Source organism: Montanilutibacter psychrotolerans, assembly GCF_003719825.1.
In the GTDB taxonomy this organism is placed as follows: domain Bacteria; phylum Pseudomonadota; class Gammaproteobacteria; order Xanthomonadales; family Xanthomonadaceae; genus Montanilutibacter; species Montanilutibacter psychrotolerans.
The window spans coordinates 1-56,948 of the sequence record NZ_RIBS01000005.1 but is presented as its reverse complement, the minus strand read 5'-3'; the positions used below and the strand labels follow the sequence as shown (position 1 = coordinate 56,948).

At 66.7% G+C, this 56,948-nt stretch carries 53 protein-coding genes; 21 read left to right on the top strand and 32 right to left on the bottom strand.

The features are described from left to right. Positions 1-281: 281 nt before the first annotated feature. A complete protein-coding gene (locus EER27_RS11380) occupies positions 282-2,450 on the top strand; it encodes a proprotein convertase P-domain-containing protein (protein ID WP_190285759.1) in 2,169 nt (722 codons plus the stop codon). A 205-nt stretch (positions 2,451-2,655) separates the two neighbouring features. On the opposite strand, the gene EER27_RS11375 is transcribed toward EER27_RS11380, so the two are convergent. Continuing rightward, on the bottom strand, positions 2,656-3,057 hold the full coding sequence (locus tag EER27_RS11375; RefSeq protein ID WP_123088245.1) for a hypothetical protein: 402 nt from the start codon (positions 3,055-3,057) through the stop codon (positions 2,656-2,658). Between the two features lie 258 nt (positions 3,058-3,315). Between EER27_RS11375 and EER27_RS11370 the strand changes: the two genes are divergently transcribed. The 3 genes from EER27_RS11370 to EER27_RS11360 all read left to right on the top strand — a co-directional run bounded on the left by EER27_RS11370 (position 3,316) and on the right by EER27_RS11360 (position 5,403). After that, entirely contained in the window at positions 3,316-3,504 is a 189-nt protein-coding gene (locus tag EER27_RS11370) for a hypothetical protein (RefSeq protein ID WP_123088244.1), read from the top strand. Beyond that, the gene (locus EER27_RS11365; RefSeq protein ID WP_425480841.1) at positions 3,429-4,541 is read left to right on the top strand and encodes an SDR family oxidoreductase; all 1,113 of its coding nucleotides are present in this window, start codon (positions 3,429-3,431) and stop codon (positions 4,539-4,541) included. Before EER27_RS11370 ends, EER27_RS11365 begins: the two co-directional genes overlap by 76 nt. 169 nt (positions 4,542-4,710) lie before the next feature. Next, positions 4,711-5,403: a hypothetical protein gene (locus tag EER27_RS11360; protein WP_148041009.1), complete on the top strand. Its 693-nt coding sequence runs from the start codon at positions 4,711-4,713 to the stop codon at positions 5,401-5,403. A 21-nt stretch (positions 5,404-5,424) separates the two neighbouring features. On the opposite strand, the gene EER27_RS11355 is transcribed toward EER27_RS11360, so the two are convergent. From EER27_RS11355 to EER27_RS11330, 6 genes are all read right to left on the bottom strand, one after another. Next, the gene (locus EER27_RS11355; protein ID WP_123088241.1) at positions 5,425-6,993 is read right to left on the bottom strand and encodes a tetratricopeptide repeat protein; all 1,569 of its coding nucleotides are present in this window, start codon (positions 6,991-6,993) and stop codon (positions 5,425-5,427) included. Between the two features lie 26 nt (positions 6,994-7,019). Further along, a complete protein-coding gene (locus EER27_RS11350) occupies positions 7,020-7,334 on the bottom strand; it encodes a hypothetical protein (RefSeq protein WP_123088240.1) in 315 nt (104 codons plus the stop codon). Positions 7,335-7,574: 240 nt separating this feature from the next. Then, positions 7,575-8,432 (bottom strand): PA4780 family RIO1-like protein kinase, encoded by an 858-nt coding sequence (locus tag EER27_RS11345; RefSeq protein WP_123088239.1) that lies wholly within the window; start codon positions 8,430-8,432, stop codon positions 7,575-7,577. 159 nt (positions 8,433-8,591) lie between these two features. Continuing rightward, entirely contained in the window at positions 8,592-8,945 is a 354-nt protein-coding gene (locus tag EER27_RS11340) for a YkgJ family cysteine cluster protein (protein WP_123088238.1), read from the bottom strand. Positions 8,946-9,083: 138 nt separating this feature from the next. Further along, the gene (locus EER27_RS11335; RefSeq protein ID WP_223807298.1) at positions 9,084-9,509 is read right to left on the bottom strand and encodes a DUF1801 domain-containing protein; all 426 of its coding nucleotides are present in this window, start codon (positions 9,507-9,509) and stop codon (positions 9,084-9,086) included. A gap of 186 nt (positions 9,510-9,695) precedes the next feature. Then, positions 9,696-10,637: a LysR family transcriptional regulator gene (locus tag EER27_RS11330; protein ID WP_223807297.1), complete on the bottom strand. Its 942-nt coding sequence runs from the start codon at positions 10,635-10,637 to the stop codon at positions 9,696-9,698. 75 nt (positions 10,638-10,712) lie between these two features. Between EER27_RS11330 and EER27_RS11325 the strand changes: the two genes are divergently transcribed. Then, complete coding sequence (locus tag EER27_RS11325; protein ID WP_123088235.1) at positions 10,713-11,351, top strand: NAD(P)-dependent oxidoreductase; 639 nt, start codon at positions 10,713-10,715, stop codon at positions 11,349-11,351. Between the two features lie 269 nt (positions 11,352-11,620). Here EER27_RS11325 and EER27_RS11320 read toward each other — a convergent pair whose 3' ends face one another. The 4 genes from EER27_RS11320 to EER27_RS11305 all read right to left on the bottom strand — a co-directional run bounded on the left by EER27_RS11320 (position 11,621) and on the right by EER27_RS11305 (position 14,229). Next, entirely contained in the window at positions 11,621-12,229 is a 609-nt protein-coding gene (locus EER27_RS11320; RefSeq protein WP_123088234.1) for a glutathione S-transferase family protein, read from the bottom strand. Positions 12,230-12,368: 139 nt separating this feature from the next. Then, positions 12,369-12,971, bottom strand: a complete 603-nt coding sequence (locus tag EER27_RS11315; protein ID WP_148041008.1) for a hypothetical protein — start codon at positions 12,969-12,971, stop codon at positions 12,369-12,371. 79 nt (positions 12,972-13,050) lie between these two features. Further along, a complete protein-coding gene (locus EER27_RS11310) occupies positions 13,051-13,548 on the bottom strand; it encodes a DUF4124 domain-containing protein (protein WP_190285758.1) in 498 nt (165 codons plus the stop codon). A 72-nt stretch (positions 13,549-13,620) separates the two neighbouring features. Continuing rightward, a complete protein-coding gene (locus EER27_RS11305) occupies positions 13,621-14,229 on the bottom strand; it encodes a GIY-YIG nuclease family protein (protein ID WP_123088231.1) in 609 nt (202 codons plus the stop codon). A gap of 206 nt (positions 14,230-14,435) precedes the next feature. Between EER27_RS11305 and EER27_RS11300 the strand changes: the two genes are divergently transcribed. Continuing rightward, positions 14,436-15,032, top strand: a complete 597-nt coding sequence (locus tag EER27_RS11300; RefSeq protein WP_123088230.1) for an HAD-IB family hydrolase — start codon at positions 14,436-14,438, stop codon at positions 15,030-15,032. Between the two features lie 60 nt (positions 15,033-15,092). Here EER27_RS11300 and EER27_RS11295 read toward each other — a convergent pair whose 3' ends face one another. The 5 genes from EER27_RS11295 to EER27_RS11275 form a co-directional block, all read right to left on the bottom strand. After that, the gene (locus tag EER27_RS11295) at positions 15,093-15,689 is read right to left on the bottom strand and encodes a hypothetical protein (protein ID WP_148041007.1); all 597 of its coding nucleotides are present in this window, start codon (positions 15,687-15,689) and stop codon (positions 15,093-15,095) included. Between the two features lie 78 nt (positions 15,690-15,767). After that, a complete protein-coding gene (locus EER27_RS11290) occupies positions 15,768-16,577 on the bottom strand; it encodes a hypothetical protein (protein WP_123088228.1) in 810 nt (269 codons plus the stop codon). A 129-nt stretch (positions 16,578-16,706) separates the two neighbouring features. After that, positions 16,707-18,260 (bottom strand): ABC-2 transporter permease, encoded by a 1,554-nt coding sequence (locus tag EER27_RS11285; RefSeq protein WP_190285757.1) that lies wholly within the window; start codon positions 18,258-18,260, stop codon positions 16,707-16,709. Position 18,261: 1 nt separating this feature from the next. After that, complete coding sequence (locus tag EER27_RS11280; RefSeq protein WP_123088226.1) at positions 18,262-19,143, bottom strand: ABC transporter ATP-binding protein; 882 nt, start codon at positions 19,141-19,143, stop codon at positions 18,262-18,264. 333 nt (positions 19,144-19,476) lie between these two features. Then, a complete protein-coding gene (locus EER27_RS11275; RefSeq protein ID WP_123088225.1) occupies positions 19,477-20,076 on the bottom strand; it encodes a short chain dehydrogenase in 600 nt (199 codons plus the stop codon). Positions 20,077-20,355: 279 nt separating this feature from the next. Between EER27_RS11275 and EER27_RS11270 the strand changes: the two genes are divergently transcribed. Then, entirely contained in the window at positions 20,356-20,724 is a 369-nt protein-coding gene (locus EER27_RS11270) for a DUF1428 domain-containing protein (protein WP_123088224.1), read from the top strand. A 251-nt stretch (positions 20,725-20,975) separates the two neighbouring features. On the opposite strand, the gene EER27_RS11265 is transcribed toward EER27_RS11270, so the two are convergent. Then, on the bottom strand, positions 20,976-22,205 hold the full coding sequence (locus EER27_RS11265) for a M23 family metallopeptidase (RefSeq protein WP_148041006.1): 1,230 nt from the start codon (positions 22,203-22,205) through the stop codon (positions 20,976-20,978). 247 nt (positions 22,206-22,452) lie between these two features. On the opposite strand from EER27_RS11265, the gene EER27_RS11260 reads away from it, so the two are divergent. The 3 genes from EER27_RS11260 (at position 22,453) to EER27_RS11250 (ending at position 24,776) form a co-directional block, all read left to right on the top strand. Further along, on the top strand, positions 22,453-23,109 hold the full coding sequence (locus EER27_RS11260) for a glutathione S-transferase family protein (RefSeq protein WP_123088222.1): 657 nt from the start codon (positions 22,453-22,455) through the stop codon (positions 23,107-23,109). A 169-nt stretch (positions 23,110-23,278) separates the two neighbouring features. Next, on the top strand, positions 23,279-23,695 hold the full coding sequence (locus EER27_RS11255) for a hypothetical protein (protein WP_123088221.1): 417 nt from the start codon (positions 23,279-23,281) through the stop codon (positions 23,693-23,695). Between the two features lie 70 nt (positions 23,696-23,765). Next, entirely contained in the window at positions 23,766-24,776 is a 1,011-nt protein-coding gene (locus EER27_RS11250) for a methyltransferase (RefSeq protein ID WP_123088220.1), read from the top strand. A gap of 42 nt (positions 24,777-24,818) precedes the next feature. On the opposite strand, the gene EER27_RS11245 is transcribed toward EER27_RS11250, so the two are convergent. Together EER27_RS11245 and EER27_RS11240 are read right to left on the bottom strand one after the other, a co-directional pair. Next, the gene (locus tag EER27_RS11245; RefSeq protein ID WP_123088219.1) at positions 24,819-25,271 is read right to left on the bottom strand and encodes a thioesterase family protein; all 453 of its coding nucleotides are present in this window, start codon (positions 25,269-25,271) and stop codon (positions 24,819-24,821) included. Between the two features lie 128 nt (positions 25,272-25,399). Continuing rightward, on the bottom strand, positions 25,400-26,344 hold the full coding sequence (locus EER27_RS11240) for a CPBP family intramembrane glutamic endopeptidase (RefSeq protein WP_123088218.1): 945 nt from the start codon (positions 26,342-26,344) through the stop codon (positions 25,400-25,402). Positions 26,345-26,718: 374 nt separating this feature from the next. On the opposite strand from EER27_RS11240, the gene EER27_RS11235 reads away from it, so the two are divergent. Further along, positions 26,719-26,949, top strand: a complete 231-nt coding sequence (locus EER27_RS11235) for a DUF4287 domain-containing protein (RefSeq protein WP_123088217.1) — start codon at positions 26,719-26,721, stop codon at positions 26,947-26,949. Positions 26,950-27,204: 255 nt separating this feature from the next. On the opposite strand, the gene EER27_RS17115 is transcribed toward EER27_RS11235, so the two are convergent. Next, positions 27,205-28,578, bottom strand: a complete 1,374-nt coding sequence (locus EER27_RS17115; protein WP_223807296.1) for a cyclase family protein — start codon at positions 28,576-28,578, stop codon at positions 27,205-27,207. 183 nt (positions 28,579-28,761) lie between these two features. On the opposite strand from EER27_RS17115, the gene EER27_RS11225 reads away from it, so the two are divergent. Continuing rightward, on the top strand, positions 28,762-29,130 hold the full coding sequence (locus EER27_RS11225; RefSeq protein WP_123088216.1) for a winged helix-turn-helix transcriptional regulator: 369 nt from the start codon (positions 28,762-28,764) through the stop codon (positions 29,128-29,130). 1,185 nt (positions 29,131-30,315) lie between these two features. On the opposite strand, the gene EER27_RS11220 is transcribed toward EER27_RS11225, so the two are convergent. Next, entirely contained in the window at positions 30,316-30,990 is a 675-nt protein-coding gene (locus EER27_RS11220) for a glycoside hydrolase family 25 protein (RefSeq protein WP_123088215.1), read from the bottom strand. A gap of 288 nt (positions 30,991-31,278) precedes the next feature. Between EER27_RS11220 and EER27_RS11215 the strand changes: the two genes are divergently transcribed. After that, positions 31,279-31,794 (top strand): SRPBCC family protein, encoded by a 516-nt coding sequence (locus tag EER27_RS11215; protein ID WP_123088214.1) that lies wholly within the window; start codon positions 31,279-31,281, stop codon positions 31,792-31,794. A gap of 81 nt (positions 31,795-31,875) precedes the next feature. Here EER27_RS11215 and EER27_RS11210 read toward each other — a convergent pair whose 3' ends face one another. Beyond that, positions 31,876-32,799 (bottom strand): M14 family metallopeptidase, encoded by a 924-nt coding sequence (locus tag EER27_RS11210; protein WP_223807295.1) that lies wholly within the window; start codon positions 32,797-32,799, stop codon positions 31,876-31,878. Between the two features lie 215 nt (positions 32,800-33,014). Here EER27_RS11210 and EER27_RS11205 point away from each other — a divergent pair, with 215 nt between their 5' ends. Continuing rightward, on the top strand, positions 33,015-33,857 hold the full coding sequence (locus EER27_RS11205) for a class I SAM-dependent methyltransferase (protein ID WP_123088212.1): 843 nt from the start codon (positions 33,015-33,017) through the stop codon (positions 33,855-33,857). A 77-nt stretch (positions 33,858-33,934) separates the two neighbouring features. Then, the gene (locus EER27_RS11200; protein WP_123088211.1) at positions 33,935-34,882 is read left to right on the top strand and encodes a hypothetical protein; all 948 of its coding nucleotides are present in this window, start codon (positions 33,935-33,937) and stop codon (positions 34,880-34,882) included. Here EER27_RS11200 and EER27_RS17610 read toward each other — a convergent pair. Both EER27_RS17610 and EER27_RS11190 read right to left on the bottom strand, forming a co-directional pair. Continuing rightward, positions 34,837-35,112, bottom strand: a complete 276-nt coding sequence (locus EER27_RS17610; protein WP_223807318.1) for a S41 family peptidase — start codon at positions 35,110-35,112, stop codon at positions 34,837-34,839. The two genes, EER27_RS11200 and EER27_RS17610, sit on opposite strands and share 46 nt — an antisense overlap. A gap of 107 nt (positions 35,113-35,219) precedes the next feature. Then, positions 35,220-35,456, bottom strand: a complete 237-nt coding sequence (locus tag EER27_RS11190; RefSeq protein ID WP_123088209.1) for a hypothetical protein — start codon at positions 35,454-35,456, stop codon at positions 35,220-35,222. Between the two features lie 698 nt (positions 35,457-36,154). Here EER27_RS11190 and EER27_RS11185 point away from each other — a divergent pair. From EER27_RS11185 to EER27_RS11175, 3 genes are all read left to right on the top strand, one after another. After that, a complete protein-coding gene (locus EER27_RS11185) occupies positions 36,155-37,918 on the top strand; it encodes an alpha-keto acid decarboxylase family protein (protein WP_123088208.1) in 1,764 nt (587 codons plus the stop codon). 37 nt (positions 37,919-37,955) lie between these two features. Continuing rightward, complete coding sequence (locus EER27_RS11180; protein WP_223807294.1) at positions 37,956-40,064, top strand: FAD-dependent oxidoreductase; 2,109 nt, start codon at positions 37,956-37,958, stop codon at positions 40,062-40,064. A gap of 452 nt (positions 40,065-40,516) precedes the next feature. Beyond that, a complete protein-coding gene (locus tag EER27_RS11175) occupies positions 40,517-42,706 on the top strand; it encodes a hypothetical protein (RefSeq protein ID WP_123088207.1) in 2,190 nt (729 codons plus the stop codon). A gap of 171 nt (positions 42,707-42,877) precedes the next feature. Here the strand turns inward: EER27_RS11175 and EER27_RS11170 are convergent, their stop codons facing one another. The 3 genes from EER27_RS11170 to EER27_RS11160 form a co-directional block, all read right to left on the bottom strand. Beyond that, positions 42,878-44,953, bottom strand: a complete 2,076-nt coding sequence (locus EER27_RS11170; RefSeq protein ID WP_123088206.1) for a serine hydrolase domain-containing protein — start codon at positions 44,951-44,953, stop codon at positions 42,878-42,880. A gap of 91 nt (positions 44,954-45,044) precedes the next feature. After that, positions 45,045-46,382 (bottom strand): M56 family metallopeptidase, encoded by a 1,338-nt coding sequence (locus EER27_RS11165; RefSeq protein ID WP_123088205.1) that lies wholly within the window; start codon positions 46,380-46,382, stop codon positions 45,045-45,047. After that, a complete protein-coding gene (locus EER27_RS11160) occupies positions 46,379-46,747 on the bottom strand; it encodes a BlaI/MecI/CopY family transcriptional regulator (protein WP_223807293.1) in 369 nt (122 codons plus the stop codon). Before EER27_RS11160 ends, EER27_RS11165 begins: the two co-directional genes overlap by 4 nt. A gap of 369 nt (positions 46,748-47,116) precedes the next feature. On the opposite strand from EER27_RS11160, the gene EER27_RS11155 reads away from it, so the two are divergent. Both EER27_RS11155 and EER27_RS11150 read left to right on the top strand, forming a co-directional pair. After that, positions 47,117-48,310: a DUF418 domain-containing protein gene (locus tag EER27_RS11155; RefSeq protein ID WP_123088203.1), complete on the top strand. Its 1,194-nt coding sequence runs from the start codon at positions 47,117-47,119 to the stop codon at positions 48,308-48,310. 167 nt (positions 48,311-48,477) lie between these two features. Then, positions 48,478-49,161, top strand: a complete 684-nt coding sequence (locus tag EER27_RS11150; protein ID WP_123088202.1) for a helix-turn-helix transcriptional regulator — start codon at positions 48,478-48,480, stop codon at positions 49,159-49,161. On the opposite strand, the gene EER27_RS11145 is transcribed toward EER27_RS11150, so the two are convergent. Continuing rightward, the gene (locus tag EER27_RS11145) at positions 49,158-50,054 is read right to left on the bottom strand and encodes a sterol desaturase family protein (RefSeq protein ID WP_123088201.1); all 897 of its coding nucleotides are present in this window, start codon (positions 50,052-50,054) and stop codon (positions 49,158-49,160) included. The genes EER27_RS11150 and EER27_RS11145 overlap by 4 nt on opposite strands. A gap of 191 nt (positions 50,055-50,245) precedes the next feature. After that, positions 50,246-50,770 (bottom strand): TetR/AcrR family transcriptional regulator, encoded by a 525-nt coding sequence (locus EER27_RS11140; protein WP_263316932.1) that lies wholly within the window; start codon positions 50,768-50,770, stop codon positions 50,246-50,248. 4 nt (positions 50,771-50,774) lie between these two features. On the opposite strand from EER27_RS11140, the gene EER27_RS11135 reads away from it, so the two are divergent. Next, a complete protein-coding gene (locus tag EER27_RS11135) occupies positions 50,775-51,986 on the top strand; it encodes an alpha/beta hydrolase (protein WP_223807292.1) in 1,212 nt (403 codons plus the stop codon). Positions 51,987-52,037: 51 nt separating this feature from the next. On the opposite strand, the gene lnt is transcribed toward EER27_RS11135, so the two are convergent. The 3 genes from lnt to EER27_RS11120 form a co-directional block, all read right to left on the bottom strand. Next, on the bottom strand, positions 52,038-54,533 hold the full coding sequence (gene lnt / locus EER27_RS11130; protein WP_223807291.1) for an apolipoprotein N-acyltransferase: 2,496 nt from the start codon (positions 54,531-54,533) through the stop codon (positions 52,038-52,040). Between the two features lie 30 nt (positions 54,534-54,563). Continuing rightward, a complete protein-coding gene (locus EER27_RS11125; protein ID WP_148041005.1) occupies positions 54,564-55,157 on the bottom strand; it encodes a hypothetical protein in 594 nt (197 codons plus the stop codon). Positions 55,158-55,231: 74 nt separating this feature from the next. Further along, positions 55,232-56,320, bottom strand: a complete 1,089-nt coding sequence (locus EER27_RS11120; RefSeq protein ID WP_123088197.1) for an SGNH/GDSL hydrolase family protein — start codon at positions 56,318-56,320, stop codon at positions 55,232-55,234. Positions 56,321-56,948: the final 628 nt, after the last annotated feature.

The following is a 56,948-nucleotide window of genomic DNA, read 5'->3' as shown; positions in this document are numbered from 1 at the left end:
TCTAGCATCGGATTGCAACAATCCGGCGACACCATAGCGGCCCATGGCGGCCGGAACCGTGGCCGCCAGCGCGGGCGCGAACCAACGCGGCTATGCTCGGCCCGTCCCATACCCCGACATGTTCCGACGCCCAGTACGTGACGATCGCCACGATTCGCCGGCGTCGGCACGACGATGATTGGCGGCGCCGGGACGGAAGCCGGGGCGGGCTTGCAGCAGCCGCCGCGCGACAGACCGTCGCGATCCACCACCCACTTCATTCGCACTCAAGGAAGGCCGCAGTGAACGACGCACCCAAGGGAAGGACCGTCAACGGCTCGGTGCTGTTGGCAGCAACGATCGCGACACTGCTCGCCGCGCCGTTCGCGCAGGCCGCGCAACGCACGCTGCAGCTGGCCGAAGACGGCGCGGGCAGCCGCAGTCTGCGCACATCGCGCAGCACGTCGCTCCTGGTCGCACCGCCAACGCGCGTCTGCGAGCCGGGGGCGAAGTGGGTGCGCCTGGGCTTCGATTCGCTGGTGCTCAAGAACTACGACAGCCTGACCCTGGTCAGCTCCGGTGGCGATCGTCTGCGCTTCGAGGGCGGACAGTGGAACAACCGTGCCTTCCATGCGCGTGCATTGCGCGGCGAGTGCGTCGACATCCAGGCCAGCTTCGGCGATCCCGACAGCCGCTACGCGCTGTCGGGCTACGACTTCGGCAGGCGCGCGCTGGTCGACACACCGGTGGTGGTCGCTGGTGCCGGCGACATCTGCGACAGCGGGCTGGCATGTTCCGGCACGTCGGACCTGATCGTCTCGATCAATCCGACTGCCGTGTTCACCGCCGGCGACAATGCGTACGGCAGCGGCACGCTGGCCCAGTACAACAGCTATTACGAACCGTACTGGGGCCGCTTCAAGGCGCTGACCAGCCCGACGCCCGGCAACCACGAGTACCTCACCACCAATGCCAAGGGCTACTTCGACTACTACAACGGCGTCGACGTGCAGGACGGCCCGGCCGGCAATCGCAGCAAGGGCTATTACAGCTGGGACGTGGGCGAATGGCACTTCATCGCGCTCAACACCACCTCCAGCGGCAACCCGGACACCACGCAGATCAACTGGCTGAAGGCCGACCTGGCGGCCAACACCAAGCCCTGCACCGCGGCCTACTTCCATCACCCGCTGGTCAGCCGAGGCAACTACACCGGCTACAGCGGCGTGAAGCCGTTCTGGGATGCGCTGTATGCCGCGAAGGCCGACCTGGTGCTCAACGGCCACGATCACAACTACCAGCGCTACGCCAAGATGAATCCGAGCCAGCAGTCCGCTGCCGACGGCATCGTCGAAGTGCTGGTGGGCACCGGCGGGCGGAGCTTCTACGGACTCAGCGGCAGCCACCCGCTGCTGGCGGCCAGCAATGCCAACACGCATGGCGTGCTCAAGCTCAGCCTCACCGCCACCGGCTACACCGGCGAGTTCGTGCCCAAGTCCGGTGGTGGCGGCTTCACCGACTCCTTCAGCGGCACGTGCAACAAGGCCAGTGGCGGCAATGCCGCGCCGGTCGCGAATTTCAGCAGCGCGATCAGCGGCCTCGTTGTCGCCTTCACCGACAGCTCGACCGACAGCGACGGCACGATCGCCTCGCGCAGCTGGAGCTTCGGTGACGGCACCACCTCCACCGCCACCAACCCCAGCAAGACCTACACCGCCGCCGGCAGCTACACCGTCACCTTGACGGTCACCGACGACGACGGCGCGACCAATGCCAAGAGTGCCACCGTCACCGTCGGCAGCAGTGGCAACGTGCTGAGCAACGGCGTCCCCGTGACCGGCATCAACGGCACCAAGGACGTGCCGCTGCGCTGGACGATGGTTGTACCGGCGGGTGCTACCGGGCTGTCGTTCGTGACCGCCGGCAGCAACGGCGACGCCGACCTGTACGTGAAGTTCGGCAGCCAGCCGACCACCTCCTCGTACGACTGCAAGTCCGACGGGAGCAGCAGCAACGAGACGTGCAACATCGCCACGGCCCAAGCAGGCACGTACCACGTGCTGGTTCAGCCGTATGCCTCGTTCACCAACCTCACGCTGACCGGCAGCCACGGGACCGGTGGCGGTGACACGCAGACCTACAGCAACACCGCCGACTACACGATCAACGACAACGCCACGGTCGACAGCCCCATTGCGGTGTCGGGCCGCACCGGCAACGCACCGGCCAACGCATCCATCACGCTCAGCATCGTCCACACGTACCGGGGCGACCTCAAGGTGGACCTGGTTGCGCCGGATGGCACGCTCTACAACCTCCACAACCGCAGCGGCGGCAGCGCCGACAACCTGTCGGGCACCTTCTCCCGCAACCTGTCGAGTGAGGCACTGAACGGCACCTGGAAGCTGCGCGTCAACGACAACGCATCCGGCGACACCGGCAAGATCGACAGCTGGAGCATCACGTTCTGACGATCGGGTTTCTGTCCCGGACGCGCACGACCGTACACGCAACCCGGAATGCACGAAGCCCGCCACCATGCGGGCTTCGTGCTGTGGGGTGGTCGAAGGGCAAAGTCATCGCCCTCGAACCGATTACAACCAGTCGCGATGGTGGCCCGTGGCACGGCGTTACGCCGTCGATCAGCGGCCACGCTCCTTCACGGTCGCGCCGTGATCAGTGCCGATCGTTGTCGGCGTCACCGGGCATGGCATCTTCGATGCGATGCCACGCCGCCATCGCAGCGTCGCGCGCCTTGTCCCAACCCATGCGCATGTCGGCCTTCAGGCTCTCGTAATCGGCCTTCATCCTGGGTTCGGCGTCCTCGAAGCGATGGCCGCCATAACGCGTGTGTCCGTCGTAGCCGGCGCGATAGCCGGGCTCGTAATCGGAGAACGGACGGCCGGCCTCGTAGTACGGCTCCTTGTTGTAACGCTCCAGCCAATAGGTGCGATCGGTGTCGAATGCCAGTTCGTTGGACTGGGCGCGCTGCTTGGCGTCGGCGTCGCGCTGCTGGTTCATCGGGCTGTTCTTCTGGTTCGGGTTGTTCTTCTGGTTCTGGTGCTCCTGGCGGGTCATGGGAGTACTCCGGTTGGGTCGTTGTGCCTTGCGGCGCGACGACGTTACCCCGCTGCCTGTCAGGGCAACGTCGCGATGGCGTTGGCATCGCGTGAGCCGCGCGCATTCATCGTGTTCGGATTCATCGCGCTGAACAGCCACGGCTGAATCGCTATCCAGTTGTGCACGGACGTTGCGCGAGCAGACGCGACATTCGCGATGCGTCGACGTGTCGTCCGCTAGCGTCGTGCTGTGACATCGATTTGTGAGGTGAACGCCATGACGCGTGGAGACAAATCCGCCTACACCGACAAGCAAAAGCGCCAGGCCCGACACATCGAAGAAGGCTACGAGGCGCAGGGCCTGTCGAAGAAGGCCGCGCAGAAGCGCGCCTGGGCCACCGTCAACAAACGCGACGGCGGCGGAAAGCAGTCCGGCTCCGGCCGCGCCAACCACCCGGCAAGGTGACAACCGACATGGCCGCCCATCGAAAGCCCGCAACGACACCGAAGCAGCCCACGACGTCGCCCGCCCCGACGATTGCCCGCACCGTCGCGCGACAACGCGCCATCCAGCGGGCCGTCGATGCCGCAGACGCGGCCAGCTCCAACAAGAAGCCCGGCGCCGGCAAGCCGGTACAGGCCGGCCCACGTGTCCAACCGCGCAATCCGATGCCGGCGCAACACCTCGTCAAACCCGGCAACGAGCACGAACTCGAACTGCAGCCGCGGTTCCTCGCTCCGGACTACCGAGGAAGCGGCAAACTTGACGGCATGTGCGCGATCGTCACGGGCGGCGACTCGGGAATCGGCCGAGCCGTCGCGGTGCTGTTCGCCCGCGAAGGCGCCGACGTTGCCGTGCTCTACCTGAGCGAGCACGCGGATGCGAAGGCCACCGCTTCGCTGGTCGAGCTGGAGGGCCGTCAATGCATGACGATCGCCGGCGACGTCAAGGACCCGGCGTTCTGCGAGCGCGCCGTCGGCGAGGTGGTGCATCGGTTCGGACGGCTCGACATCCTGGTCAACAACGCGGCGTTCCAGCAGCACTGTGCGTCGCTGACCGACCTCAGCGACGCGCACCTGCAGGAAACGTTGCAGACCAACATCGCCGGCTACTTCCACATGGCGCGCGCGGCGCTACCGCACCTGCCCAAGGGCGGCTCGATCATCAACTCCGGCTCCGAGACCGGTCTGTTCGGCAGCGAGGGCCTGCTCGACTATGCCGCCACCAAGGGCGCCATCCATGCATTCACCAAATCGCTGGCCAGCCAGCTGCTGACGCGCGGCATCCGAGTGAACGCCGTCGCTCCCGGACCGGTATGGACACCGTTGAATCCGGCCGACCGGCCAGCCAGCGACGTCGCCAAGTTCGGCCAGGACAGCGACATGGGCCGGCCCGCACAACCCGAGGAGATATCGCCGGCCTATGTGTTCCTGGCGTCCCCGGTGTGCGCATCGTATGTCAACGGCGTGATCCTGCCGGTCATGGGCGGCCCCCGCGGCTGAGGCACACGGCGCGTCGAAGGCGGGCGCGGTCATCGCGCACACGGCGTCCGTTCCGTCATCGCAGCCCACACGCCTCGAAGCGTGCCCCTTGGCGCGCCGCGGGTGCGCGGCCAGCATCGTGAGGCGGGCCATGACGTAGGATCGACTGGCGCACGTCACGGAAGACGCCATGTCCCGCGAGCCTTCATTGTTCATCGTTGCCCTCCCCCGCTCGCTCTCCAGCGTGGTTTTCGAGCAATGCCGCATCGCGATGAAGTTGTGTGCGCCGCAATGGACGAGCGCCGGCGAACTGCTCAACGCCGATCGCCACCTGTTCGCACGCGGCCTGGGCCAGGCGCACAAGTTCAATCCACCCGAGGACGCCGCGATGCATGAGTACCTGCATGCGTTCCTCGACGATGCCGTGCAACCGACTGGCTGCATCTACAAGGACGTGGTGCATCCGTTCGCCGCCAGCGCCTGGCTGCGAGGCCGGCGGCTTCCGTTGCTGCGGATCCACCGTCCGCTCGCCGACGTGGTCTGGTCGATGACGCGCGCCGGATGGGACTACCCCCGACACGCCGCGCCCGCAGAGCTGGCGCCGGCCGACCGGCCCATCTACGGCCTGATGCGCGCTTGGCGCGCGCTGCAATCGCTGGACGCTGTGGAGATCGCATTCGACGACCTGCTGGACGACGACTCCGTCCTGCAGCGCGCGTTACAAAGGCTTTACCTGCGATGCGACATCACCGTGCCCGATTACCGCGACAGCGCGTTCCGTGCGTACATGGAGGAAGTGCGATTGCGGCGGGACAGCGATCAGTGGCGGGCGATCGACGCGCGCATCGCCGCGTTGGAGCAGGAGCATTTCGCATCGCCCTGACGAAGCCGCGGCGGCCGCCGCTCAGGCCCGGTCGCCCTGGTCGAAGACGAACCTGCTGCGAACGCGCTGGTCGAGGACGCGCTGGCGCAAGGCCTCGATGACGCGCTCCATCACCGGCTCCCAGTCGCCGGCATCGGATTGACGGAACAGGCGCATGCCCGGGTACCACGGCGTGTCGTCGCGTCCGACTTGCCACCGCCAATCGGCCGGTTCGGACAGCAGCACCCAGGTGGGCGCGCCCAACCCGCCGGCCAGGTGCGCCATGGCCGTGTCGACAGTGACCACCAGGTCCATGTCGATGACCAGGGCGGCCGTATCGGCGAAATCGCCGAGCGTGGCGGCATGTGCGCGGACGCGCGGCTCGCCCGCGCACACGTGAGCACCACCAAACTGGAGCGAGTGCAGTACGACGCCGTCGACGTCGCCCAGGCGCGCAAGCACCTGCAACGGGATATCGCGACGCGACGCCGCCGGATGGCTCGCGCGGCTCGCCCACACGATGCCGACGTGCACGCTCGAACGGTCGCCCGTATCGCCTCGCAGGTCCCGGCTAGCGATGCCGGGGGGCACGTGCAGGTACGGGAGGTTGGCGGGTATGCCCATGCGCGGATGGAAGATGCGCGCCAGGCTCATCAACGGGATCTGCAGGTCGTAGCCGATCGGCACATCGACGCCGCCGATCACGCGCTCGACGCCGCTCAGATTGCCGAACAACGCCAGCAGCGGCGGTGGCACCTGCAGCCAGACGCGTCCGCCCAGCGCGGCGATGCAGTCCAGGTAGCGCGCGAACTGAAGTTGGTCGCCCAGCCCCTGCTCCATCCACACCATCACGATTGCGCCATGCAACGGCGACCCGTCCCAAACAGGTGCCGTGGTCGCGGGAAACGGCGGCGGCCGGCCACCCGCGCCGAAGCGCCATTCGTAGTGCTGCCAGCCCTCGGCGTAATTCCCTTCGATCAGCAGCAACTCGGCCAGGTCCTGATGGCTGGCGACATCGTCCGGCGCACGCGCCACGGCTTCGTGCAACGCAGCGATCGCCTCGGTTGATCGTCCCGCAGCGCGATGCAGCGTGGCCAGGTTGCGCCACGGCACGTGCCACTGCGGCGCGAGTCCGGTTGCCCGCGCGTACGCCGCCAGCGCCGCCTGCACCGCGCCCAGGTGCTCAAGCACGATGCCACGCCGGTTGTGTGCTTCGGCGGCATCCGGGGCCAGCGCGATCGCGTTGTCGCAGCCGATCAGGGCCTGGTCGTACTCGCCCAGCTCGCGAAGTACCGCCGAACGCGCAAGGTGCAGCTCGACCGCGCCCGGAAAGCACCGGATGCCCTCATCAAGCGCAGCCAGCGCCGCGTCGTGCTGGCGCAGGGATTGAAGGAGCGCGGCGAGGTGGCGATGCGAATCGAGCTGGCCCGGATGGCTGTCGCGCAAGCGTCTGAGGCAGGTCGTTGCCGCGTCCATGTCCCCGACGCGCGCGAACCCTGCCGCGGCCTCCAGCGCGGCGTGCAGCGGCGCTGGAGGCTGCGTTGGCGACACGGGCTCGCCATCGGCCTGACCCGGCCGATCAGCCGCTTCGATGGGCGGCTCGATGGTCATGGCAGGTCGCCCGCAGCGCCCGGTGTTTACTTCTGCTTCGTGTAGACGAAAGACGTCGGCCGGTTGGGACCGGCCGGAAACGCCATCCAGAACGTCACCAGCGAATCGTTGCTGTCGACCGCCACCGGCTTGGCCTCGTAGGAGTGATTCACATAGCCCACGGTCACCTGGTAAGGGCCGCTTCCGGTCGATCGGGCATCCACGTCCACGTAGGCATTGGCGGCCACCTCGCCGGTCAGCACCCCCGTCGAGCCCTTGATGTTGTAGCTGATCGGTCGTGGCTTGAACTCCACCAGGCGATCGGTGGTGACGTTACCGTCTGCGATTGAATTGATGATCATCGTTGTCGTCCCTGAGTCGAAGGTTGGCGTCCAGCCTTACCCCTGCGCGATGCAGGCATCGCGCGTCCGGCGTGCGACTTATCCATTGCTGTCGACTTCCGACAGGCGCAGCTGACGCCGTGCGTTGCCGCCGCATGGCAGCCGGGCGAGTTAAGCACCCGCCCGTCGGAGCGTCAAACTGTTGCATCCCGCGCGCCGGGCGGCTTGCCGAGGGCAACAGATCGACGTGCCCATGTGCCGTCAGTCTTCCGCTTCCGCCGCTTCGCGACCCTGCTGGCGGATCAGTGCTTCCTCGCGCGCGTCGTTGATTGCGTGGCGCACGCTGTCGATATCGGGCTGCGACTCATCCTGCACGAACACACCGGTGAGCTCGGTGTCCGGACGCAGATCACCTGCCTCGAACAGCGCCCACATCTCTTCGGCGTACCAGGTCTCGAGCAGTTCCGGCGCCCATCGGCCAAGACTGGCGGTGATGTTGTTGACGTCGCGCAGCAGCATCGTGCGGCCCGCGTTGTTGCCGGCCGCACTGACCACCTGCGGAAAGTCGATCACCACCGGGCCGTCGGGCGCGACCAGCACGTTGTATTCCGACAGGTCACCGTGGATCAGGCCGACGCACAGCATCTTGACGATCTGCCGCACCAGGAATCGATGGAAGCCGCGTGCCTGGTCGGGCTCCAGTTCCACCTCGCCCAGGCGGGGCGCGGAGTGGCCATCGGCATCGACCACCAGCTCCATCACCAGCACGCCGTGGTAGTAGCCGTAGGGCTCCGGCACGCGCACGCCGGCGTCGCGCAGCTGGTACAGCGCATCCACCTCGGTGTTCTTCCAGGCCACTTCCTGCTGCTTGCGGCCGTACTTGCTGGCCTTGCCGATGGCACGTGCCTCGCGGCTGCCGCGCACCTTGCGGCCTTCCTGGTACTGCACGCGCTGCTTGAAGCTGCGCTGTGCCATGTCCTTGTAGACCTTTGCACAGCGCACGTCGTTGCCTGAGCGCACCACGTACACCGCCGCTTCCTTGCCGCTCTTGAGTGGGCGCATCACCTCGTCGATCACGCCGTCGTCGATCAGCGCCTGCAGGCCTTGGGGAGTCTTCATGGAATCCTGTGTCGGAGGGTCGCGGCGATGAAGCCGGCGCGCCCGGGGGGCGTATCTTCGCATTCCCGGCGACGGTGAAGATGAGCGGACGTCGCATCGCGCGCCTGCGGTGGGGAGCCCCGTGCCGAAAAACCCGCGTGAAAGGTGAACGGCGACGCGTCAGACCAGCACTTGCCGGGTCTGCACCAGGAAGATGTGGATCTCGCGCTCGGTCCGGGCGTCGATCATCCGATCCGGCGCCATGCCGCGCGGACAGGCCAACCGCGGCGTGGTGCCGAACAACCGGCAGATCAGCGGCCGCTCGCCGTAGACCGTGCAGCCGTGCTCGCCCAGATGGGGGCAGGCCAGCTCGGCCAACGCGGCGTCGCGCACGGCATCGTCCAGCCGGGGCAACCGGCTCATCTCTTCCGTCGATGCGGTGACCGGGCCGCAGCAGTCGTGGCAACCCGGCACGCAGGCGAATGACGGGATGCGTTCGCGCAACTGCTGGAGCTTGCGAAAGTTTGGTGTCATGCGGGAGGACTCGACCGGATCGGAGTGCCGCAGTCCATTGCGAGGCAGGCGCAGTCTAGCGGTTCAGCGCCCCAGCCGATGGCGCAGGGCAGGTCCAGCGCGCCCCGGCACGCGATCGACGTCGGTAACAAGCGCGACTCAGGGTCGTATGCGCTTTGCGTCCATGGCCGAGACCGATTCACGGACCAGCGATTCGAGCACCGCAAGGTCCACGTCGGCGAGCTTCTTCAGGTACAGGCATGACTTGCCGGTGCGGTGCTTGCCCAGCTTGGCGAGCAGCGCCTCGCGCCCCTCGAAGCCCGGCATCAGGTACAGCGTGAGGTCGTTCTTGCGCGGCGAGAACCCCACGATCGGCCAGTCGCCGGAACGGCCGCTGGCGGACAGGTAGCGATAGCACCCAAAGCCGACGATGCTGTCGCCCCACATGCGCGGCGCCTCGCCGGTGACCCGCTGCATGATGTCGGCGACCGCAAGACAATCGTTGCGACGACCTTCCTGGACAACCTGCGCCAGGAAGTCGGTGACGGGAACCGTCGTAGGCTGGGTTTTGGGTTCGGACTTCACGCGCGTCTCCTGATCGACGAACCGGCGACGACGGCCCCCGAATCGAGTGGCATCCATCACCGGCCCACGGCGGCCCGATCGCATCATGGACCTTTCCGGCGGACCGGCCGATGCCGACGCCCGTCGCGCACCGTGCTGCGCCGCTTGCCGACCATGGCCGAAAAGGCTCGCGGGAAACCCGCGCGGTCAGTCGTCGCGGTGGGCCGCGTGCGCGGCGGAGCCGCCTGCCAGCAGGTAATCGCGCAGGGCTTCGATTGCCATGCGCACTTTCGGCGGTTGCGAGTCGCGGCGCATCGTCACCGCGTACACGCCGATCGGCGACATCTGCCATTCCGGCAGCACCTGCACCACGCGGCCCTCGGCCAGTTCCGATGCGATGTCCACCTCGGGCAGGCGGGCGATGCCCAGGTGCTGCAGCATGAGCTGCTTGAGCGCCTCGGCGTTGTTGCCTGCGATGCGACCGTCGACGCGGACGCGACGCGTCTGCGCGCCGACGCGATGCAGCTCGACGAATTGGGGCTGGTTGAGCACGCTCAGGATCAGCATCGGATGCGTGCCCAGCTCCTCGGGCGATTGCGGCAGGCCGTGCTCTGCGGCGTATGCACGCGTGGCGACCAGCAGATGGCGCCACTCGGTCAACCGGCGGGCGATGAAGGAAGAGTCAGCCAGCGATCCGACGCGGATCGCCAGGTCGATGCGTTCGCCGAGCAGATCGATCTGACGGTCTTCGGCGAACAACCGCAACGACAGCTCGGGATACTCACGCAGCAACGGCGCCAGCGCCGGCGCGAGGTGGCGCGTAGCAAACGTGACCGGTGCGGCCACCCGGAGTTCGCCGCGCGGCGCGTCGCGCAGGTCACCCAGTCGGCGTTCGGCCGACTGCGCCGCGTGCAGCATCGCCGCACACCCTTCGTAGTACGCCTGTCCCGCCTCGGTGGTGGCCAACCGCCGGGTGGAACGGTGCAACAACGCGACACCGGTTTCGGCCTCGAGCTGGCGCAGCTGCTGGCTGACCGCCGACGGGGTCATGCCGAGCTCGCGCGCTGCCGCACTCATCGCTCCCAACTCGACCACGCGGGCAAACAGCGCCATGCGCTTGAGGCGATCCATTGTGAAGTCAGGCTTCATTGTGATGGCGATCTTTGGCGTCTATTCGCCGCCTTTTGTAGCACGGATACTGAAATCCCTTCAGGAGACACACCCATGAACCTTGCACTCATCGGCGCCAGCGGCTTTATCGGTTCCAGCCTGCTCAGCGAAGCCCTGTCGCGCGGTCACCGCGTCACCGCCCTGGTGTCCCAGCCCGAAAAGCTTCCCCAGCACGCCAACCTGACCGCCGTTGCCACCGACGTCCAGGACACCGCCCGACTGGCGACGCAGCTGGCCGGCCACGACGCCGTGCTGAGCGCGTTCAGTGGACACGCTCAGGAGGATGTGCGGGGCTACTACGTGCGCGGCATCGAATCGATCATCACGGCAACCCGCACGGCCCGGGTGCCGCGTCTGCTGGTGGTCGGCGGCGCCGGCAGCCTCGAGATCGCGCCGGGACAGCAAGTGGTCGACACGCCCACGTTTCCGGCGCAATGGAAGGCGACCGCGCTGGGCGCGCGCGATGCGCTGGAGCGGCTGGTCCAGGAAACCGAACTGGACTGGACCATGCTGAGCCCGGCCGCGAAGCTTGAGCCGGGCGAACGCAGCGGTCAGTTCCGCATCGGCGGCGACCAGTTGCTGGTCGACGAGCAAGGCCACAGCCGGATCACGGTCGGCGACTACGCGGTGGCGATGATCGACGAACTCGAACATCCGGCCCACTCGCGTCGCCGCTTCAGCGTCGCGTACTGATCCGCTACCGGCGCGTCAGGTGCCGGGCGGCGCGGACCGGATACGACGCGCCGCACGACACAGGCAGGCCCGGACGCCAATGCGGCGCACGGGCCTGACCTGCATCCGTAGGGTGGGCCCAGGCCCACCACTGCAAATGCCGCATCGCTGGTGGAACGCGCACGATCAGGCCGGGAACGGCTCCCGCCACGCCAGCAGTTGCATGAGTACGCGCAGGGTGGGCCCAGGCCCACCACTGCGAATGCCGAATCGCTGGCAGACGCGCGCGATCAGGCCGGGAACGGCTCCCGCCACGCCGGCAGTTGCATGAGTTGCTCGTGCCAGCGCGTGATCTGCGGATAGTCGGCAAGCGGCAACTGCGCCTGCTCGGCGTAGGGCAGCATCCGCGCGACGAAGAAGTCGGCCAGGCTCAGCGTTTCCCCGATCAACCACTGGCGGCCTTCCAGGTGCGCTTCGAGCACGCGCGCAAACTGATGGAAGTACGTCGTTGCCTGTTCCACTGCGGCCGCATCGGTGTTCTGCCCGATCCACGGCTTGATCACGCGTTCGAAGTACAGCGTGCCGGCATGGCGCGAGAAGTGCGCGGTCTCCCACGCCATCCAGCGGATCAGTTCGACCTGCCCGGCGGCCTCGCTTGGCCAGAGTGCGCTGCCGGCCTTGCGTGCGAGATGGGAGCCGATGGCGGCCGATTCCCACAGCCTCGCCTCGCCGTCCACCAGCGCGGGCACCTTGCCGTTGGGATTGATCGCGAGGAACTCCGGGGTCTGCTGTTCGCCCTGCCGGAGGTCGACGTGCACGTACTCGACGGGCAGCTCGAGGTGCCGCGCGACCGCGCAGGCCACGCGCGGATTCGGGGTACCGAAGTAGTAAAGCTTCATGGGTTGCTCACTCCATTGAGGGACGTTGGGATGACGCGCGCTTCCGGGCGCCGCGAAACCTGTGCTCGCGCCGGATACACCTATCTGCAGTCGATTGGTCCAGGTTCAAGTGCGCCCGGCGCGCGGTGGTTGGTCGCGGCTAGTCGTTGGGCGGCGTGAACGAGTACTGGCCCGACACCGGCACATAGACCGCGCCACCGTACGAGGTGTCGCCCGGCGACTCCACCGCGCCGGCATGCCGCATCGCTGCGCCGGCGTCGCCATCGGCCGGCGCAAGGTTGGCCCAGAAGGCGCCTTCGGCATCGAGCGTGGGTGGGTCGGGTTCGTGCATGAACTGCGGACCGGGCCGGTTGCCGTGCGCGTCGGCATAGGCCTTGGCGGCACGCTGGCGTTCGGTCACGTCGAAACGGTAGTCGATGACGATGCTCTGGCCGACGCGCGACGCCGCCGGATGCTTCTCGTCGACGATCTCCCCGACCACGGTCACACGGCGCAACACCGCGGCGCCGACGCGGGTGTCCTGCACGATGCGCGCGGTCTCGCGCAGACGCACCTGGTCGGGGGCCCGGCGCTGAAATTCGGCGGGATTGATCGCCGCGATGGCCGGCAGCGACACGCCGGCGATGAGTGCGAGCATCAGGATCGGCAGGCGCATGCGGACTCCGGGCTGGTTGAACGTGGCGTTCGGCGCCAGCGACGCTGCGACGCCGGTGACCAGGCAATCGGCGGCACGCTGAAGCACGGCGGCACGCTGAAGCACGGCGACACACGCTGAAGCACGGCGACAGAAGACGCGGAGGCGCGAGGCCGGCTTCGCGCGCTTAGCAGCCCTTGTTGCGCAGCAGGCCGGCCAGGTGCTCTGTCGCCTTGGCGTTGAACTCTGCGCTCATCGCGCTTTGCTCGCCACCGTTGCGACCACGCGCGATGGTATCGAGGGTTTCGCGCTGGTACTCACGAAGGCCTGGGCATCCGGCCTGCTCGACCCGACAGCCCATTTCGCGCAGGCGCGCCAGCGAGGCATTGGCGCACTGCGCCGCGGTCGGTGCGCCGCTGTCGCCGCGGCTTGCTTCCTCGTCGTCGCGCCGCGATGCCGCAGCACGATCGTCACTGCCCGACGCCGTGCCGGCCGCCGCCGGCCGCCGCGCCGCGCCCGGGACGCGCACCTGCTGCGCCTCCACCTGGTTGGGCGGCGGCGTATCGCTGTAGATCGTGCGCCCGTTGGCGTCTTTCCACTTGTACACCTGGGCATGGGCAAGGCCGGCAGCCAGCAACAGGGGAATGGCGAGGGCGGGGAGGACGGCGTGGGTGATCGCGCGCATGAGTCGAAATTCGAGCATCGGATTGAAGTCCGATTCTACCCGGCCGTACCGCGGGATTCCGTGCGCGCCCGGTCACGCCGCGGCGCAGTACCAGCGCCAGACGGCCTCCGGAAGCAGTGGCTCCACCGCGATGCCGAACGCGAGATGGGCATCGAGCGCATCGCGAACAACGCGTTGCCGCGGCGTGGCGATGGATGCCAGTTCGAGCTCATCCACCGACAACATGGCCTGGGTCCACGAGAACAATCCATCGCTACGCACCAGCATCTCGTGTCGAAGCCAATGCCACGCCGGGTCATGCAGCACGAAGCCCTGCGATGCCAATGCGCGGACCGAGATGCAGAGCGGTTCGCTGGCGCCGCGATACCACTCGCTGTGCCCGCCAGCCTCGGGCTGCACCGTCAACGGGGCCGGGGCGTTGTGCTGCTGGAATTGCCGCTGGAACGCGAGTTCGAGCCCCCGTGCGTCGCGAACCGAGTCGGTCTCCACCAGCAACGCGTGTTCGAGGTCGAACACCTCGAACCAGCGGCGGTGCAGCGCCTGCAGACGAGCGAGCGGATCGCGCGAGTGGCCGATCTTCAGCAGGTCCTCGTAGGCCGATGGCACCACATACAGGAAGCAGCGCCCACGACTCGGCGTGCGTGTCGCAGCGGGGTCCCGGGTGTCGATTGGCGGTGCCATGCCAGCAGGCTACTGCGGGCGGACATACGCGGGGGGCGTTGCGTGTCCACGGCTCCGGCACTGTTCACGTCGCCGCGATCGGCGATGTCGTCACACCGCCCTGGATGCGGTAGTTTGCCGCCGGCCCGTTCCCCGGTACGGGCCACTGCCACTGCGACGATCACGCAGGATCGTCTCTCTTCGCCCTTTGCCGTTGGCCACCCACCATGAACCTGGCGTTGTTCGATTTCGACGGAACGATCACCTTCGCCGACACCTACACGCCGTTCCTCAACTACGCCGTAACGCCACGCCGGCTCCTGCTGGGCAAGCTGCTGCTGGGGCCGATGTACCTGGCCTACAAGCTCGGCCTGCTGCCGGCCACGACGATGCGCCAGGCCGGCTCCGGATTCGGCTTCCGTGGGCGCCGTGCGGACGACGTGCGTCGCCTCGGCGCCCGTTACGCACACGACGTGCTGTCGACGCAATTGCGCCCCGAGGCGCTGGAGCGCATCCAGTGGCACCGGACGCAGGGCGACACGATCGTGGTGGTGTCGGCATCGCTGGACATGTACCTCGACGAATGGTGCGCGCAGCACGACCTCGCGCTCATCTGCACGCGCATGGAAGCGCGCGACGGCGTATTGACCGGCCGCTACCATCTCGGCGACTGCACCGGCGAGGAGAAGGCGCGACGCGTGCGCGAGCTCTACCGGCTCGACAGTTATCCGGTGGTGTATGCCTATGGCGATACCCACGAGGATCGGCAACTGCTCGACCTCGCCCATCGCCGGTACTTCCGATGGCAGGAAGTGGCCGCCTGAAGTAGCCGCCTCATTCCGCGGCGGCCACCCGTCGACGAGCGCCTCACCTCGGCACCCGTGTCAGCGTTGCGCGTGACCCAGCGCGATGGCCGAACCGGAGAACGGAACGACGGCGACGTAGCCGTCAGGCACCGGCGTGACAGGCGTGGCGGCGGCCGTGCCGAACTGGGTCACGCCCTCGCCCAGGCTCACCGCCAGGTCGTGGCGGCGGCCGCCAAACTCGAACGGCGTGCTTTCAAGCAGACGCGCGGAAAACACGTTCGAGGCGATCAACGGCGCTGCCGACGCCGTGTTGCCCGTGTTGACCGTGGTGCCGACCACGACGCTGGTGCGACGGAACCGGGCGATGCATTCGCCCCGTGCGAACGACGATGGATCGGCGAAGTTGCCGGCGGGCTCGCGCTGCAGGTACACCGAGAACCCGCCCACCGGATCGAGCGCGAGGTCCAGCGCACCGTTGCTGACGCCGCCGGCCTGGAACGGTGTGGCGGCGAACGTGAAATGCGCGGTCGTTTCGCCAGGTGCACCGTCAAACAGATTCGCCTCGATGCCCGCCAGGTGCAGGAAGTAGCCGAAGTCGGCCAACGACTGGTCGGTGGCGCGATAGAAGCGACCGGTGACGTACCAGGCGAGTTCGGCGGGCAACAAAGCGGACATCGACAACTCCATCATCAACGGCACGGGTGGCGTTCGAGCATAGCCAATCCCCCGGTGCGGAACATCGGCCCGCGATGATCAGGTGAGTCCCAGTCGCCGCGCGCGCACCGACGTATCCGGCAGCAAGGATTGCAGGTCGTGCGCGAGGATCAGCGATTCGCTGCGCCACAGCGACCGGGACTGTCGCGCATCGGGCAATGCCAGTTCGTTGGACAGCACGATGCGCTCGGCCACGACGCGCTCGCCGTGCAGCACGATGCCCAGCAATCGGCCGGTATGCGGCAGACGATGGACTTCGAACGAAGAGTTCGGAAACGGCACGTCGTCGTCCACCGATCCGGCAAGGCCATCGTCAGGCGCGGCGTCGTCCGCTTCCTGCGCGGGCAGTCCGAACAGCATCCGGTCCCCTGCCCGGTCGCCCCCGACCGCCAGCACATTGCCGCCGCCGATATCGAACAGGAACACCGCGCCTTCCTGTCCATCCAGTACCTTGACGAAGCGCGCCGACTCCAGCCGGATCACTTGCGCCGTCCCGTCCTCGTGATCGCGCAGACGCCGGCGGTGGCCGTGGAGATCGCGCAGCAGCGCGCGGCCCGCGATGCAGCCCGGGATCACCACGATTGACCCCCAGAACAGCACGGTGAACAACCGCAGCGTCCACGGCCCCGGATCGGCGGTAATCAGGCCCGCCAACGGATGGCCCTGCGAGGTCCTGGCAATGCCGGTCACAACCGCCACCGCGCTCAGGCCTGCGGCCAGCAACAGCAGGAACAACATCACGTAGCGCCCGACCGCGCCGGGCAGCGCGCGCGCCCACCATCGCCGAAGCGACAGCGTCAGTTCGGCGCGCTCGTCCGGCGTGAGTGCGCGTGTGGCGATTTCCTGCATCGTTCCGGCGTCCGTGTCCCCTGCATCGGATTATGCCGTCAAGGCGCGCGCAAACTTCGCCCTGCGCCTCGTTTCGGCGCACGACCCGCCGCAAGGTCACGCGGCCCATCGTCCGGGGCGTCGCGGATCTCAACGTGCCAGACGAGGCCACAACATCGGCAACAACAGGGCCGAGGCAACGAGCGCCACCGCGTGCAGCATCAGGGTCCACTGCGGATGCGCCAGCACCGCCAACGGCCCCTGCCCTTGCACACCCACGTAGGCCAGCACCACCAGCAGCAACTCGAACGGGCGCGGATTTCGGAACAGCACGCTCAATGCCAGGCCACCGCAGGCGACGCTGCCCGCAACCATCAGCAATGCCACCGCCGCCAGCGGATCGATCGCGCCGGTGCGCAGTGCGGCCGGCGCCACCGACACCATCGCCAGCACGACCGCCATGCCGGCGCGCGCCACCAGCAGCCGACGCACTGCGCCTGCGGCGACGAACAGCAGCGGCCCGGTGAGCGTCTCGCGTTCGCGCAGCATCACGCGCGAGAACACGTCCACGCTGGCCATCCACGCAACGATCACTACCACCCCCACCGCTTCGGGAGGCCCGAACGACTGCACCGCCCAGCTGCCCAGCAACGCCAACCACCACCACAGGCGCCGCTGGCGCAGAACCAGTTTGAACTCCGCCGCCATCACCCGACCGGACGCGAACGACTCCAGCGGCCGCAACACGCGATCCAGCCATGCCAGTCGGCGTCCGGCGCCGGCGCCGCGCACCGCCTCGGCACCGCGTGTACGCGCCGCGGCCCAGTCCAGCATCGGCGCCAGCGCGACGACGCACGCCATCGACAGCAACACCCAGACCGCACGTCCGCCCAGATCTGCCAGGCGCATCGGCCAGTGGTTCCACCGGAAAAGCCGCAGCCGCTCCACCGTGTCGCTCATGCCAACGCTGAGGTCGTGGCTGTTCACGTCGGGCATCGCCCGCGCCAGATGCGTGCCCAGATCGCGCATGACCATCGCCATGCCGCCCGGATCGCTGAGCCAGGTCTGCGTGGCCCACGCGGATTTCGACGGATCGAAATGATTTGCGAGGCTGACGTTCACCAGCACCCAGACGAAGAAGAACAGCACGTTGCCAGCCGTGCGGCGCAGCCACGGCACCAGATCGAACAGCACCGCGAAGAACGCGGTCACCGCCAGCGACGGCAGCGCCAGCACCAGCACCGGCTTGACCAGTTCGATCAGGTTGAACGTGCGGTCTTCGGCGTGGACCAGTTGCGCCACCGCGCCCACCGCCAGCCCCACCAGCATCACCAGCGCGAACACCGCCATGTGACTGGCCCACTTGGCCAGCAGGTAGCCCGGGCGCGTCATCGGCGTGGCCACCAGCAACTGCCACACCCGCGTATCGAAGTCGCGCACCAGCGTGCCACGCACCACGTAGAAGCCCAGCAGCGACAACAACGACGAGTACATCAGGCCCAGCACCAGCCCCACCCAGGCGCTGGAGTAGATGCCACGCACGTCATCGCCGAAGCCCACCGCGAACCGGCCGGTCTCGACCGCCGGAAAGCACCACCACGTCGCGATCCCCACCAGGGCGATGGCCACCCAGAATCGGGTGCCGCGGCCACGCTCGCGCAGGTCGGCCACCAGGATTGCCGCGAAGCGTCGCAACGCCCCCATCTCAGCGGCCCCCGTCGCGCGTGAGCAACCACAGGTAGGCGTCCTCGAGGTCGGGCGTGCTGGCCTGCGCGTCGGTCGAAGGTGGGTGTGCGCCGACGACGCGCAGTCGCACGCCATCGGGGCGGCGCAGCGAGTTGCTGATGGTGAATTGCGCGCGCGCCTGCGCCACCTGCGCTTCCGGAACCAGCCACTCCCACACGTGCCCGTGCGCCTGTGCCAGCAGCGGCTCCGGCGCGCCGCTGAACAGCAGACGGCCCTTGGACATCACCGCCAATGCGGTGGCACTGGCCTCGACGTCGGACACGATATGCGTCGACAGGATCACCAGCCGATCGGCGGCCAGATCGGTGATCAGTTGGCGGAACCGCAGGCGTTCTTCCGGGTCCAGCCCCACGGTGGGTTCGTCGAAGATCAGCAGTTTGGGATCGTTGAGCAGCGCCTGGGCTATGCCGACCCGCTGGCGCATGCCGCCGGAGAAATCCCCCAGGCGCCGGTCGGCGGCGTCGGCCAGGCCAACCAGTGCCAGGCAGTCGTCAACGCGCGCGCGCGACGTCGACGACGGCAGTCCCTTCACCGCTGCCAGATAGACCAGGAACTCGCGCGCACTCAGCGCCGGGTACACGCCGAAGTCCTGCGGCAGGTAACCCAGCTGCGTGCGCAGCGCATCGGGTTGTCGCGCGATATCGACGCCGTTCCACAGCACGCGGCCGCTGGTGGGCCGGGTCAGCGTGGCCAGCACGCGCATCAGTGTCGATTTGCCCGCGCCGTTGGGGCCGAGCAGACCGAGAATGCCCGACCCCATCTGCAGGTCGAGACCGGCGACGGCGTCGTGGCCTTTGGCATAGCGATAGCGGACCGTGTCGACGGTCAGTTGGCAATTCATGCGATCCCCGATCTGACGGCGGCGCTGCACGCACCGCGATGCAGGCAGTATCGAATCGCGACCGCGTCCCGCAGCGTGCCTTTCGGCGCCGTGACTTTCGGCTGCGGCGCAATGCCAATGCCAGGGGAACCGCGAGGCCGCCCGGGGCGGACCTCGGGCTGACACCGGTGGCGACTTTGCCGCCGGACCAGGTCGTCGACGATCCCAGACGCAAACGGTGCACGCACTGGCGGCGGATCCGGCAGTCGTCGCCGCTCGCGCCTGGATCAAGGCCTCGGGCAACTGCGACGACTGAGCGCACCACCCGTCGCCCCGCGACGACGCCTCACGGCGTCAGTAGACCCGATAGACCTTGCCGGTCTCGGCGCCTTCGACGCTGCGGCTGAAGCCCAGCGCCGCGCGGGCCGCCGTCACCGGCTCGAAGCCGCGGAAGTACGGGGCGTAGTCATCGGTCGATTCCTGCAGCACGTTCGGGCTGACGGCATTGATTCGGATGCCGCGCGGCAGTTCGATCGCCGCGCCCATCACGAAGCCGTGGATTGCCGAGTTGACCAGGCTGGCCTGGGCGCCGGAGCGGATCGGCTGATCGGCCAGCACGCCGGTGGTCAGCGTGATCGAGCCACCGTCGGAGAGATGGCCAACCGCCGCCAGCGCCAGGTTCACCTGACCCATGAGCTTGTCGCCAAGTCCCATCTGCCACTGCGCATCGGTAAGTTCCAACAGCGGCGCGAACGCGACATTGCCCGCCGCCGACACCACCGCATCGACGGAACCGACCTGCGCGAACGCCTGCACGATGCTGTCGCGATCGCTCAGGTCGATCCGGACATCGCCCGACCGTCGACCGGCCGTGATGATCTCGTGCCGCGCCCCCAACTCCGCCGCCACCGCCCGTCCCAACGTGCCCTGCGCGCCAACCAGAAGAATCTTCATTCCACGCTCCACGTGTCATCGCGGCCACGATGGCCGCGTTCACACCAGGGTGGTGTTGGCATCGATGCGATTAAAGTCACGCCCGCGCCGCGACAGCGTTCCATTCGTGGGCCGCGCGGTGGGTTCGATCAACCGACGAGCACATCCTTCACGCTTCGATCATGCCCTTCGTCGAGGCATATGCCGGGCAGCCACCATCGCCACCACACGCCAATGACCCGGATTTAACCCTGGGCGAGGCAGTCTGTTCGCCCATCCAAAGAAGTGGGAGACAAGCAGATGTCCTACATCGACGGTTTTGTGCTGGCGGTTCCGACAGCCAACAAGCAGAAGTTCATCCAACACGCCACCGACGGCGACTCGGTCTTCGTCGAGTACGGCGCCACGCGTGTGCTGGAGTGCTGGGGCGACGACGTTCCGAACGGCAAACAGACCGACTTCCGTCGCGCCGTGCAGGCCAAGGACGACGAGGCCGTGGTGTTTTCCTGGATCGAATGGCCCGACAAGGCCACCCGCGACGCCGGCATGGAAAAAGCCATGCAGGACCCACGCCTGAAGCCCGAAGCGAATCCCATGCCGTTCGACGGGATGCGTCTGATCTACGGCGGCTTCTCGCCGATTGTCGAACTGGGCGGGAAGAAGAACTGATCCGGGGCACGTCCGGCGCGTCGGTCGAGGCAGATCGGTCAGCGCGCAATCCGGGCTGACGATTGCACCGTACTAGGCGCGCGACGTGTCATCGCCCCACCGTGGGCACCACGACGCCTGCGATGCCCGCAGCCACAGCGCCGGTGCTGTGGCTGCCGCGGAGTGGGGCCTCGTTCGCCACGACACAGGGCAGGCCGAGACCTGCCCTGTGCTGGTTTACGTGCGGCGATCGTGCCCGTGACGCCGTGCCGTCACGGGTTGTAGAAGTACCCGTAGCAGTACCGGTTGCCGTTCTTGGTGAGATAGAACCGGTTGCAGTTGGTGTCGTAGCTGCTGCCAAGGGCCGTGATCATGAAGCCGGACAGGTAGACGCCGTTCAAGTGGTAGTGGCTGCCGTTGTACTTCAGGGACCAATGCTCGTGCGGGCCGGTGGAGCCACCGCCATTGCACAACGCCTGGCTGCGGGTGTTGGCCGGATTGCCAATGCGCGTGTTGGCGCTGACGGTGGCGCCGGTGCCGTATTGCAGATTCATCATGTGGTAGTAGGTCGTCGACCAGCCGCCCGCGTGCACCACCTCGGCGAAGCACGAGGAATGCCGCTTGAACGCGCCCCCCGCCGATGCGGACACCCAGATGTTGCTCTGGTTGCTGCCCCAGCCACCGCCACGGGACATGTCCAGCGACGACATCGGGTAGCTGCCCGAGCCGGTGTTGGTGTGCGCGCCGCCCACGTGCCAGGACTGGCCGCGCGGGTACGGGAACTGCAGGAAGCCGTTCGCCGGCCCGGCCAGCGCGTTGACGTCGGTGCCGCTGGGCTGCGCGCCAAAACGTCCCGACGACGCAACCGCCTTGCGCGGCTGATTGAACAGGCGCCCGTAGACCTGCTGGAACCCGCCATCGCCAAGCAATGCCGCATTGGCCGGGCTTTGGCCTGCCCGAACCTGCAACACCTGCAGCGGATTGGTGCGCGACAACGGCACCCGGCCCCGGGGCACCAGCGAGGGGTCTTGCTGCTCGTACAGGGCCTGGCGCAGGGCGTTGGCCACCTCGCGGGTCTGGGCATTGAAACCGTCCGCCTTCGACAAGGCCCCAAACGGGCGACGCAATGCATCCGCGTTGGCCCGCCGGCGGGACACGACGCCGCTTTGCTGCTCCATCAACGCAATCAGCACCTTCGGGCTGATGTTGCTGTACCCGGCCCAGTGCGAGATCGACTCGCCGTGTCGCGCCAGATGCGGCGCATGCCGGGCCAGGTAGCTGTCGACATCGAAATCGAACATCTCGTCGTACGTGTACACCAGGTCCGCGCCGGTCAATCCGGCGGTGGTGCCGCTGCCGCGATCGGCGGCCGATACCGTGTTGCCGATCGCCATCGCCACACAACAGGTCAACAGAGCCAGTCCTGCTCTCGAAATCGCCTTCATGGCATTGCCCTCGTCGAGTAGAGGCAGCATGTCGGCCCGCGTCAGCGGATCCGACATCGAGGCACGCAGTTCCTCCCCGTCCGCACCCGCCGCCCCGATGGGTGCCGATACCCGGACTCTAAGCTTCCGGCGCGCCCTCGCAGCGCGCCTTCACCCCATGAAACGAGACAGGCACGACAAATTCCAAATAGCGATACGGCATATTCGACGGAACTGCGCGGGCGGTCGCATTCCTGGCGGAGGGTGTCGATTTCGCTCCCCGTGGTTCGTCGTGGTGGAAACAACCCCCAAGGACAGCACCGATATGACGCTTCCCAAGCTCTATGCCCACCCCTTTTCGTCCTACTGCCAGAAGGCGCTGGTCGCCCTCTACGAGAACGCCACGCCGTTCGAGTACAAGTCGCTCGAAGACAAGGTTGCCCAGGCGGAACTGGCCGCCCTGTGGCCGCTCCGACGCTTCCCGGTGCTGGCCGATGGCGATCGCACGGTCATCGAGGCCAGTTGCATCGTCGAGTACCTGGGCCTGCACTACCCGGGCCCGGTGCGCCTGCTGCCCGCCGACGCCAAGGAGGCGATGGAGGTGCGGACAATGGACCGCTTCTTCGACAACTACATATCCACCCCGCAGCAGAGGATCGTCTTCGACCGCCTCCGGCCGGAGGCCGCGCGCGACGCCCACGGCGTCGCCGAAGCACGGACGCTGCTGGAAACCTCGTACGCCTGGCTCGACAACGTCATGGCCGATCGCACCTGGGCCGCGGGCGACGACTTCAGCCTCGCCGACTGCGGTGCCGCGCCGTTCCTGTTCTACGCTGACTGGACACATCCCATCGACACCACGTTCCGCCACGTGCACGCCTACCGTGCGCGGTTGCTGGCTCGCCCCTCCTTCGCACGTGCCGTGGACGAAGCCCGTCCCTTCCGCAGCTACTTCCCCCTGGGTGCACCCGACCGCGATTGACTCCCTCGGCTCCCCAGCGGACATCGCAGCCCGGGTGATCGCGGCTGACAGGAAGGCCCCGTGTCCAGCCGCGGGGCCGCTGGTCGCGGGGCACGCCGTTGGAAGGTGACGTGTCCCCGTCCGGGAAAGTCCCATGCGCCGACGGCCTGCCCTCCTTCGCTCGTTCCCGATGGCTGCGGTGATCGCGGTCATCGGGGCCGTCCCTGTGGCGCCTGCCCTCGCCCAGGACCTGCGGCCCGAATCGCTGACGCTGCACGGCGGAACCTACTCCCCCCGGTGTGCGGAAGCCTCCGCGCCCAGGGTGGAGATCGCCGCCAGTGGGCTGGTCGTCAGCCAGGGCCCGCGCCGCCTGCACACGCCGGTGCGCATGGACTCGTATACCAGCTTCGGCTCCGCCCCCACCTCCCCGATCCCCGAGGGGTACGTGGTGGAGTTCATCGGCGATGACTTCTCGCTGTATGTCTTCCAGGACGGCCGGGGCATGTACGTGCCACTCGACGGTTACGTCCCGCAGGCCGAGGCCGTCGTCGGCAAGGCCGGCATGGCCGCGCGCTTCGGGCGATGCGCGCAACCCCGGGGCCGGTGACCTACGGCCCGACGCGCCCTTACCACGCCCGCCTGGGCCGCCCGGACGATTTCACCCCTGGAGATCGACGATGAACGACGCTCCCACCCCCGATGGGATCCTGCAACTGGGACTCGGCTTCTGGGGTTCCAAGACCCTGTTGAGTGCGATCGAGCTTGGCCTGTTCACCGAACTGTCGAACGGCCCGCTCGACGGCCGGACGCTGTCGCAACGGCTGGGTGTGCACCCGCGAAGTGCGCGCGACTTCTTCGACGCATTGGTGGCATTGGGCATGCTCGAACGAAACGACGACCGGTACGGCAACACGCCGCAAACCGACCGGTTTCTCGATCGCAACAAACCGTCGTACGTCGGCGGGCTGCTCGAGATGTGCAACACGCGGCTGTACCCGTTCTGGGGCTCGCTCACGCAGGCACTGCAGACGGGCAAGCCGCAGAACGAAGCCACCCAGGGCGAGAATTTCTTCGCCACGCTCTATGCCGAACCCGGCCGACTGGAGGGGTTTCTCAAGGCGATGACCGGCATCAGTCTTGGCACGGCGATGGCCATTGCGGCGCGATTCCCGTGGCACCAGTACCGGACCTTCATCGACGTGGGATGCGCCCAAGGTGCCGTGCCGGTGCAGATCGCCCTGGCGCACGAGCACCTTTCGGGCGGGGGATTCGACCTGCCGCCGGTGGGGCCGGTGTTCGAGGCGTACGTCGCCGCGAACGGACTGGGCCGCCGCCTGCGCTTCCATCCAGGCGACTTCTTCAACGACCCGATCCCCAGCGCCGACGTGCTGATCATGGGGCACATCCTTCACGACTGGGATCTGGCCGAAAAACGTCGCCTGCTCGCCAAGGCCTACGAGGCCCTGGCCCCGGGCGGCGCGCTGATCGTCTACGAATCGCTGATCGACGACGAACGCCGGGAGAACGCCTTCGGCTTGCTGATGAGCCTGAACATGCTGATCGAGACACCAGGCGGCTTCGACTACACCGGCGCGGACTGCACCGGGTGGATGCGCGAGGCGGGCTTCGCCGAAACACGCGTGGAGCACCTGCAGGGACCGGACTCGATGGTGGTGGGCATCAAGTAGCGGCGGTGGTCATCGCGTCCCGGCGCACGCGTGCGCGCCGCGTCAGCCGCGCGGCTTCACGCTGGACGGCAGGACGACGAAATCATCGGTGCGCTCGAGCGAGTTCATGGCCGACAGCAGCGCTGGCGGTGGCGCGATGAGCCTGCGCTCGTTCAAGTCCAGCCATCCCCCGGCGCTGGTGACGCGCGCGCTGAGGTTGCCATCGAGGCGGAAGATCTCGTGTCGGAGCAGGAAGCGGCTCCCGTCTTCCGCGTGCCCCGCCAGGGCATAGGTCACCGTGATCGGTTCCTGCAACCCGACCTCCTTGAAGTACTCGACTTCGTCCTTCCTGACGACGGGGCCGATGCGCAGCCGGACGAAGGCCTCCATGGGAAATCCGTGTTCGATCAGGAACATCTGTCGCACGTCCGCGGCCTTGTCCAGGTAGGCGGTGTTGCGCATGTGCGAGTTGAAGTCCATGTCGCCCCAGCCGGCATAGAGGGTCTTGGTGTACACGGGATGCCTCCTGGTGCGCGGCGGATTGCCTCGGGCCCTACCTCCCTAGTAAACCCCAATCGGCTGGGGGATATGCACGGCGCGACACGGCGCCGCCGGCGGTCCGTCCAACGCGCGCGTGCCTTGGATCAGCCCGTCGCGCGCCTGTCGGCCCCCTGCAGGGCTGGCACCGATCCGGCGTCCCGTTCAAGCGCGGCGACCGGCGCGGTGGCGGAGCCACGCCACTTCCAGAGCAGGCCAATCAGGATCAGGTCCGTCAGCACGCCAAAGACACTCGCTTCGGGACCGAACTCGCCGCCGCTCAGCCAGGTGGTCTGCCCGTCGAAGACCGGTCGCAACCAACCGTTGTGATCGAAGCCGCTCACGCCAAAGCCCAGCAGATGGCCCTGCGCCCAGTTCCAACCCAGGTGCAGGCCAATGGGCAGCGCCAGGCTGCGCGTTCGCAGGTAGGCCAGCCCGAGGAACACGGCCGCCAGGCTGATGTCGATGGTGGCCCACACCCGCGTGGCGCCTTCCATGCCCGGATTGCTCCAATGCGCAGCGGCAAACAGGGCGGCCAGCGCGATCTGCGTCCCCCACGCGCCGATGCCGTCGAGCAGGCGCTGGAAGAGGAAGCCGCGGAACAGGATCTCTTCCAGCATGGCCGCGAAGAAGAACACGTACACGCCGTACATCATGGCGGCCACGCTTCGCTGCGGGTCCAGCTCGAAACGCACGTTGCCCGTGGCCCAGATCATCGCAGCGGCCGTCAGCAACGTGGCCATGCCGATGACGATGCCGCCGGCGAATTCCTTCACCCATCGCCGGTCGAGCTTGAACCCGACGCTCGCCAGCGACTGCCGGCGCAGGCGCACGCAGGCCCAGGTGGCGAGCAATGCACACAGCACCGGCAGGGGTTCGCGCCACGCCTCGTGCGCGTCCAGCTGCTTCAGCGCATCGACGATGGGCCGATGAATCACGCGGGTGACGGCAATGAACGCGATGAAGATCAGCACCCACCATCCGTTGCGAAGCCGGTGGTGACCTCGGTCGAAGAAGAGTGTGGTCAGGAATGCCTTCACGATTGCCCCCATTGCGATGTCTCCATCGCGCCCCCAGACGAGGCGTCAGTGCCGCGTGCATCGATGGTCGCAGCGCCCCGGGTACCGCGAGTGTGCTGTAGGTCATTGGGAGTTTCGCCCCGGTGCGACCGGTGGAGCGCGCCGAGGCGAGCCATCGGCTGCGGCGCATGTCGCGACCGCGACCGGTGCAGGGTCGTTTTATTGGCGGCGGCTGCGATCACGGGTTGCCACCAACGGGAGTTGGCGATCGCCGCTGCTTGCAGGCGAATGTCAGCGCCCGCAACACGCCGTGTCGATCCGCGCTGTACTCGTTCGTCATACCCATCAAGAGCGCCGAAAAAACCACACGGCGCGACGCTCTCCCACCCTTTCACGGAGTCACACCCATGTCCTTCCAGGCCTACCTCGACAACATCCAGACCAAGACCGGCAAGACCCCGGCCGACTTCCGCACGCTCGCCGCCAGCAAGGGCTACGCCAACGCCAAGGGCCTGCTGCCGGGCATCAAGGCGGGCGACATCGTGGCCTGGCTCAAGCAGGACTTCGAACTGGGCCACGGCCACGCCATGGCGATCGTGGCGCTGCTGAAGGGAATGAAGAAGGAAGGCGACCGGTAAGACCGGGAGCACGCGGTGGGCCTGCCTCGGCGGAGACAGGCAGGCCCCGGCCGTGCCTTCCGACATTCCGGTCGTTGCGCGATCCGCGAAGTACGACTCGCGACTCGCGATACGTGATTGGTGATCGGTGATCGGTGATCGGTGATCGGTGATCGGTGATCGGTGATCAGCAATCGCGCCTTCCGTGGATGCCAGCGGCAACCAAAGGTGGGACGGGGCCCACCTTCCGATTCGTGCCGCTCTCAGGTCACGTCGTCAGGAGGGTTCGCCGGTCCCGGCCAGCCTCACCAGCGGCGCCCCCAGTGCCTTGGGTCGTTTGGCGGGCGCGCACATGTTGCGATCGGCCGGGCGCATGCCCAGGCGCAGGTCGTCGCCTTCCAGCTGGACCAGATCGTGCTCCTGTTGGCAGTGGGCGATCGGTGCGAAGAACGAACAGCCGTTGGCGGAGATGTCCGTGGGCGTTCCTTCCTTCAACCCGCAACCATCGAAGCCGAAGCGGCGCAGCGTCGCCGGATCGGACGTCAGCAGGGTCAATGTCTTCCGGTCGAACGAGAAGACCGCGTCGTTGGCACCTTCAACCTGCGATGACGTGTCCTGCAACGCGTACGGTCCTTCGGCAACGAACGCGAACAGCGGCGTGCGCGCGGCCTGATCGCCGTAGAACCGCGCCTCCACGCGCCAGCGATCACGGCTGAACTGAAACTCGCGCGTGGTGAACGCTCCGGGCCCCGCGCTTTCCGGCGCCGGACTCTTCCAGTTGCCCACCAGTCGGTCGGCGGTCAGCGTCGGCGCGATGGCGGACTGCGCGGCGGAAGGAAACGTCGCAATCAGCCGGACGGGCCCGCCGGTTGCCCCGCCCACCTTGGTCGCGCCGACGAAGACCGTCGCGCCGGAGGCCGGCACCTTGCCCAGGTTGGCAACGCATTCGACGCCCCACTTGCCCGCGGCCAGCCAGCTCTTGTGCGCGCGGTACTGCTTGTCCTTGCCCGGGTCGAGCGACAGCGTGTCGACGCCGATGCCGACCACGTCGCGCTCGCTCGCCAGGAAGGCGGTGGCCTCCGGCGAGAACCCCGGAAAGTGCATGGTGGGCTCCAACTCGCCCGCCGCGGTGGGGCCTTCGGCGTTGATGAAGGCCGCGGCGTCGTGAATTCTTTCCTCCCAGCCGGAGTACATGAACACCGCCGCGCCAGCCGGCAGCCGCCCGTACTTCGCCTCCCAGGCCAGGATGTCGTCGACCGTCACGCTGGCATCCGCATCGCGACGGGCGCGGTCCCGGATGTCGATGACGGCGAGCGGCGCGATGAAATTGCGCACCGGCATCTGGTCGAGTGGCGTTCCACCGTCGACGAAGTGCGACGGGGCGTCGATCTGCGTGCCCAGGTGCTCATGAATTTCCCACTTGTTTGCCGCCACGCCCATTGTCGGGATGGTGGCGATGGGCGTGGCCTTGAACGGAAACGTGATGCCGGGAACGGGGATGTAGGGGAACTCGGGCGTCAACGTGTGCGTCAGGTCAACGATGTTCTGGGTCGACACGGTGGGCGCGGACGCCGCATCCCGGGCCGGGCCCGATGCGAGGGCGAGGTGTTGCGAGGAAAGCAACAGCAGTGCAAATCCGATTGATCGCAAGCGATGGTTCTTGGCGGGTATCACAACGTTCTCCAATCCCTGGCCAGTTGTGCCTGGCGGTGCCGTCGACGCGACGCGCCGACTCCGTGCGATGGTCCCCGTATCCGATGACGGTGGATGCGTCGCGTGCCGTAAGCTAACAGAGTGGCTTACCGACAAATACGCACCGCGAGGTAACCTGAATTGAGCCGTCGAACACCCGCGGCGAACCGTCCGCGATCGGAATCGCCCGCCTATGTCTGCCCGGTCGACATCACCCTTTCGGTCATTCGCGGCAAATGGAAGCCGTTGATCCTCTGGCTGTTGAGCGACGGCGCAATGCGCTTCAGCGAACTGGAAGCCGCGATTCCGCAGATCGCCCACAAAGTGCTCAGCCAGCAGCTACGGCAGTTGGAGCGAAACGGCGTGATCCATCGCACCGCCCAACCCGCATCGCAGACCGCGGCCTACGAGCTGACCACGTTCGGACAGAGCCTTGGCCCGGCGCTCACGGCGTTGGCGGAATGGGGCAAGCGACACCAGGACCAACTTGCCGACGTGGTGCCCGGCTAGAACCCAAGACGCAGGGTAGGCTCAGCCCACCATCGTTCCGGCGAGACGTAGGGTGGGCTCAAGCCCACCATCACGAAACTCCGCACATGCCACGAGGACAAGGCTCGCGTGGGCGCGTTCGGCCGGCGATGCGGCATTCGCGCGCGGTGGGCCTGGGCCCACCCTACGGCAATGCAGATGTCGGGTGGGCTCAAGAGACGTAGGGTGGGCTCAAGCCCACCATCACGAAACGCCGATGAGACGCAGGGTGGGCTCAAGCCCACCACCACGTTGCCACAAGGGCTGGACTGGCGTGGGGTGTGGGGCGTGCCGTCGATGCGGCATTCGCGGCGGTGGGCCTGGGCCCACCCTACGGCAATGCATGGGCTCAAGCCCACCATCACGAAGCTCCGAACATGCCACGAGGACGAGGCTCGCGTGGGCGCGTTCGGTCGGCGATGCGGCATTCGCGGCGGTGGGCCTGGGCCCACCCTACGGCAATGCAGATGTCGGGTGGGCTCAAGAGACGTAGGGTGGGCTCAAGCCCACCATCACGAAGCTCCGTACATGCCACGAGGACAAGGCTCGCGTGGGCGCGTTCGGCCGGCGATGCGGCATTCGCGCGCGGTGGGCCTGGGCCCACCCTACGGCAATGCAGATGTCGGGTGGGCTCAAGAGACGTAGGGTGGGCTCAAGCCCACCATCACGAAACGCCGATGAGACGTAGGGTGGGCTCAAGCCCACCACCACGTTGCCACAAGGGCTGGACTGGCGTGGGGTGTGGGGCGTGCCGTCGATGCGGCATTCGCGGCGGTGGGCCTGGGCCCACCCTACGGCAATGCATGGGCTCAAGCCCACCATCACGAAGCTCCGAACATGCCACGAGGACGAGGCTCGCGTGGGCGCGTTCGGTCGGCGACGCGGCATTCGCGGCGGTGGGCCGGGGCCCACCCTACGGCAATGCAGATGTCGGGTGGGCTCAAGCCCACCATCACGAAGCTCCGAACATGCCACGAGGACAAGGCTCGCGTGGGCGCGTTCGGCCGGCGACGCGGCATTCGCGCGCGGTGGGCCTGGGCCCACCCTACGGCAATGCAGCATTCTCGGAGGTGGGCCTGGGCCCACCCTACGGCGATGCGGCATTCGCGGTGGTGGGGCTGGGCGTATTCGCGCGTGGTGGGCCTGGGCCCACCCTACGCAACTGGATTACGCCATTGCCGGTTGCTGCTGCGTGGGCACGTTGCTCGAAGCAGCAGTGCCGGCTCGCCAGAACGCCTGCAGCTGGTCGGCCGTGCCGTTGAACTGATCGCGGTCGCAGCGACCCACGCCGGAGACCTCGTAGGGGCCATTGCCGGCGGCGCCGTCGGTGTATTGCCAGAGGGTCCAGGTCGACCACGCCTTCGGGATCAGCGGCGTGGCCGCGTACTGGGCCAGCCACAACCAGCACTTGGACAACTCGGTCTGCGACGGGCCGGTGATGCCTGCCGTGGACAGCGCCTGCTTGATCGTCGAACCCGAATACAGACCCGGATAGCGACCGGTGGCGTGATAGATGTGGTGGACGAACTGCTCGGCCTCGTCGAGCGTCATGCTCCCGCCCTGCGGGTTCGATTCGAAGTCGAGCACCAGCAGCGCGTCCGTTCCCGCGACCGCCAGCAGGCGCTCGGCCTGCGCGTCCGCATCGCCCGCCGTGCCGAAATGGTACGCACCGAACAACAACCCCGCGTCCTGGATGCGCTTGCGGTTGTCGGCAAAGGTGGGATCCACGTACGCCGATCCCTGGGTGGCCTTGTGGATCACGCCCAGTATCCCGGCCTGCCGCACCGTGTCGAAACTGGAAATCTGGTTGTGATGCGAGATGTCGATGACCGCGTTCAACATGGCGCCTCCGTGCGTCGATGATCCGGGTGGTTGCGAAGCCCCGCTGGGCGAGTGAGTTGTAGCACCTGTGCGGAGGGGGCGGCCAGCACATCGGCGGGCACCCGATCGGAGGCGGCGCCACCCTGCACTCCCTGCCAGCCGCCACGAGACGCCGCGCCAAATGGGGAGCCGCCCCGCCGCTGGACGAACACGCGGTCAGCAATTCCCGTGCGGCGCAGCCGCTGCACCGGGTTCCCTTACCCGGGACCTCACGTGCCGCGACGTACGCTCGGCGCCTGGAGGTGCACCGTGACCCACGCAACCGATCGCATCGAAAAGCAGACCCTGCTGCATGCGCCGCGCGAACGCGTATGGCAGGCCATTCGTCAGCCGGAACAATTCGGCCATTGGTTCGGCGCCGAGTTCGACGGCGACTTCGCTCCCGGTCGTCACCTGAGCGGCCGGATCGTGCCGACGCAAGTCGATCCCGAGGTGGCCAAAATGCAGGAGCCCTACCGCGGCGCGGCGCTGGAGCTCGACGTCCACCGCATCGAACCCGAGCGCCTGCTGGCGTTCCGCTGGCATCCCGGCGTCCCCGACCCCGCCGTCGATCCGGCACAGCAGCCCACCACCCTGGTGGAGTTTGCGTTGGACGATGCACCCGGTGGCACGTTGCTGACGATCACCGAGTCCGGCTTCGACCGCCTGCCGTCCGATCGTCGCCAGGAGGCGTACGCCTCCAACGAGGGCGGATGGGAGAAGCAGTTGGAGTTGATCGACAAGTACCTCGCGCAGAACGCGTCGGGGCACGTGCCCGAGTCGTAGGGTGAAGTCGGGGTCTGTCGCGTGCCGGTTGCCGCGAGGCTGGGGCGGCGCTTCGCCTACCCCAGCCGGTTCGTTCGTCGTTTATGCCGGGTGCGCCAGCGCGAAATCGATGGCCGCGCACACCGCGGCCACCTGGGCGGCGTTGCACTGCTCGGGGGTGGCGCGCGGACTGTCCGGATAGACCTCGGTGGTGGTGGTGTAACGCGCGTTGGTGATGCCGGCGCACAGGCCGAGCTGCTTGAGCGGGTAGTTGATGACGCCCGGTGCCACCACGGGCGAGCCGATGATCTCGCCGTTGCCATCGGCCGGGGCGATGTGGGTGACTTTGGCCACCGCCGCGATCACCGCCTGCTGGAACGCCGGCTGCGGGTTCTCGGTGTCGCCTACGGTGTAGAAGCCGTCGGGGATCTCACCGGGCTCACTGGGCTTGCCGTCGCGTGCGGCCAGTGCGGGCCGGAACTCGGACTCGTCCGTGTCGGTGGTTTCGTGCAGGTCGATGTGCATGAGCATGCCATCGCGCTGCGGTGCGACCAGCCGCATCAGCGCCGCCGACTCCGGCGCCGGGCTGTCGGCACGGAACGAGCGGTTCGGGTCGATCGCCTGGGGGTTCCAACGGTGCACGCGCTCGTAGGCCCAGGGGCTGACGCACGGCGCGACCAGCAGGTTGGCGCGACCTTCGTAGTCCGCCGCATGTTGATCGACGAACTGCAACGCCCCGTGGACGCCACTGGTTTCGTAGCCATGCACGCCGCCGGTGACCAGCATGCAGGGCAGATCGTCGCGCCAGTTCCGGCTCCTGATCGCCAACAGCGGGTAGGCGTCAGGGGCATAGTCCAGGCGACCGTACTCCACCACCTCGAATCGCGAACGCAAGCGATCGATCACGCTCAGCACGTCGACCGCATAGCTGCGCTGCCGGGTCTGTCGCGACAGCCATTCGGACGTTTCCGCGTCGCCCCAGGGCTGTCCGGGCGTGCCGATGGGGTAGAAGGCTTCAGTCATCACGTCGCTCGTCTTGTCATGCGTTGCGCAAGGGCTGGTCACTCTAGCATCGCCCCCAACCGCGCCGGTTCTACGGCATCGGACCGGCCCGGATGCGCTTGACCGTGGCACTGGCCGGGCTGCAATGCCCGATGCCCGGGCCTGTATCCTGATCTGCTATCCGTTGCGTCCGGGGCTGTCCAAAGCGCCCCTTCCGATCGTCCAGGAGTTCGTCCCCCATGTCGCAGTATTCCGGTCCCCTGCTCACCCGTGACCTCGCCCAGGCGCTGCTGGCCGCGCGCGATGCCGGTGCCGGCACATGGACCGGCTCGCTCGACCTGGGACGATCGATCGCGGACGCGCAGCTGGAGTTGGACGCCTGGCAATGGCACAACCTGCGTTATCCGTACCCGGAAAAGCTGAAGGACCGCACGATCTACTACTGGGACGGCGATGAGTTCACGCCGGTGTCGCGCTTTTCGGGCTCGCTGATCAAGCTCGTGCCGACCGAATGGGGCGCTCCGACCTTCGAGATCGATGGCATCAAGATGCTGCCCACTTCGAAGGAGTCGCCCTTCGAGGATGCACGTCGCAAGGTGACGCTGGTCGAGCCGCACGGCAAGGTGATCCTCGACACGTGCGGCGGCCTGGGCTATTTCGCCGCCTGCTGTCTCGAGGCAGGCGTCGCGCGTATCCACTCGTTCGAGAAGAACGTCGACGTGCTGTGGCTGCGCACGCTCAACCCGTGGTCACCGGACCCCGACGCACCGGCCAATGGCGGTCGATTCCAGCTCACCCACGCCGACGTGTCGCAGGCGATCGCGCAGATCGGCGACGCCTCGGTAGACGCCTTGCTGCACGACCCGCCGCGCTTCGGCATCGCCGGCGAGCTCTACTCGCAGGTGTTCTACGATCAGCTGGCGCGCGTGCTTCGCCGGGGCGGACGACTGTTCCACTACACCGGCAGCCCGAACAAACTGACCAGCGGCCGCGACGTGCCGCGAGAGGTGGCGAAGCGACTGGAGAAGGCCGGGTTCAAGGCCCAGCTGGCACTGGACGGCGTGTTGGCGACGCGTCGCTGACGCGGCCCGCAGCCAGGGGCGCGGCACAACCGAAATCACCGCTATGCTGGGCCTCGGGGAACCTGGGGAGCCTGGCCATGACAGGCAATGCCAAGCGTGTGCTGATCCTGGGCCACGGCGCCATGGGCCGCGCGTTCGAGACACTGCTCGGCACGCGGCACCAGGTCACGATCTGGGACCGCGACCTGCAGACCGGCGTGGAGACCCAGCCGCTGGAGGAAGCGGCGCTGGATTGTGAGGTGGTGCTGTTCGCCTTGCCTACCAACCCCCATGACGAGCTTGCCCGCCGCCTGGCGCCATGCCTTGCGGGTGGCACCATCTGCCTCTCCATCGGCAAGGGCCTGGATGAGCAGGGCCGGACGCCGGCGCAGATCTTCCAGCAGCACTTCGGATCGCGCGTTGGCTGGGCGCTGCTGTATGGCCCGATGCTGGCCCGCGAACTCCAGGCCGGACGGGGCGGATTCGCTGTCGCCGCCAGTTCGCAACCGGCGGTCGGACCGCAGCTCGACGATCTGTTCGACGGCACGCCGCTGCGTTTCGACCACAGCGGCGACGTTCAAGGCGCTGCCTGGGCGGCCATTCTCAAAAACGTGTACGTCCCCTTGATCGGTGCGACCGATGCCCTGGCCATGGGAGACAACCTGCGTGGCTTCCTGTTGACCGAGGCGACGCGCGAGTTGGCGGGCATCATCGAGGCGATGGGTGGGCAAGCCGAAACCGCCCACACCGTCGCCGGCCTCGGCGATCTGGTGACATCGGCCACCAGCGCGTCGTCCCACCACCGCCGCATCGGCGCGGAGCTGACCGCCGGTCGCAGCGGGGAACTGGCCGCCTCGGGCGCCAACATCCGCAGCGAAGGCGTGCACACCCTGGCGATGGTGCGCACGCACCGGCTGTTCGCGTGGGAGCAATTTGCGCTGTTCGCGCTCGTCTGCCGCTTCTTCGACAATCCGGCGCAACTGGAGCCGGATCTGCGCGCCTACCTCGATGGACGCTTTGATCGCCGGGGCCATTGCGGTCCATGACAGGTGGTCGGGAGCGTGCTTCCCGCTACTGCCTCTTCGCCTTCGCCGCCGGTGGTTTCTCCGACCAGGCTTGCGCGCTTCTGCGTCTTCAGGTCATAGGCGCACTCCTCACCCCCGGAAAAGGTCTGCTTCGAGGTCAGCACGTAGACCGGCCGCGTGTAGCGCGGCATCACCGCGCTGGACGTCCAGAACTGGCGCATCTGATTGTCGGCGGGCCTGTCGTTGCGGATGGCTTCATCGTGATCCTTCCATTTCGATGGGGCGGCGTGGGCCGCAGTCTTCTACCAACGCGGCACCTACTAACGCGGCATCTACTAACGCGGCATCTACTAACGCGTTAGTAGTTGTTGGCAAAAAACGCGCACGCCATCAGATGGCAGCTGTAGGTCAGCGGCAGCTTGAGATCGGGATAGGCGAAGGTGTCCGAGAACGAGGCAACGCTGACCGACTGGGGTTCGTTGCCGCAATCCAGGCGTGCCAGGGCCACCTCCGACGCCTGTGCGCGGATACCCGGTATCGGTGACATTCCCGCCGCTGCGAGCAGTGTGCGCGCGAGCCACGTTGCGATGGGCATGAGGGTCTCCCGTTGGGTCCGTGGATGGTTGTCACGTCGTGGCCGCGACGTCACGCCGGCAGTGTCCACGCAGCAAATCGCGCTGCACGTGCGCCGCATGTGCGCCGCAAGTGCGCCTTGGGATCGCGCTCCACGTTCGTACGTTTGCGACGACGAGGAGAAAGTCGACTCCCCTCTCCCCCTTTTGCCGACCGTCTTTTTCCCCTGTGGGAAATGACAGTTCGCGCGGCCGGCACATCCGCGGATGCTGCGCTGCCGCATCGGCACGACGAGTGGATGCATCGCCGTCGTGCGCCAGTCGGCCGCGGCACTCGAAACGCTGCTGCAGCGATCCGCAGACGACAAACGGCATGCCTGCCCAGCTCCGGCTAGCGCCTCGGACCCTGGCCGCTTTCACGCCTATCGCCCCGCGGCTTCCCCCACACCGGTCGCGGCATCCGCCTGCGCGCACGATTGACTTTTCGGCACGCGGGAGGACAGTGTGGCCACGCGGCGATGCGCGACGGTTCGCGCGGAAGCACGCAACGGGAAAGGACTCCCCACATGCGCGATCACGCCATCGCCGGCTTCTGTCGCAACGACAGACACCACGCCCACGGCGCATCCGGACGCATCCCCCCATTTTCCGACGACGACCACGCGCGAGGCGCGGCCGCGCGCGCCACGCGCACGCCCTTCCTCCAGCCACGGGAATCGCCATGACCCGCACCAGCACCTCGAAGAAGCCCGCGCACACGCCCGCGGCGCCGGCGGCCTCCACCTTCACCGTCGCCGATTACCTGCTCACACGTCTGAAGCAGCTCAACGTCACCGACGTGTTCCAGATTCCCGGCGACTACGTGAAGCATTTCACGCAGGCGCTGGAGTACTTCGACGGTGTCAACACGATCGGCGCGATCAACGAGCTGGACGCCTCCTACGCCGCCGATGCGTACGCGCGCACGCGCGGCCTGGCGGCGGTCTCGCTGCAGTTCGGAGTGAGCACCTACAGCGCGCTCAACGCCATCGCCGGCGCCTGGGTCGAACGCAGCCCGATCGTGGTGATCAGCGCCACGCCCGGCGCCGACATGCGCGACATCACCGACATGTACGACGTGCTGTTCCACCATTCAACCGGTGACCTGGATTCGGACCGCAAGATCTTCGAGTACGTCACCGTCAAGGCGATCACGCTCAGCACCAATGTCGGGGCCGCCGAACAGATCGACGAGCTGCTGACCGACGCGATCACCCATCGGCGTCCGGTCTACATCGCCTGCTACAAGGAAGTCTGGGGCCAGCCCTGCCCTCGCCCGTCACGTACGCCGCTGAAACCCCGCGTCGTCCACAGCCCGGTGCTGGCGCTGCAGAACGCGGTCGACCAGGCCTGGACGCAGATCACCGCTGCAAAGAATCCGTTGATCTTCGCCGGCGTGGAGATCCTGCGCTTCGGCCTGTCCGACCTCCTGCAGAAGATCATCGACGCCAGCGGCTTCCTGTACACCACCACCACGCTCGGCAAGACCGTGCTGGACGAGAAGGGCGACAAGTTCATCGGCACCTACTCCGACGCGGCGTCAATCGAATCGGTGCGGGCGATCGTGCAGGCCTCCGACTGCGTGCTGACGCTCGGCGCGATCATCACCGACGACTATCTGGCCTTCATCGAGAGCAAGTACTCCGACATGGTGCTGGCCGATACCGATGGAGTCCGCGCCGGATACTTCAAGTACGGCGACGTGACCATGCAGGACTTCATGGAAGCGCTGCTGGTGAAGTTCAAGAAGAACAAGTCCTATCCGATCAAGGCGAAGGCACCTTCGCAGCCGAAGTATCCCGAGCCGTGGACGGCCAACTCCGACCCGGTCTACGACGCCAAGCCGCAGGTCATCACCTACAACCGGTTCTTCCAGCACACGATGAAATTCCTGCAGGACCGCAACCTGCTGAAGGACATCGTGATGACGTATGGCGTCAGTTCGTCGATGTACGTCGCCACCAACGCCTATGGCCTGTCGCAGGGCAGCTTCGTCTCGTCGGCGGCGTGGCAATGCATCGGCTTCGAGACCGGGGCTGCCTGCGGCGCGCAACTGGGCAGCGGCAAACGAGCGTGGACGGTCGCAGGCGACGGCGGCTTCATGATGGTCTGCCAGTCGCTGTCCACGCTGGCCCGCAACAAGCTCAACGCCGTGATCTTCGTCATGAGCAACCAGGTCTACGCGATCGAACAGGTGTACGTGGACATGAGTTCGTTCCTGCCCGGCCCCAAGCACACCTTTGACGCCTTCGACATCCTGCCCAAGTGGGATTACCTCGCACTGGCCAAGGCCTTTGGCGCGGAAGGCATGCGGGTGGAGACGGTGGACGAGCTGAAAGCCGCCCTGCCGCGCATCGCGGGCATCAAGAACAAACCCGTTCTAGTCGAAGTGGTGATTCCGCAGAAGGACCTGCCTGGTCAGATGTATCGCCTCGGCAGCGAATAGACCGCACCTCCCACCATCCATTGCGAGGCCTCCGACCATGACTCAGAAGATCTACTCCATCTTCGGCGCCGGCGCCGCCGGACTCTACACCGCATGGCGATTGCTGGACGGCAAAAGCAAGAAGACCAAGTTCGCTTCCAGGCAGCTGAAGAAGGGCGACGTACTGGAGCTGTACGACTGGGGCCGCTACGACTTCACCAAGGCCAATCCCGGCAGCCGCGCGGCCGGCGGACGCGTGTGCACGTGGCACTACAAGAACGACAAGACCGACTCGTTCGTCGAGCTGGGCGGCATGCGCTATTCGCACTGGAACAAGCTGCCGACAGCGGAATTCCCGGACCCGAACAACGGCCTCGCCCCGGGCCACCGCGTGGTCACGACGGTCATCTCGGAACTCGGCCTGGACAAGTGCTCGGTGCCGTTCAACGTCACCGACAACCAGCTCTTCTACCTGCGCTCGCGCAACTTCTATCTCAACGGCATCAGCTCGAACACCCCGGCGCCGTACGCGGTGAACGACTTCGGTGCGTCCACCACGCCGGATCAGGGCTTCACCACCGTCCAGGACCTGGCGACGACCAAGCCGTGGGAGGACTTCACCCGTCGCGACTGGTGCCGCTTCTACCAGAACGGCAGGATCACCGCGCAGCTGCCGCAGTCCAGCGTCTTCCAGCAGGGCGATCTGCTCAAGGATATCGGCTACTGGAACCTGCTCTACGATCAGCTCGGGTCGGAAGGCTATGACTACGCCGCCGATGGCAACGGCTACAGCTCCAACGTCATCAACACCCACTCCGGCGTCTCGTTCAACATCAACAACGAGTTCACACCCGGCAGCCAGTACCGCACGCTGTCGATCGGCTACTCGGGGATGTTCAACGCGCTCTTCGACGAGGTCGTGAAGCTGGCCAAGGCGCGTGGCGTTGAGTTCCGCTATCACCCCGACACCCGCCTGCATTCGATCCTGTGGAAGAAGGACAAGGCGATCTTCACCTACGCCAGGCGCGACAACCCCAACATCGCCGCCGGCACGCGCGAGGCCGATGCAGCCTGGCTGGCGATGCCGCGCGCGGCGATCGACCTGGTGGCGCAGGCCACGCGCTTCCGAAATCCCGCGCGGGGCGAGGTGGACGTGCTCAACCACGAGAAGGTGAATCTCTACCTTGAGTCCACGATCATGCAGCCGTCGTACAAGGTCGGCATGTTCTTCGACCAGCCGTGGTGGGCGCCCGACATCGACAGCCCGGCACCCTACCCCGCGCAGATCGTCGGCTACACCCTCACGCCCGACACCATCAAGACGCTGCGCGAACAGAAGTTCCCCGCCGCCGCGCTGAAGGCGATGCTGACGCTGATCGACGTGCCCTACAACTCGGCGGCGGACCTGGTGCTGGCCATCGAGAACATCACCGAGCAGGCCCTGACCATCGCGCAGACCAAGCAGCTGACCACCGCGGCGCGCAACGATTCCATCGGGCCGAGCGTGACCAACTCGCCCATCCGCATGGTGGTGTACTTCGGCAACAACGCGACCCAGCAGAAGAAGACGCCCATCTACGGCATCCTTGCCAGCTACGACGACGAAGACAACACCGCGTTCTGGCAGGAGCTCGAACTCGGCCCGAAGCACCAGCGCCACATCCCGATCTCGCAGGACACGCAGCCCCTCGAGGGCCCGCGCGTGGTGCCCGGTCGCATGGTGAAGATGCTTCGCAAGATGCTGGCCGAGCTGCACTTCGGCCCGAACTCCGACTACAGCGCCGTGCCCGAGCCGCTGGAAGCGGCGTACATGGACTGGTCGCTGCCGCCGTTCAACGCCGGCTATCACGAATGGGCACCGCACTACGACATCGGCGACGTGCAGCGAAAGATCCGCAAGCCATCGCAACTGATCGAAGGCGCGGACGCCGACATCTTCATCGTCGGCGAGGCCTACTCGAACGACCAGGCGTGGGTGGAAGGCGCCTACTGCACATCGGAGTCGGTACTGAACGACTTCTTTGGCATCGAGCCGATCATCGACGACCGGCAGTACCCCTTCATCTGTCCGGAGGAGTACGCCGGCGTCGCAGCCAAGACCGCGGCCGGAAAGCAGCTGGAGGGAGAAAAGCCACGGGTCCGGGAAGAAGAATCCGAACTGACCTGAGCCACAGCCTTTCGCGCCCCAACCCGGCGCGCAGCGGCGAAGTGCAAAGCGCTTCGCCGCGACCGCGCTTTTCGGGGTCGCCTCGGGATGGCCTTCGAGCGACTCCATAGCGTTCTTCAATCAACACGCACCAGGCCCCGCATCGCGGGGCCTCCTTCGCCCGGGGCACGGAACCTGTTCGTGCCGTACCGGCCGCTACCCGATCTCGTTGCGGGCTTTCCAGCAAGAACACTCAGACGCGTCCCATCGGATGCGCTTCGGCAGATGCGATCCAGCAGGTGTGATTCACCAGGTGCGACAAGCGCATTGATCTGACGGTGCCTACCCATCCGCCCAGGGGTTCCGGGGCGTTGCGGGAGGCACCGCCGCTCCTGCACGGCAAGAGAACGAAACAGTGTTCGCGAAGGACCCCTCGTCAGCCACGCTGACCCACACAAGGAAGGAATGCCGCCATGACGCACCCTGACTTCGACGTACTTGACCAGATCGAGGACATCGGCGAAGTACACGCCGATCCTGTCGACTTCGACGTGCTTGCCCACATCGAGGGCACCGGCGACGTGCACGCCGGCCCGGGCGATTACGCCGGTACACGCGGGAAGAAGAAGTTCATGGAAGGTTTCGCCGTGACGTTCAAGTCGCGGATAGAGGGAGTCGGCTTGCGCTACCGCGCGCACCTCACGGGATCGGGCGATACCGCGTGGGTCAAGGACGGCTCCTACGTTGGCACGCGCGGATCGCGAAAGGCCGTCGAGGGATTCTCGATCGAGTTGAGCGGCCCTCAGCTCGCCCGCTACGACGTCCTCTACATGACGCACGTCCGCGACAGCGGCGACTCCGCATGGGTGTCCAACGGCGCCTACTGCGGCACGCGCCTGGAGAACCGCCCTGTCGAAGGGCTGGCGGTGAAGATCGTCGCCCGCGTCCCGCAGTACGTCACGCTCATCTCAAAGGCGGCTTCGGGTAGTGGAAAGTCGCTCGTGATCACCGCACCGCTCGATGGGACCTCCGTGCGGGTGTCGGCGCCAACCGGCAGCGACCTTCAGCTCTGGGATCGACGTCCGGTGAAAGGTGGCCAGGGGTTCGTGCTGATCAACAAGGCGCGACCCGGACTGTGCATTGCGCGCGGGCCCGGACAACCAACCGAGCTCAAGGACGTCGCTCTGATCGATACCGACGACACCTGCGTCTGGCGCGACGACAACGTTCCCGGCCCGTTCAACGCCATCAACTCGTGGACCCACTGGGAACTCAAGCTCAACATGGCGGGGAATCCGCCCTACGCGGACAAGGACAATCAACTCATCGTCTTTCCCTGGGCACGCGGCGCCGCCAACGAACTGTGGCGGCAGAACAAGCTGACCTACGACCTGGTTGCCGGCAGCGATGACCAGGCGCTCAACACCGTCTCGCAGGCGATCTATCGCGGCTGCTATCCGAGGGTGTTCAAGGGCTCGCTCGCCGTCGGCCGCAGCGGGATCGTGACAGTGGGCTATGACATCCTGGACGCGCCCGTATTCAACCTGACGCCATCGACGTTGTTCGAAGAACACGTCCGCGAACAGATGACCGCACTATTCAACAACACCGGGCTGCCCTACAGCGCGAGTGCCATCGACGGGGTGGCCACCACGATCAGCGTCGGTATCGCCGGACTCACATTGTCCGTCGAAGGCGACAAGCCGGTGTCGGTAAAAGCCTCCCTGCAGATTGCTGCCGGCATCCAGTTCAACTCCGATAGCAGCCTGTCGCTGGAACTCAAACTCGGCGCACTCGACATACCCGGACACCCTGATCTGGCCAAGCTGCTTGACGAAGTGTTCGTGCCGCTGCTGCTGGCGGTGCTCAACAAGACGATCCTCAGCCAGATCGCCATTCCGGCCATCGACCTGCTTGGCATCAAGTTCTCGACGCCGGTCCTGGGGTCGCGATACCCGCATGTACTGGCGGCAACCAGCAAGGTGCCCGATGCCACCTTGTTGCCGCCGCCGACGTCGTGGCCGAGGGGCAAGGTGTTCGCGGGCGCGGACGAAACCGTGCTCAATTCGGTCTCCGCCGCGGCCTTGTCCTCGGTGAGGGTGTCTGACGACTGGCGTTACAGCATCGACATCTGGCTTTGCGACGTGAAGCTGGATGCCCACTACGACATCCATTTCAGCAATCCCAAGTTCACCGTGACGCCCAAGAGCGGAAATACCTACAAGGTCGCCATCGACCTTGGGGGCTATGCCAGGTTCAACGCAAAGTGCGGATTCATCGATGCAACACCGGGTGCTGGTGCCAATGGCACGGTCGAAGCCACAGCAGCGGTTTCGGTCAGCCACGACAACAAGGTCATGCTGACCTTCAAATCGCTGGACCACATCTCGCTGCGCTGGAACTTCAATGGCCTGCCGTCCTGGATGGACGCCGTTCTCAGCGAGATCCTGGGTGCCTTCGATCCTGTCGTCATGGCGTCCATCACCGCGGCGTTGGGCGGCCACACGTTCGAGGTGTACACCCTCCCCACCATCGACGCCACGATTGCCGGCACCACGTTCGAGATCCGCCTGAAGGACCTCGAGCTGGATTCCAAGGCCGATGGCGCGCAGAAGGCGCTGTTGCTGGTTACCGGGGCCGCGGATGTTCGCGTCAAGGCCTGATGTCGTGCCTTGCAATGCGGCGAATCGGTAAGTAGCGCCGCGCGCAAGCAGGCTCTCGGCCGGTGCTCCCACTGTCGGCCACCTGCACCGCGATGCCCGGCCTCCCGCCGGGCATCGCGGCTAACGCGCGGCTCCACATACGTACGCGCGAACGGAACGACACCGCGTCGGCTATCGCGTGCTGCCTCCAACGCTCTGGCCGGAATCGGAAGACTCGAGCGCGTTCGCGCGCGGCAGCGCCCGGTCGCCCTCCACGAACGTGTACGTATTGGGCGGGTCGTTCAGAACGAGCGCACGCGCGCCGTCGACCTGCGTCAGGGTGAACTGGAATCCCGCCACGCTGGGTGAGATCGACTCGAGCACTTGCCCTTCGTCGCTGGGTGGCGTCATGGCGACCTCGGTCCGCCAGCCGTCGAAATCGAACCAGGTTTTCGGGCCGTCCCTGACGATCCGGATCGTCCCAAGCACCGGGTGGACGTAGGCGGGTGCCAGTCGTTCCAGCGTCGTCGAATCCAGTGGGACACGGAGCTGGGCGCGTTGTTCGGCGCGTTCCTGCATCAGGGTCGCCGGCAGCGCCTTCAGCGTCGTCACCGCGTTCCGATCGATGTCGAAGAGGATCTCCAGGAATCGATCCGCCAGCAGGCCGCGCAGATGCACGCCCACGTCGGCGTTCATCAGCAACACATAGCCGGCGTTGTTCTCCGGGAGCCAGTAGACCTCTGCCTGATAGCCGGCCATGCTGCCCCCGTGAAACACCTGCTGGATCCCCAGCCTTCGGTCCGCCTTCAGGCCCATCCCGTACCACTGGTCCACGCCGCCTCGCGCCACCTGGCCCTTCTGGCGCTCCAGCAGTGCCGCCTCACCGATGTAGCGTCCGCCATCGGGAAGCCGCCCCGAGGACAGCTCCATCTGCAGGTACCGCGTCATGTCGTTGATGTTGCTCCACGCGCCGCCATCGGGACGCATCGGGATCGACATCCGGTTGTACCCCATGGACGAGACCACCGTGTCGCCATCGATCGTCGTCCCGTGCGGCAAGGCAACGTTTCCCTTCAGCGCCACGTCGTAGTCGAACGTCGTCGATGCCATGCCCAGCGGATCGAACACCAGCGCCTGCATCGCGCGGTCGTAGGCGGCGCCCAAGGGCAATCCGGCGTGCGACACCTGACCGCCGAGATAGCCACCCGCAGCGGCCATCAGGTTGGAGTACTGGTACAGCTCTCCCGTCCTGGCCGTCGGCGCCACACCTCCCAGGACACCAAGCACGTCTTCGGGTGTCATCTCGTCGCCGAAGAGAACCCATTCCATGTCCTGCGGGGGAATTCCCGTACACGCGCAAAGCATGTGCCTGACACGGATTCGTTTTGTCAGCTCCGCGTCGCCGACCTTGAAAGACGGGAGCACCTGCACGGCAGGCGTATCCCAATCGAGCCTGCCCATGTCGACCAGCTTGGCCAGCATGAGCGACGTCAACGGCTTGGTGACCGACGCCGTCAGGAAGCGCGTCGATGCGTCCACCTTTTCATCACTGCCGACTTGCCTGATGCCCAGTCCACCGGCGTACTTCACTTCGCCGCGCTGCACGACGCCCAGGGCCAGGCCCGGGATATCCAGGCTGATGCGGGCTTCCTCCACGAACTGCACGAGCGCGGCGATGCGCGCGGGATCCAGATCCCGGGCCTGCCTGCCCACCAGCGTCTCGGGGACGTAGTTCTTCGCCCGGATACTCGACAGCAGGCGCGTGACCTGGGCTTCGCGCCGCTGCATCACCGCCGCCGGGAGATCCATGATCACCACGACCCACGCACTGCCTTCGTGCAGAACCTGCGCGCGCAGGATGCGGCCTGGCGCTTCGGCGCTCGCGTAGTCGTAGGTCTGGACGAGCAACCACCCGTTGCGTGACGGCCTCGCCCGGGAGCCGCGTAACGTCGGTTGGGCATCGGATCGATACCGCTTCCACGCCAGCGCGACAGCGTCGTCGGCCGTCCGGGCGTCGACTTCCACGATCGCCATCCGGGCATCGTCTTCTGGCTTGCTCATGAAGATCGCCGAACCGCTGGCTTCCGTGGTCCAGCCGGCTAGTGTCGTGTACTGGACTCCCGAAGGTGTCCGTTGCCACGCCTCTTCCTGAAGCGGTGCCGACTGCAGCCCGAGGGCGGGAGCGGCACCATCGAAGGCAACGGCACTGCCTGTTTGAAGCAAAAGGAACCCCAGGGCGGCCAAGGGCCACCAATCGCGTCGTTTCATCGTTGAATCGCCTTACGTTTGAGGGCTGGAGGTACAGCTGGGTGTCGGTGCCTTCTCTCGCGTCCGCAGTTCCCCCGCACTTGCCTACCGCTTACGGGTAGCCCAGCGCCTTCTGTGCGGAATTGAACTTCGTTTCGGCTTGCGCCGCCGCCGTGCGAAAGCGGGACTCGGCCGTGGAGGACGCCTGCTGATAGTCCCGGTTCAATCGCGCAGCGCGCCTGTCGCGCTCGCCGGAATCCGGAATATCGCCAAGTGCGGTCAAGTCCCGGGTGTAGGCATCCGAGAGGTGCTGAAGGGTTCGGGTGTGGTGGTCATGCAGGTCGTAGAGCAATCGGGTGTAGCCATCGTGCAGCGCCGTGATGGCATCGACTTCCGACTGCGGCGGCTGTCCTGCGATCGCCACGACCGGGCGACGCATTGCGATGCGTGGTGCTGCACTGTCGGCCGCGATGCACAGCACTGCGAGGAGCGCGCCCACGGACAGATGGGTCGCCGTGGTCGCCCGCCCGGAGGCGGGCCGCTCCTCGATGATCGCGTCGATCCTCTGATCCAGCGTCGTCAACGACGCGGTAGCGCACAGCGCTTGCGCATTGTTGCGCGGCCGCGTCGACACCAGGCGCTCGACCGATACAAGCAGCGCTTCCGCGTAATCGACGGACGAGCCGTACACGCGCGATGCCCCGATATCGCAGGCGATTTCGCGGGCGGAATCGAGCGCGGCGCCCATCAGGCGAACGGCGGGGCTCCACCACAACACCGCCTCCGCCATCCTCTGCAGCAGGAGGACAGGCAGGTCTTTCCGGTGGATATGCAAGGTCTCGTGCAGCAGCACCGCCCGCAGCGAATCGGCCGGCAACGAGTCGACCAGTGCGCGAGGCACCACGATCTTCGGCCGAATGATTCCGACGACGGCAGGCCCGAACGTTGGCGATACGTGGACATGGATGCCTGCGGGGATCACCTGGTGGTAGGTCTCCTCAAGCGCAGTTGAGCGGCGCGACGCCGCCAGGATCCGTCGCACGCTGGCATGCGCAACCGCCAGTCGCCCAAGGCCCCACGCGGCCCCTGCCAGCCATAGCAAGACGGTCAGCGCGGCCAATTCGGAGCTGACCGCCATGGTGCCTTGGCGCTGGTCCTGCTCGGAATCCGGAAACGCGGACGCCTTGTTTGCGGGGGGATTCGCGTCTGCAACGTCCCACTGCCCAGTCTGGGCGAGCGTGTGGCGGGCGACATCGTGTTGGGTCGATGACAACGCGAGCGCGGGGCCAATGATGACGAACGCGATCGCCACGAGCAGAAGCGTCGCGCGCTTTTCCGGAGCAACCGTCTTTACCCGCATCACGGCGTAGACAACGGGTGCGATGACGACGCTGACCAGCAGATGCTCGATCGCGTAGTTCAGCAGCCAGTCCCACAGGCCATCCATCATGCCTTCCCCTTGCTCCTGGCGACTCGGATCTTTTCGCGCAGCGCGTCGATCTTTCCTGGATCCACGTCGTGGTTCTCGATCAGGTGCAACGCGAGCATTTCCGGCGATCCGTCAAACAGCTGGGTCATCAGATTGCTGAGGGCACGGTCCCTGACATCGGCCTTGGTCAGGGTGGGCCGATAGATGAAGGCGCGCCCCTCCTGCCGGAACGCCACGAGTTCCTTCTTGTGCAGGATGCCAAGCATCGTCAGCACAGTCGTGTAGGCAACAGGCTTGTGCTGTGCCAGGGCGTTGGCGACATCACGAACGGACGCTTCGCCCAGATCCCACAAGACTTCCAGGATGGCCTGCTCCGCATCGGTCACTGATTGAGCGGGGGGTCTGGCCATCCGGCGTTACCACTAGTTCCTTAGTTGTCGGCAGCCTATGCGGCCACTTCGGGGCTGTCAACTAGTTAATTAGTCGACGTGGCGAACCCGATCGGTTTGCCGAGCCAGGCCGCTGCGACGCGCGCGTACACGGCGACAGCACGGCGGCCCACGGATGCGCCAACCCCGCTCGCATGGCATTCGCGATGGCGATTTCGCCCGCTCCGGTCGACCTCGCGGGCACGGGAATGGCACCAGCCAAATCCAGGCAAGCGGCCCTTCCCGCACCGCGCAGGGCACGCTAGCGTGGCATGGGTCGAAGGAATCGAAGCCTCGGCGACCCGACACCTTGCCAACGGAGCACCCATGGACGAGTCCCCTGCGCAGCCCCTGCCCGCCTCGCGGCGAACTGCCATCGTCGATGTCCTGCGCGGATGGGCATTGCTGGGCGTGACGCTCGGAAACGTCGTGTCGTTCCACCAGTTGGGTGCTGACCCGGAACGCACTACGGACGCGCTGACGTCCGCCCTGCAGTTCGTCTCGCAGTACCTGTTTGCCGCAAAGTCCTGGACGTTGCTCAGTGTCCTGTTCGGCTACGGCTTCAGCGTGCTGATCGAGAACATCGCCAGCAAGACCGGCAAGCCGGCCGTGTTCTTCCTCAGGCGGATGGCCTGGCTGCTGGCGTTGGCGTTGGTGAACTGCCTGTTCTTCTACGGCGACATTCTCAAGGACTATGCGCTGCTGGGCATGCTCCTGCTCGCGTTTGCCCGATGCTCGTCGCAAACACTGTTTCGCATCGGCCTGGTGCTGCTGCTGGCCGCTCCGTTCGTCTCGGCCTATGCCCGCGGCATGGGATACGACTTCGACGCGCGCATCGATGCCCTGTTGCCCGCCTTCCTCAGCGATCGCTGGATGGACGTCTTCCGATTCAATCTGGAAGCCACCTGGCTGCTGGCCTTCTTCAATCCGCAGTACGCCATCACGGTGCACGTCGTCATGTTCGCGTGCATGCTGCTGGGTGTGACGGCGCACCGCTCCGGCGTCCTCCAGCGCCTGGGTACCGAGCCGGCCCTGGCCAGGCGCTTGTGTCTGGCGAGTCTTGCGTTGGCGGTGACCTTCAACATGGCGCTTTGGTACCTGACCCAGGTCAAGGCGCCGGTCCTGACCTACTTCCGGTTCGGCTACTGGGGCGTCATGTGCTCGATGCTCGCCATCGCCGCGGGTCTGTGCTGGCTGTACGGCACGGGGCGGATGGGGCGCCTGGTGAAGCCGTTGCAGGCCATGGGCCGGATGACACTGACAAACTACATGGCGCAGTGCCTGATGCTGGCCGTGGTGTTTTCCGGCGCCGGATTGGGGATCTTCAACACCCAGCATTACGGGTTCTACGTGCTCCTGGCCATCGGCACGTACGTACTCCAGGTGTTCGCGAGCCAATGGTGGCTGGCGCGTTTCGCCTACGGCCCCGTTGAATGGCTGTGGCGACGGTTGTCGTACGGCGTGGCGGTGCAGCCCATGGCGGCAGCCCGGCACGCTGCAGCGGAGCGCGCGGGTTCGTAGCAGCGTGTGGGCTGATCGGGACCGTCCACGCGAAGCGGTGTCGCAGGTACCATCCACCGCGCGTGTTCCAGACAGCGCCTCGAATCGACATTTCGTGCTGACGCGGCTCGCACCCACGCGTTCACATCGTCGTCTCTCCTACCCCACTGAGCGCTGCCCGACACCGCATGCCTGCATTGCCCGCCCACGGCGCCTGGACCGGTACGCTGCTGCTCGGTGAGCATGTGGCGGTGCTGCAAGGCCAGGCCGGCGGCAGTCTCCGGCATGCGCACTACGCGCACCAGTTGCTGCTCAGCGAGGGCGCGCCGTGGCTGGTGGAGATCGACGGGAAACGACGTCAGGGCCAGCGCCTGTGGCTGCCGTCGTTCCAGCCGCATGCCGTGCTTGCCGCGCCGGCCGAGGGTTGCACGGTGTACCTCGAACCCAGCCACGCCGACGTCGAGGCGGTGTTGCGGCAATTGCCGCAGCTGCCGGCCCGGCTGCCAGCGCTGCAGCCGCTGTTGCCTGGCCTTTGCCGGGCGCAACCACTCGACCGGCGCCTGCAGATGGCCATCGCGGAGATCGGCGCGCGCCTGCCAGACAGCGTGGCCGCCGCCGACATTGCCCAAGCCGCGCACCTCTCGCCGAGCCAGCTCCACCGGCGTTTTCAGTCGGATCTCGCGGTAACCCTGCGCGGCTGGGTGCTGTGGCGGCGCCTGCATCACGCGCTGGTTCGCGTGCTGGCTGGCGACAGCCTCACCGCCAGCGCGCACGCCGCCGGTTTCGCCGACCTGGCCCATCTTTCCCGCAGCCTGCGGCGCATGTTCGGCATCCGCGCCTCGCAACTGCGTGGCCTGCAGTTGCAGTACTAGCGCACGCGGACCTGCGCGAGCTCCGGCGGCAACGCCGGCACATCGCGATGTGGCAAGTCGCGGAACGGCGCCAACAGCTGGCCGGCATAATCGCGCGGGTAGTCGGGCTGGCTGCCGATGCCCAGGTCGCGGCCGGTCAGGCGATAGCCGGGCGCATCGAAGGCGGTCCCGAGCAGGTGGTCCCAGACGGTGAAAAACAGGCCGAAGTTGACGTCCCCGGCGGTGCCGTAACGCAGGTGATGAAAGCGATGCCGCGGCGCCCACGCCATCACCCGACCCAGCACGCCCGGCCGCATGTCGACGTTGGAATGCTGCAGCAACAGCTGGATCGCGATGGCGAACGCCAGCACCGCCGCCACCGAACCGGGCATGCCCAGCAGCAGCAACGGCATCACCCCGAACACTGCTTCGATGGCCTGGTGCAGCGGGTGCTTCATCAGTCCGTTGAAACCGTACATGCGGGTGACGCTGTGGTGCACGGCATGCAAACGCCAAAGCCACGCGACGCGATGGCTCGCGTAGTGCGCGACGGTGAGGCCGAGATCGGCGCCGACGATGGCCAGCAGCAGTTGCGCCGCGAACGGCCACTGGGTCGGCCACCACTGCCACGGCACCCACGACGCCAACAACGGCACCATCCCGATGGAGATCAGGTTCAAGCTTTCGTTGACCAACGCGTGCAACACATCGCGGCCGCCGTCACCGTGACTTTGGTTGAACCGCGGGTCGTATGGCCAACGACGTTCGGCAAGGAAGGACAGCAGCACCGCCAGACCCAACCCTGGCAGCAACCACAACGCATTGCCGTGATGGTGGCCCACCCACCACGCCGCAGCGCCAACGAATCCGATCAGGAAAAAGGGGGCATACGCGCGCAACATCCAGTGCTTCATCGTCCGTCCTGGCAACAAGGGCCCGCATGCTCGCGCCCTTGCCACCCCCGCGGCTTGAACAAACCACGCATCCTGTCCGGCACTCAGCCATCCGGGTGCGCGCGCCCGGAGACGTCGGCGAGGATGTCCGCCCGCATCGCGTCTACGACGAACCGCCGTTCACCGGATCAGACCCCGCTCGGCTTGGTCGACTAATTCAAGTAGCCGGCGATGAGACGCGTCGCCTCCTCGATGAGCGCTTCAACCGCTTCGTCGGAGAGCTTTTGCGCGCTGTGCAGCACCGCCGTGTGGGCAAGCGCTTCGATCGATGTCACGCAGACGAATGCCGCAAGCTCCAGGTCGACCGCACGGATTTCATCGCGGTGGCCTTCGAGATAGGCCCGGAAGAGCGCGTAGTTTTCGCGATTGAAGCCCTCCACGTTTTCAAGGCGTCCCGTCCGCGGAATCTGTTCGGCGAGGACACGATGCAGCTTCGGGTCGATGCGGTGCGCCTGGATGGCCACGGCAACCATGGCGCGTACCGCCTTCTCCAGCGGCAGCGCGGCGACATCCGCAAACGCGCCTCGGACGAACTGCATGATGTCCCGATTGTGGCGATCGACGACGGCGACAACGAGCGCCTCCTTGCTGGGAAAGTACTGGTAGAGCGAGCCAACGCTCACGCCTGCCACTTCCGCGATCCGGTTGGTGCTGGCCCGGTCGAAACCCTCCTTCACCAGAATGCGAGCGGTCGCACCAACCAGTGCATCGACTGTCGCTCGGGATCTCTCCTGGGAAGCGCTTTTCCTGGGTTTTGTAAGCGGCTTTCGCGCCATGCCATGCGTTCCGAATGCGAGTAGGAAATACGAGCGATCGCTCACATCCTATCCCTGGAGCGCGACGAATGCGCAGCGCCATTGCTCGCCGGCACCGCCGGCCGCACACGAACCCAATGAGGATGCAGCCATGAACGTGCAAGACATGACCGTCGCAGCGCAGGTTGGAAGCGACCGGAGAACCCCGCCGGAGCTGCACACGACCAGTGCCGGACCAAGCTGGCAAAGCCGTTGCATCAACGCCCTGTTGCGGCTGCTTCCGATCAAGAAGCAGACGGCGTCCGCAGCCGCCGTGCAAGCGCACGTGCGCAAACTGGCATTGCGGCCAGCGCCGCATGTACCGACTGGACTCGGACGCGGCGTCCAGGTGACGCGCAACAACGCGGCGGGCTGGCCCGTCTACCGAACCGCGCCGTCTGCAAGACCGGACACAGGCAACTACGTGGTGTTCCTGCATGGCGGGGGCTTCATCAACGAGATCGTGCGCGCCCACTGGCGCTTCATCGGGTACCTGACCCGGAATGCCGGCGTCCGTTGTGTCGTTCCCATTTTTCCATTGGCCCCGGCCGCAACCGCAAGGGACCTGGTACCGGGCACGGGCGAGCTGTTGCGAAGACTTCTGGAAGAGGCTGGCCCGGCGAAGGTCACCGTGGTCGGCAATTCGGCGGGGGCCGGCTTGGGGCTGGCGGCATCGCAATGGCTGAGAGACTCCGGGTATCGGCAACCCGACGGGCTGGTGCTGATCTCGCCCGCGGTGGATGCTGCACTCGGCCGTCCGGAGCACATGGCAATCGCGGCTCGCGACCCCACGCAGGACATTCCGGGCTGCATCGAGGCGGCGCGCCTGTATGCCGGCAACCTGGATGTCGCCCATCCGTATGTCAGCCCGTTGAACGGGGGCTTCCGCGGGCTACCGCCGATGCTCGCATTCACCGGCACGTACGACATTCTCCATCCCGACAGCATCGAGCTGGCCGCCAAGGCGCGAGCGGTCGGTACGCCGATCGAGCTTCATCTGGGGCAAGGCCAGCCACACAACTATCCGCTGCTGCCGACGCCGGAAGGCCGACAGGCGCGGGAGAGAATCCTGCGCGCCCTCGCCACGGGACTGAGGTAGTCGGTGCCAGATCGGATCGTCGCAGCCGTCGCGTCCGAGTGCCCACGACGGTCACCCACTCGACAGCAGCTGCAGCGCCAGCCATGCCGGCACGCCGATGTAGAACGCCAGTCGGCCCAACCATTCCAGGGCGTCCCGCGCGGCCGGCGCGACGCGCGGTCGCAGCATCTGGACCAACAGGCTTCCGCCCTCGATCGGTATCCGCAGCGCAGCGGCGAACAACATGAGACCGATTGACCACGACGCCCACCAGATCAGCAATCCGGTGAAGTACGCGACGGGGCCGTAGGTGACGTACTCGCCGAAGGGACCGCCAAAGGCAATGACCTGGTGCAGGCGGAACGCCACCAGCGCGGGCAGCAGCGGGAACAGCACGAACTTCACCAGGCCGCGATCGAAACGGGGCTTTGCCGCCACCGAACGCGCCTCTGCAAACTCGGCAAGTACCGTGTCGAAACGACGTTCGGCGCGTACCGGTGCGCCCGCGGCGGTCAGCGCGCGCCACAACGCCTGCGGACGCGCCATCGCCAGGCCGTGGGGCCAGCGTCGCCCGGAGGTCAACTGCAGGTCGACGCCGGTGCCCGGCAAGGCAAGCCGCCACGGCCGGAATCCGTCGATCGATGTCACCGGAATCTCGATCCGCTGGCGGCGCTGGTCCAGCACCAAGGTCGCGCCTTCCACGCGTGCCTGCGCCTTGAGCGCGTGCTCGATTGCCCACGCGATGGCGACGGGCGCCATCACCGCGACGACAAACAACCGAAGTTGCGACAGCGACTGCACCTGCAGACCAACACGCAGCCACATGTCCATCGCCAGCCACAACAGGCCCGCCCCCGCGCACAGGCGCATCGCCGCAACGACGGCGCGCGCCGCGGGCGTCATCACCACAACATCGAATGCGATGGGCCCGTCGGCAAGCGGGTCGTCGGCCCGGTGCCCGGACCGTGCCTGCAGTGCGCGCCAGCCGGTCAGTGCCGCCAGCGCCATCAGGAACAACCCGCCAGCACGGCCCACCCAGTCGCCCCAGCGCACCATCAGCGTGGCCGGCGGATTGCGCGCACTGACGAACGCGGTCAGCACCGCCTGATCGCCCGTGGCCACGTTCGCCAGCACGTCGCCGGTGTCGTCGATGATCGCGCTGAGCCCGTTGGTGGTGACGCGAACCTGCGGCAGCCGCGTTTCAATGCTGCGGAACGCGGCCACCGCCAGGTGCAGGCGTGCGCCGATCGGATGGGCGGTGAACCACGAGTCGTTGGACATGCCGACGATTGCCTGCGCTTCCAGGCGCGCGCCGCCGATGGCCAGGTCGGGGCGAACGTCGTCGAGGCAGATCAGCGGCACCACGTTGACCTGGCGACCATCCGCGCTACGCAACGGGATCACGCGAGCGCCGTTGCCCGGCCGCCACGTACCTGCCCACGGCAGCAAGCGCCGCAGCCACGGCCCATCGAGCCAGCCAGGCACGTACTCGGTCAACGGAAAAGGGTGGGTCTTGCGATACGTGCCGAGCACCCCCCCGCCCGGCTCGAGGAACACGGCGGCGTTGTACTCGCCGTCGGCATCGCGATCGTAGGTGCCGAACACCAGCGGCACGCCGGCGGCATCGACGAAGCCCTGGATCTCGCGGTCGAGTGCCGCGCCGTCCTCGCTGCGTGGGCTGCCGAATGTCGTCGGGTACACCGTCTCCGACCACAGCAGCACGTCCGCGCCGTGATCGCGCAGCGCCGACCAGGACAACGCGTAATGCGTATCCAGCACATGCCGCACCACGCCGTATGCGCCCATCTCCCGACGCAGCCGCTCGTAGTCGGTGATGCTTGCCTGCACCATGGCGATGCGCAGCGTGGGTGCGTCGTTGTCCGGCGGTGCCCGCAACTGGGAGGAGCGGACGACGCCGTAGCCGGCCATGCCCGCGATGATCGCAGCACCGAGCGCAAGCGGCCGCAGCAACACGCGCGCGCCATCGCGGCGACGCGAGATCGCCGCCGCCACGGCCTCGTTGACCAGCAGCAGCAGGAAGGTAATGCCCGCCGCGCCACCGACATCGGCCACCTGCCGCAAGATCGCAGACGGAAACAGCCCGTGGCCTATCGTGTCGCCCAGCAGCTTGGGCACCAACCATTCGCACGCCACCCACGCGCAAGCACCTGCCAGTGCGCGCAGCACCGGCCCGTGGCGGCTGCCAACCAGATGACGCACCAGGGCGAACGCGATCAGTTGCGGCTGCATCAACGGTGCCAGGGCGATCAGCATCAGCGTCGCCGGCACGGCACCGATTCCGATAAAGGCACCGATGGCGACGCCGAACCAACCGAACACCGCGGCCACGAAGGCCAGGCTCATCACAGCGCCAGCCAGCGCGGCACGCGCCGGTGTGCGCGCGGAATCGAGCACCAGCAACCAGGGCACCAGTGCGACGAAGCCGAGCCCCCAGGCAAGGCCGCCGCGGACGTAGATGGCAAGCAACAGGGAGGAGGCGAGAAGGCCGGCGACGCCTTGCCAACGCACGCCGCGCCATTGGAGTTCGAACAACCGGTCCCTGATCAAATCAACGAACTCCTGGTCTCGTGGAAATGCTTAGCGCACACGGACCCGTCGTAGCTGCAGACCGGGCGGTGCGAGTTCAGGTGGCACGACGCGATTGGCCGGCAACGGGATCGCGCGGCCTTGCGCGTCGTACAGGGTGAAGTCGGGCGAGAACATCAGGATCGGCTCGATCGGCACGCCCCCGTCGGTCACCTGGTGGTGGCGGACGTAGCCTTGGGGCAGATCGAAGTCGTCCGGCACCGCCAATCCTTCCAACGGCGGGCTGGTCCCGGGCGGATTGAAGGCGCCCAGGCCGGTGCGCACCCCGGCGTGCTGCAGCGCCTCGATCACCTCGGCGCCAGTCGGCTCCGGATCGCCGGGACGGAAGTGGGCGGCGAGGTCGTTGGGGTCGTTGCCGGGCGGCGGCGACGCATCGCGCGAGGCTCCCGGCGCAACGCCCGGCCGGTTGTCGCCCTCGATGGGTGCCGGGTTTCTCTCAACCGGCATGCCCGTCGCGACCGCTTCGGGCGCGGTGCGGGGATCCAGCACCCACCACACGCCCCCCGTCGCCACCAACACCGCTGCTACCGCGAGCCACAACCGCGTGCCGTGCCGCGCGCTGCCAGGCTTGGGAGAAACGCGCACTCCCCCGTCGTCCGAACCGGACGACGGGGTACGTGGACGGCGGCTCTCTGCCACGGCTCACTCCTACCGGCCGATCAGGGGCTGGTCGGGTTGTAGACCGACAGTGCCCAGCCCATGCGCTCGTGCCCGTAGTTGTGCCAGATCGGGTTACGGCCGTTGGTGAAGGCGGTGTAGCGCGGGGCGCCTGTTCCCGTCGAGCCGCCCCAGATGCCAGCCGAGACGGTGCCGCTGGTGTAGGTGGGATGGGTGTCGTCGGACTGGATGTAGTCGAAGCTGCTGGAGGACGTGACGAACTTGGTGTTGGCATCACGCAGCGTGCTGCGCAGCGTCACTGTCGTGCGGTTGATGTAGCTGGCCTCGCTTTCGCCCGACACATGGCGCAGTGCGTCGGAATCGATCAGGCCGTCGCTGTTGCTGTCGTAATCGGCGCCCATGTACTGCGCGAAGCTGTCGGCACACTGGAAGCCCTTCTGGCGCGCGTACTCGCACATCCAGTAGTTCATTTTCGCCATCGCCGGAAGGAAGCGATCGCGCAGGTTCACCGTCTGTCCCGTGCCTGCATCCGTGCACGAGCTCTGGACGTTGTCGGCGTTGTAGCCCGGGTAATAGAGGTTGGAGATGACCTTGAGGCGCGTGCCCGCGTACGCGTTGGCATTGATGTAGTCCATCGCCGCCGACACGTACGTCTTGCAGGAATTGATCGCCGAATCGAGCCCGCTGTAATCGCAGGTGCCGGTCTGCGACTTGAAGGCCGACCGCGCCTGCAAGCCGTCGTTGCCGCACATCTCGAACGTCACCACCCGGGTGGAGGAGGCCTGCATGTAGGAGCGCTCGGCGACGATCTTGTTCTCGTACACATCGCGCGCAACCGCACCGGACTTGGCACGGCGCACGCTTTCGATGTCGGCGTTCCAGCGCGCCGAGAGGTACTCCGCGTCCACGGTTGGCGCCGAATACTTGGCGGCGTTGCTGATCGAACCGTTGTAGCCGGCGAAGATGGAATCGCCGTAAGCGACGACGCGGTATTTGGCGCTGGTTCCAGAACGGTCGATGGTCCACGACACGTTCTGGTTAAGCGTGTTGGCCAGCGCCGGCGCCGACAACACCAGCAGCGCAACGGCGGGCAGCCAACGCCCGGAAAGACTACGGAACACACTGATCATCCTGATCCCCTTCGGCATGGTGTGCGCGGCGGATGAAGTTCCGCTCGCGTCCGACGAAAAACGACGAAAAACCACCTGCACGACCGGGACGCCCTGAACCGCCAGGGGTCCCTCCCCTGTCATCGCTGACCGGACGCTAGCGTACGGTTCGAGAGGGCGCAATCTGCGCTGCAGCAGCGGCGACCGCCGCGCGGGACACGACTCGGCCTCGCGAGGGACGCGAAGCGTCTACTGCGTAGGATGGGTTGAGCGAAGCGATACCCATCAACCCGGGTGGTGGGAGCGAAGACAGTCGTAGGGCGCATTAGCCGAAGGCGTAATGCGCCGAACGGGACACGCGACGGAGACCCACCTCGACATCAACGCATCCGGCGCAATGCCCTTCGGTTTTTGCGCCCTACGAGATCTCTCGGAATTGCGGCTGGCGCAATGGCCGCCATGGCGCGCGATGGGTATCGCTGCGCTCAACCCATCCTACGGGGACTACGCGGCTGCCCGCGCACCAAGTCGTAGATACCGTCTTGGCCGTCAACTGCCGGGCAAGTAGTTTGGATCGAACGGCCGGCCGGATTTCACCACGCCAAAGATCAGGTGCAACAGCTTGCGCATGGCGGCGCCGATCTGCTGC

What these genes read in the sequence shown, in the direction of transcription:
- EER27_RS11135 (WP_223807292.1), top strand. Translation starts at nt 50,775, where the DNA reads ATGCGAGCGGTCGCACCAACCAGTGCATCGACTGTCGCTCGGGATCTC.
- EER27_RS11170 (WP_123088206.1), bottom strand. Translation starts at nt 44,953, where the DNA reads ATGAAACGACGCGATTGGTGGCCCTTGGCCGCCCTGGGGTTCCTTTTG.
- EER27_RS11290 (WP_123088228.1), bottom strand. Translation starts at nt 16,577, where the DNA reads ATGCAGGAAATCGCCACACGCGCACTCACGCCGGACGAGCGCGCCGAA.
- EER27_RS11370 (WP_123088244.1), top strand. Translation starts at nt 3,316, where the DNA reads ATGACGCGTGGAGACAAATCCGCCTACACCGACAAGCAAAAGCGCCAG.
- EER27_RS11220 (WP_123088215.1), bottom strand. Translation starts at nt 30,990, where the DNA reads ATGTTGAACGCGGTCATCGACATCTCGCATCACAACCAGATTTCCAGT.
- EER27_RS11285 (WP_190285757.1), bottom strand. Translation starts at nt 18,260, where the DNA reads ATGGGGGCGTTGCGACGCTTCGCGGCAATCCTGGTGGCCGACCTGCGC.
- EER27_RS11305 (WP_123088231.1), bottom strand. Translation starts at nt 14,229, where the DNA reads ATGGCACCGCCAATCGACACCCGGGACCCCGCTGCGACACGCACGCCG.
- EER27_RS11120 (WP_123088197.1), bottom strand. Translation starts at nt 56,320, where the DNA reads ATGATCAGTGTGTTCCGTAGTCTTTCCGGGCGTTGGCTGCCCGCCGTT.
- EER27_RS11310 (WP_190285758.1), bottom strand. Translation starts at nt 13,548, where the DNA reads ATGCGCGCGATCACCCACGCCGTCCTCCCCGCCCTCGCCATTCCCCTG.
- EER27_RS11350 (WP_123088240.1), bottom strand. Translation starts at nt 7,334, where the DNA reads ATGATCATCAATTCAATCGCAGACGGTAACGTCACCACCGATCGCCTG.
- EER27_RS11270 (WP_123088224.1), top strand. Translation starts at nt 20,356, where the DNA reads ATGTCCTACATCGACGGTTTTGTGCTGGCGGTTCCGACAGCCAACAAG.
- EER27_RS11175 (WP_123088207.1), top strand. Translation starts at nt 40,517, where the DNA reads ATGACGCACCCTGACTTCGACGTACTTGACCAGATCGAGGACATCGGC.
- EER27_RS11165 (WP_123088205.1), bottom strand. Translation starts at nt 46,382, where the DNA reads ATGATGGATGGCCTGTGGGACTGGCTGCTGAACTACGCGATCGAGCAT.
- EER27_RS11375 (WP_123088245.1), bottom strand. Translation starts at nt 3,057, where the DNA reads ATGACCCGCCAGGAGCACCAGAACCAGAAGAACAACCCGAACCAGAAG.
- EER27_RS11340 (WP_123088238.1), bottom strand. Translation starts at nt 8,945, where the DNA reads ATGACACCAAACTTTCGCAAGCTCCAGCAGTTGCGCGAACGCATCCCG.
- EER27_RS11355 (WP_123088241.1), bottom strand. Translation starts at nt 6,993, where the DNA reads ATGACCATCGAGCCGCCCATCGAAGCGGCTGATCGGCCGGGTCAGGCC.
- EER27_RS11265 (WP_148041006.1), bottom strand. Translation starts at nt 22,205, where the DNA reads ATGTCGGATCCGCTGACGCGGGCCGACATGCTGCCTCTACTCGACGAG.
- EER27_RS11190 (WP_123088209.1), bottom strand. Translation starts at nt 35,456, where the DNA reads ATGCCCATCGCAACGTGGCTCGCGCGCACACTGCTCGCAGCGGCGGGA.
- EER27_RS11345 (WP_123088239.1), bottom strand. Translation starts at nt 8,432, where the DNA reads ATGAAGACTCCCCAAGGCCTGCAGGCGCTGATCGACGACGGCGTGATC.
- EER27_RS11205 (WP_123088212.1), top strand. Translation starts at nt 33,015, where the DNA reads ATGTCGCAGTATTCCGGTCCCCTGCTCACCCGTGACCTCGCCCAGGCG.
- EER27_RS11295 (WP_148041007.1), bottom strand. Translation starts at nt 15,689, where the DNA reads ATGTCCGCTTTGTTGCCCGCCGAACTCGCCTGGTACGTCACCGGTCGC.
- EER27_RS11260 (WP_123088222.1), top strand. Translation starts at nt 22,453, where the DNA reads ATGACGCTTCCCAAGCTCTATGCCCACCCCTTTTCGTCCTACTGCCAG.
- EER27_RS11320 (WP_123088234.1), bottom strand. Translation starts at nt 12,229, where the DNA reads ATGAAGCTTTACTACTTCGGTACCCCGAATCCGCGCGTGGCCTGCGCG.
- EER27_RS11150 (WP_123088202.1), top strand. Translation starts at nt 48,478, where the DNA reads ATGCCTGCATTGCCCGCCCACGGCGCCTGGACCGGTACGCTGCTGCTC.
- EER27_RS11145 (WP_123088201.1), bottom strand. Translation starts at nt 50,054, where the DNA reads ATGAAGCACTGGATGTTGCGCGCGTATGCCCCCTTTTTCCTGATCGGA.
- EER27_RS11325 (WP_123088235.1), top strand. Translation starts at nt 10,713, where the DNA reads ATGAACCTTGCACTCATCGGCGCCAGCGGCTTTATCGGTTCCAGCCTG.
- EER27_RS11200 (WP_123088211.1), top strand. Translation starts at nt 33,935, where the DNA reads ATGACAGGCAATGCCAAGCGTGTGCTGATCCTGGGCCACGGCGCCATG.
- EER27_RS11240 (WP_123088218.1), bottom strand. Translation starts at nt 26,344, where the DNA reads ATGGGGGCAATCGTGAAGGCATTCCTGACCACACTCTTCTTCGACCGA.
- EER27_RS11360 (WP_148041009.1), top strand. Translation starts at nt 4,711, where the DNA reads ATGTCCCGCGAGCCTTCATTGTTCATCGTTGCCCTCCCCCGCTCGCTC.
- EER27_RS11280 (WP_123088226.1), bottom strand. Translation starts at nt 19,143, where the DNA reads ATGAATTGCCAACTGACCGTCGACACGGTCCGCTATCGCTATGCCAAA.
- EER27_RS11155 (WP_123088203.1), top strand. Translation starts at nt 47,117, where the DNA reads ATGGACGAGTCCCCTGCGCAGCCCCTGCCCGCCTCGCGGCGAACTGCC.
- EER27_RS11250 (WP_123088220.1), top strand. Translation starts at nt 23,766, where the DNA reads ATGAACGACGCTCCCACCCCCGATGGGATCCTGCAACTGGGACTCGGC.
- EER27_RS11300 (WP_123088230.1), top strand. Translation starts at nt 14,436, where the DNA reads ATGAACCTGGCGTTGTTCGATTTCGACGGAACGATCACCTTCGCCGAC.
- EER27_RS11185 (WP_123088208.1), top strand. Translation starts at nt 36,155, where the DNA reads ATGACCCGCACCAGCACCTCGAAGAAGCCCGCGCACACGCCCGCGGCG.
- EER27_RS11275 (WP_123088225.1), bottom strand. Translation starts at nt 20,076, where the DNA reads ATGAAGATTCTTCTGGTTGGCGCGCAGGGCACGTTGGGACGGGCGGTG.
- EER27_RS11255 (WP_123088221.1), top strand. Translation starts at nt 23,279, where the DNA reads ATGGCTGCGGTGATCGCGGTCATCGGGGCCGTCCCTGTGGCGCCTGCC.
- EER27_RS11235 (WP_123088217.1), top strand. Translation starts at nt 26,719, where the DNA reads ATGTCCTTCCAGGCCTACCTCGACAACATCCAGACCAAGACCGGCAAG.
- EER27_RS11330 (WP_223807297.1), bottom strand. Translation starts at nt 10,637, where the DNA reads ATGAAGCCTGACTTCACAATGGATCGCCTCAAGCGCATGGCGCTGTTT.
- EER27_RS11180 (WP_223807294.1), top strand. Translation starts at nt 37,956, where the DNA reads ATGACTCAGAAGATCTACTCCATCTTCGGCGCCGGCGCCGCCGGACTC.